The organism is Agromyces sp. NBRC 114283 (assembly GCF_030268405.1).
In the GTDB taxonomy this organism is placed as follows: domain Bacteria; phylum Actinomycetota; class Actinomycetes; order Actinomycetales; family Microbacteriaceae; genus Agromyces; species Agromyces mediolanus.
Window position 1 is genome coordinate 1,614,031 of sequence record NZ_BSQP01000001.1, and the last position, 57,671, is coordinate 1,671,701.

48 protein-coding genes, 2 tRNA genes and 1 pseudogene (2 of these 51 only partly in view) are annotated in these 57,671 nt (G+C 72.2%); 42 read left to right on the forward strand and 9 right to left on the reverse strand.

Translation table 11 applies throughout. The features are described 5' to 3' along the window. The 3 genes in view from QSJ60_RS07870 to QSJ60_RS07880 are tightly spaced (at most 2 nt apart) and all read left to right on the forward strand, a layout consistent with a single transcriptional unit that may run on beyond the window. Positions 1–18 carry the final stretch of an ABC transporter substrate-binding protein gene (locus QSJ60_RS07870; RefSeq protein ID WP_285463216.1) on the forward strand. Its footprint begins 1,296 nt before the window's first position, so only the last 18 of its 1,314 coding nucleotides appear in the window; the start codon falls outside the window, past its left edge; the stop codon is at positions 16–18. Between the two features lie 2 nt (positions 19–20). Continuing rightward, positions 21–977 (forward strand): carbohydrate ABC transporter permease, encoded by a 957-nt coding sequence (locus QSJ60_RS07875; protein WP_285463217.1) that lies wholly within the window; start codon positions 21–23, stop codon positions 975–977. Further along, positions 974–1,876, forward strand: coding sequence for a carbohydrate ABC transporter permease (locus QSJ60_RS07880; protein ID WP_230767580.1), 903 nt, complete (start codon positions 974–976; stop codon positions 1,874–1,876). Before QSJ60_RS07875 ends, QSJ60_RS07880 begins: the two co-directional genes overlap by 4 nt. Positions 1,877–1,888: 12 nt before the next feature. Here the strand turns inward: QSJ60_RS07880 and QSJ60_RS07885 are convergent, their stop codons facing one another. Next, positions 1,889–2,545, reverse strand: coding sequence for a GntR family transcriptional regulator (locus QSJ60_RS07885; protein ID WP_189084405.1), 657 nt, complete (start codon positions 2,543–2,545; stop codon positions 1,889–1,891). Between the two features lie 177 nt (positions 2,546–2,722). Here QSJ60_RS07885 and QSJ60_RS07890 point away from each other — a divergent pair, with 177 nt between their 5' ends. From QSJ60_RS07890 to QSJ60_RS07920, 7 genes are read left to right on the forward strand one after another with little or no spacing between them, the layout of a single operon-like run. Next, entirely contained in the window at positions 2,723–4,795 is a 2,073-nt protein-coding gene (locus QSJ60_RS07890; RefSeq protein ID WP_285463218.1) for a beta-galactosidase, read from the forward strand. 8 nt (positions 4,796–4,803) lie between these two features. Further along, positions 4,804–6,216 (forward strand): aminomethyl-transferring glycine dehydrogenase subunit GcvPA, encoded by a 1,413-nt coding sequence (gene gcvPA / locus QSJ60_RS07895; protein ID WP_285463219.1) that lies wholly within the window; start codon positions 4,804–4,806, stop codon positions 6,214–6,216. Further along, positions 6,213–7,841, forward strand: a complete 1,629-nt coding sequence (gene gcvPB / locus QSJ60_RS07900) for an aminomethyl-transferring glycine dehydrogenase subunit GcvPB (protein WP_285463220.1) — start codon at positions 6,213–6,215, stop codon at positions 7,839–7,841. Before gcvPA ends, gcvPB begins: the two co-directional genes overlap by 4 nt. 2 nt (positions 7,842–7,843) lie before the next feature. Next, on the forward strand, positions 7,844–9,025 hold the full coding sequence (locus QSJ60_RS07905) for an ATP-NAD kinase family protein (RefSeq protein ID WP_285463221.1): 1,182 nt from the start codon (positions 7,844–7,846) through the stop codon (positions 9,023–9,025). After that, complete coding sequence (locus QSJ60_RS07910; protein ID WP_189084409.1) at positions 9,015–9,773, forward strand: SDR family NAD(P)-dependent oxidoreductase; 759 nt, start codon at positions 9,015–9,017, stop codon at positions 9,771–9,773. Before QSJ60_RS07905 ends, QSJ60_RS07910 begins: the two co-directional genes overlap by 11 nt. Before the next feature lie 54 nt (positions 9,774–9,827). Beyond that, on the forward strand, positions 9,828–11,468 hold the full coding sequence (locus tag QSJ60_RS07915) for a sensor histidine kinase (RefSeq protein ID WP_230767591.1): 1,641 nt from the start codon (positions 9,828–9,830) through the stop codon (positions 11,466–11,468). Beyond that, the gene (locus QSJ60_RS07920; protein ID WP_285463222.1) at positions 11,465–12,610 is read left to right on the forward strand and encodes a nucleotidyl cyclase domain-containing protein; all 1,146 of its coding nucleotides are present in this window, start codon (positions 11,465–11,467) and stop codon (positions 12,608–12,610) included. The genes QSJ60_RS07915 and QSJ60_RS07920 overlap by 4 nt, the downstream gene beginning before the upstream one ends. Here the strand turns inward: QSJ60_RS07920 and QSJ60_RS07925 are convergent. Further along, positions 12,607–13,266, reverse strand: coding sequence for a hypothetical protein (locus tag QSJ60_RS07925; protein ID WP_230767595.1), 660 nt, complete (start codon positions 13,264–13,266; stop codon positions 12,607–12,609). The genes QSJ60_RS07920 and QSJ60_RS07925 overlap by 4 nt on opposite strands. 154 nt (positions 13,267–13,420) lie before the next feature. Between QSJ60_RS07925 and QSJ60_RS07930 the strand changes: the two genes are divergently transcribed. After that, a complete protein-coding gene (locus QSJ60_RS07930) occupies positions 13,421–14,908 on the forward strand; it encodes a glycosyltransferase family 2 protein (protein WP_189084412.1) in 1,488 nt (495 codons plus the stop codon). Positions 14,909–14,987: 79 nt separating this feature from the next. Here the strand turns inward: QSJ60_RS07930 and QSJ60_RS07935 are convergent, their stop codons facing one another. Then, positions 14,988–15,944, reverse strand: coding sequence for a response regulator transcription factor (locus QSJ60_RS07935; protein WP_285463223.1), 957 nt, complete (start codon positions 15,942–15,944; stop codon positions 14,988–14,990). An 88-nt stretch (positions 15,945–16,032) separates the two neighbouring features. Continuing rightward, positions 16,033–17,007, reverse strand: a complete 975-nt coding sequence (locus QSJ60_RS07940) for a glycoside hydrolase family 6 protein (RefSeq protein WP_285463224.1) — start codon at positions 17,005–17,007, stop codon at positions 16,033–16,035. A 227-nt stretch (positions 17,008–17,234) separates the two neighbouring features. Here QSJ60_RS07940 and QSJ60_RS07945 point away from each other — a divergent pair, with 227 nt between their 5' ends. The 16 genes from QSJ60_RS07945 to QSJ60_RS08020 all read left to right on the forward strand — a co-directional run bounded on the left by QSJ60_RS07945 (position 17,235) and on the right by QSJ60_RS08020 (position 36,922). Further along, on the forward strand, positions 17,235–18,899 hold the full coding sequence (locus QSJ60_RS07945) for an ABC transporter substrate-binding protein (RefSeq protein WP_285463225.1): 1,665 nt from the start codon (positions 17,235–17,237) through the stop codon (positions 18,897–18,899). Positions 18,900–18,947: 48 nt separating this feature from the next. Further along, the gene (locus QSJ60_RS07950) at positions 18,948–19,952 is read left to right on the forward strand and encodes an ABC transporter permease (protein ID WP_243567717.1); all 1,005 of its coding nucleotides are present in this window, start codon (positions 18,948–18,950) and stop codon (positions 19,950–19,952) included. After that, positions 19,945–21,063: an ABC transporter permease gene (locus QSJ60_RS07955; RefSeq protein WP_285463226.1), complete on the forward strand. Its 1,119-nt coding sequence runs from the start codon at positions 19,945–19,947 to the stop codon at positions 21,061–21,063. The genes QSJ60_RS07950 and QSJ60_RS07955 overlap by 8 nt, the downstream gene beginning before the upstream one ends. Continuing rightward, entirely contained in the window at positions 21,060–21,977 is a 918-nt protein-coding gene (locus tag QSJ60_RS07960; protein WP_285463227.1) for an ABC transporter ATP-binding protein, read from the forward strand. Before QSJ60_RS07955 ends, QSJ60_RS07960 begins: the two co-directional genes overlap by 4 nt. Then, entirely contained in the window at positions 21,974–22,831 is an 858-nt protein-coding gene (locus QSJ60_RS07965) for an ABC transporter ATP-binding protein (RefSeq protein ID WP_285463228.1), read from the forward strand. Before QSJ60_RS07960 ends, QSJ60_RS07965 begins: the two co-directional genes overlap by 4 nt. A 62-nt stretch (positions 22,832–22,893) precedes the next feature. Continuing rightward, positions 22,894–24,048 (forward strand): ROK family transcriptional regulator, encoded by a 1,155-nt coding sequence (locus QSJ60_RS07970; protein WP_230767610.1) that lies wholly within the window; start codon positions 22,894–22,896, stop codon positions 24,046–24,048. Positions 24,049–24,165: 117 nt separating this feature from the next. After that, positions 24,166–25,422 carry a 6-phospho-beta-glucosidase gene (locus tag QSJ60_RS07975; RefSeq protein WP_285463229.1) on the forward strand — a complete coding sequence of 419 codons (1,257 nt, stop codon included), beginning with the start codon at positions 24,166–24,168 and terminating at the stop codon, positions 25,420–25,422. Then, positions 25,419–26,444, forward strand: a complete 1,026-nt coding sequence (locus QSJ60_RS07980) for an N-acetylglucosamine kinase (protein WP_285463230.1) — start codon at positions 25,419–25,421, stop codon at positions 26,442–26,444. The genes QSJ60_RS07975 and QSJ60_RS07980 overlap by 4 nt, the downstream gene beginning before the upstream one ends. 70 nt (positions 26,445–26,514) lie before the next feature. Continuing rightward, a complete protein-coding gene (locus tag QSJ60_RS07985) occupies positions 26,515–27,999 on the forward strand; it encodes a malate:quinone oxidoreductase (protein ID WP_285463231.1) in 1,485 nt (494 codons plus the stop codon). A 315-nt stretch (positions 28,000–28,314) separates the two neighbouring features. After that, positions 28,315–30,000, forward strand: coding sequence for an ABC-F family ATP-binding cassette domain-containing protein (locus QSJ60_RS07990; RefSeq protein WP_285463232.1), 1,686 nt, complete (start codon positions 28,315–28,317; stop codon positions 29,998–30,000). 96 nt (positions 30,001–30,096) lie between these two features. Continuing rightward, complete coding sequence (locus tag QSJ60_RS07995; RefSeq protein WP_285463233.1) at positions 30,097–31,251, forward strand: Rv2578c family radical SAM protein; 1,155 nt, start codon at positions 30,097–30,099, stop codon at positions 31,249–31,251. 97 nt (positions 31,252–31,348) lie between these two features. Continuing rightward, positions 31,349–32,719 carry a sensor histidine kinase gene (locus QSJ60_RS08000; protein WP_285463234.1) on the forward strand — a complete coding sequence of 457 codons (1,371 nt, stop codon included), beginning with the start codon at positions 31,349–31,351 and terminating at the stop codon, positions 32,717–32,719. Then, positions 32,716–33,879, forward strand: a complete 1,164-nt coding sequence (locus QSJ60_RS08005) for a hypothetical protein (RefSeq protein ID WP_285463235.1) — start codon at positions 32,716–32,718, stop codon at positions 33,877–33,879. Before QSJ60_RS08000 ends, QSJ60_RS08005 begins: the two co-directional genes overlap by 4 nt. Before the next feature lie 55 nt (positions 33,880–33,934). Continuing rightward, entirely contained in the window at positions 33,935–34,582 is a 648-nt protein-coding gene (locus tag QSJ60_RS08010) for a thymidine kinase (RefSeq protein WP_285463236.1), read from the forward strand. A gap of 83 nt (positions 34,583–34,665) precedes the next feature. Beyond that, the gene (locus tag QSJ60_RS08015) at positions 34,666–35,517 is read left to right on the forward strand and encodes a universal stress protein (RefSeq protein ID WP_285463237.1); all 852 of its coding nucleotides are present in this window, start codon (positions 34,666–34,668) and stop codon (positions 35,515–35,517) included. Between the two features lie 82 nt (positions 35,518–35,599). Further along, positions 35,600–36,922, forward strand: a complete 1,323-nt coding sequence (locus tag QSJ60_RS08020) for a UDP-glucose dehydrogenase family protein (protein ID WP_285463238.1) — start codon at positions 35,600–35,602, stop codon at positions 36,920–36,922. A 55-nt stretch (positions 36,923–36,977) separates the two neighbouring features. Here QSJ60_RS08020 and QSJ60_RS08025 read toward each other — a convergent pair. The 3 genes from QSJ60_RS08025 to QSJ60_RS08035 all read right to left on the reverse strand — a co-directional run bounded on the left by QSJ60_RS08025 (position 36,978) and on the right by QSJ60_RS08035 (position 40,720). After that, positions 36,978–37,054 (reverse strand) — tRNA-Pro (locus QSJ60_RS08025). Positions 37,055–37,154: 100 nt separating this feature from the next. Further along, positions 37,155–38,129 (reverse strand): metallophosphoesterase, encoded by a 975-nt coding sequence (locus QSJ60_RS08030; RefSeq protein WP_285463239.1) that lies wholly within the window; start codon positions 38,127–38,129, stop codon positions 37,155–37,157. Continuing rightward, positions 38,126–40,720, reverse strand: coding sequence for a transglycosylase domain-containing protein (locus QSJ60_RS08035; RefSeq protein WP_230767632.1), 2,595 nt, complete (start codon positions 40,718–40,720; stop codon positions 38,126–38,128). Before QSJ60_RS08035 ends, QSJ60_RS08030 begins: the two co-directional genes overlap by 4 nt. A 159-nt stretch (positions 40,721–40,879) precedes the next feature. On the opposite strand from QSJ60_RS08035, the gene sp36 reads away from it, so the two are divergent. Together sp36 and QSJ60_RS08045 are read left to right on the forward strand one after the other, a co-directional pair. Further along, on the forward strand, positions 40,880–41,107 hold the full coding sequence (gene sp36, locus QSJ60_RS08040; protein WP_189084432.1) for a Sp36 family protein: 228 nt from the start codon (positions 40,880–40,882) through the stop codon (positions 41,105–41,107). 2 nt (positions 41,108–41,109) lie between these two features. Continuing rightward, complete coding sequence (locus tag QSJ60_RS08045; protein WP_189084433.1) at positions 41,110–41,577, forward strand: RidA family protein; 468 nt, start codon at positions 41,110–41,112, stop codon at positions 41,575–41,577. 80 nt (positions 41,578–41,657) lie between these two features. Here the strand turns inward: QSJ60_RS08045 and acs are convergent, their stop codons facing one another. Then, entirely contained in the window at positions 41,658–43,613 is a 1,956-nt protein-coding gene (gene acs / locus QSJ60_RS08050; RefSeq protein ID WP_285463240.1) for an acetate--CoA ligase, read from the reverse strand. 497 nt (positions 43,614–44,110) lie between these two features. Here acs and QSJ60_RS08055 point away from each other — a divergent pair, with 497 nt between their 5' ends. The 5 genes and pseudogenes from QSJ60_RS08055 to QSJ60_RS08075 all read left to right on the forward strand — a co-directional run. Further along, positions 44,111–45,247 (forward strand): TadA family conjugal transfer-associated ATPase, encoded by a 1,137-nt coding sequence (locus tag QSJ60_RS08055; RefSeq protein ID WP_285463241.1) that lies wholly within the window; start codon positions 44,111–44,113, stop codon positions 45,245–45,247. After that, a complete protein-coding gene (locus QSJ60_RS08060; protein WP_285463242.1) occupies positions 45,244–46,269 on the forward strand; it encodes a type II secretion system F family protein in 1,026 nt (341 codons plus the stop codon). The genes QSJ60_RS08055 and QSJ60_RS08060 overlap by 4 nt, the downstream gene beginning before the upstream one ends. Positions 46,270–46,403: 134 nt before the next feature. Next, positions 46,404–46,598, forward strand: coding sequence for a DUF4244 domain-containing protein (locus QSJ60_RS08065; RefSeq protein ID WP_285465278.1), 195 nt, complete (start codon positions 46,404–46,406; stop codon positions 46,596–46,598). Positions 46,599–46,620: 22 nt separating this feature from the next. Next, positions 46,621–46,932 (forward strand): TadE family type IV pilus minor pilin, encoded by a 312-nt coding sequence (locus QSJ60_RS08070; protein ID WP_285463243.1) that lies wholly within the window; start codon positions 46,621–46,623, stop codon positions 46,930–46,932. After that, positions 46,932–47,228 (forward strand): annotated as a pseudogene (locus tag QSJ60_RS08075) (Rv3654c family TadE-like protein); the annotation flags it as partial. The gene QSJ60_RS08070 and the pseudogene QSJ60_RS08075, both read left to right, overlap by 1 nt. A gap of 51 nt (positions 47,229–47,279) precedes the next feature. On the opposite strand, the gene QSJ60_RS08080 reads toward QSJ60_RS08075, so the two are convergent. Next, entirely contained in the window at positions 47,280–47,516 is a 237-nt protein-coding gene (locus QSJ60_RS08080) for a hypothetical protein (RefSeq protein ID WP_230767642.1), read from the reverse strand. Between the two features lie 177 nt (positions 47,517–47,693). Between QSJ60_RS08080 and topA the strand changes: the two genes are divergently transcribed. From topA to speB, 8 genes are all read left to right on the forward strand, one after another. Continuing rightward, positions 47,694–50,492: a type I DNA topoisomerase gene (topA, locus tag QSJ60_RS08085; protein ID WP_230767731.1), complete on the forward strand. Its 2,799-nt coding sequence runs from the start codon at positions 47,694–47,696 to the stop codon at positions 50,490–50,492. Then, the gene (gene tmk, locus QSJ60_RS08090) at positions 50,489–51,109 is read left to right on the forward strand and encodes a dTMP kinase (protein WP_285463244.1); all 621 of its coding nucleotides are present in this window, start codon (positions 50,489–50,491) and stop codon (positions 51,107–51,109) included. Before topA ends, tmk begins: the two co-directional genes overlap by 4 nt. Positions 51,110–51,171: 62 nt before the next feature. Further along, positions 51,172–52,380 (forward strand): DNA polymerase III subunit delta', encoded by a 1,209-nt coding sequence (locus tag QSJ60_RS08095; protein WP_285463245.1) that lies wholly within the window; start codon positions 51,172–51,174, stop codon positions 52,378–52,380. Next, positions 52,377–53,942 (forward strand): alpha/beta hydrolase, encoded by a 1,566-nt coding sequence (locus QSJ60_RS08100; protein WP_285463246.1) that lies wholly within the window; start codon positions 52,377–52,379, stop codon positions 53,940–53,942. Before QSJ60_RS08095 ends, QSJ60_RS08100 begins: the two co-directional genes overlap by 4 nt. Positions 53,943–54,095: 153 nt before the next feature. Beyond that, positions 54,096–54,171, forward strand: a tRNA-Thr gene (locus QSJ60_RS08105). A 214-nt stretch (positions 54,172–54,385) separates the two neighbouring features. Beyond that, positions 54,386–55,684, forward strand: coding sequence for an MFS transporter (locus QSJ60_RS08110; RefSeq protein ID WP_285463247.1), 1,299 nt, complete (start codon positions 54,386–54,388; stop codon positions 55,682–55,684). Next, positions 55,681–57,351, forward strand: coding sequence for an amidohydrolase (locus QSJ60_RS08115; protein ID WP_285463248.1), 1,671 nt, complete (start codon positions 55,681–55,683; stop codon positions 57,349–57,351). The genes QSJ60_RS08110 and QSJ60_RS08115 overlap by 4 nt, the downstream gene beginning before the upstream one ends. Beyond that, positions 57,348–57,671, forward strand: partial view of an agmatinase gene (gene speB / locus QSJ60_RS08120; protein ID WP_285463249.1) — the beginning only. Its footprint extends 639 nt past the window's final position; the window shows 324 of its 963 coding nt (coding positions 1–324); its start codon is at positions 57,348–57,350; its stop codon lies beyond the right edge, outside the window. Before QSJ60_RS08115 ends, speB begins: the two co-directional genes overlap by 4 nt.

Consider the following 57,671-nt stretch of genomic DNA (forward strand, 5'->3'; position numbering starts at 1 on the left):
CGCGAGATCGCGGGCTAGCCGTGGCGACGCCGACCCTCACCGGCGGCGGGCGGCGCGGGGCGCCCGCCCGAGGCATCCGGGCCCCGCGTCCGGACGCCCAGGCGCGGCCGCGCGCGCTCGGCCGTCGCCTCGCGCGACCCGGGATGTGGTTCGCGCTGCCGGCCGCCGCACTGCTCGCGATCTTCTTCGCCTACCCGCTCGCGACCTCGCTCTGGCAGAGCTTCTTCACCACCTCCGGCGGCGTCTCGCGCTGGGTGGGGCTCGAGCAGTACGCCCGGCTCTTCGACGACCCGCTCGTCCTGAAGAGCCTCGCGAACGCCGGCCTCCTCCTCGTCGTGCAGGTGCCGCTCATGATCGCGCTCGCGGTCGGGCTCGCCTATCTCCTGAACCAGTCGTGGCTGCGCTTCCGCGCGGGGTTCCGGCTGCTGACCTTCCTTCCAGCGGTCACCACCCTCGTCGCCTATGCGGTCGTGTTCCGGGTGATGCTCGCGACCGACGGCGGGGCGATCAACCAGCTGATCGGGATCGTCGGCATCGCCCCCGTCGACTGGCTGCACAACGAGTGGTGGGCGAGGGTCGCGCTCATCGCGGCGATCACCTGGCGGTGGACGGGCTACAACATGGTGATCATCCTCGCCGGGCTCCAGGCCATCCCCGGCGAGCTGTACGAGGCCGCCCGCATCGACGGCGCCGGCCGCTGGCAGATCTTCACCCGCATCGTGATCCCGCAGCTGCGGCCGGTGCTGATCTTCACGACGGTGACGAGCACGATCGGCGCGCTGCAGCTCTTCGACGAGAACTGGATCCTCACCGAGGGCGGCCCGAACGACGCCACGCTCACGCCGGTGCTCTACCTCTACAAGGTCGGCTTCCGGCAGTTCGACTTCGGCTACGCCTCCGCGATCGCGTGGATGCTCGTCGTCATCACCGCGATCATCTCGATCGTGCAGTTCCGCATCATGAGGGAGAAGCCGTGACCGCGACCAGCGCGTTGACCGCCGTGAACCCCGCCGTCGGCGAGCGGGAGCCGCGGCCCGCGGGTGCGGGGCCGGCGCTGCGACGAGGCATCCTGCGCCTGCCCGTCTACCTGCTGCTCGCGGTCGCGAGCGTCGCCTCGATGCTGCCGTTCCTCTGGATGGTGATCGCGTCGACGCACTCGACGCCGGAGCTCTTCGGCACGCCGCTGCCGGTGCTCCCCGGCGACCAGCTCTGGGTGAACCTCGCGCGGCTCGAGGAGTCGGTGGGGTTCAGCCGGGTGATGCTGAACAGCTTCGGCATCGCGGTCGTGTACACGGTGTTCTCGGCGGCGGTGAGCGTGATGGCCGGCTACGGACTCGCTACCTACCGCTTCCGGGGCCGCGGGGTGCTGCTTGGCGTCGTGCTCGTGACGATGATGATCCCGATGCAGGTGCTGCTCGTGCCGCTCTTCCAGATGATGGCGAGCGCGGGGTGGATCGACAGCTATCAGGCCGTCATCCTGCCGTTCCTCGCGAACGCCTTCGGCATCTTCCTGATGCGGCAGGCGTTCCTGGACTTCCCGGTGACCCTCATCGAGGCGGCCCGGATCGACGGGGCGGGGGAGCTGCGCACCTTCTGGCGGATCGTGCTGCCCGTCGCCCGCCCGCAGCTCGCGGCGCTCGTGATCTACACCTTCATCAGTCAGTGGAACGCGTTCATCTGGCCGCTGCTGATGCTGAATACCGAGGAGAACTACACGGTGCCGGTGGCGCTCAACACGATGATCGGCATGTCCCGGGTGGACTACTCGGGGCTCATGCTCGGCTCGCTGCTCGCGACGCTTCCGTTGCTCGTGCTGTTCCTGGTGTTCCAGCGTCAGTTCGTCTCGGGGCTCCTCGGCGGGGCCGTGAAGGGGTGAGCCCTGCGGGGCTCAGGCGGTGAAGTACGGGCTGGACGCGTTCTCGAGGATGCGGCGCATGCCGTGCATCCAGTTCACCTTGAGCGCGACGATCGCGCCGGGGACGTCGCCCTCGACGAGACGGGCGGCGACCGCGGCGTGCTCGGCGGCGACCCGCTCGACCATGGCGTCGTTCGGCACGAGCAGCGATTCGTACCGGTGGAAGGAGCCGCGCACGCTCGCGATGACGTCGAGGAGGCGCTGGTTCGGGCAGGCCGAGAGCATGAGGCCGTGCCACTCGTCGTCCTTCGTGACGATGAAGGCGTGCTCGACGAGCTCCTGGTCGAACTCGGCCGCGAGGGCGGCCAGGCGCACGCCGATGCGCTGCAGCTCCTCGACCGGGCTGAGCTCGAGGGCGAGGCTCTCGAGTGCGGCGAGCACCGGGGCGAGGTCTTCGAACTCGCTCGCGCTCAGCGGCATGAAGCGGAAGCCCTTGCCGTTCTCGCTCGTGATCTGTCCCTCGCTCTCGAGCGCGATGAGCGCCTCGCGGAGCGGGGTGCGGCTGACGCCGAGCTCGGCCGCGAGCTGGACCTCGTTGATGCCCTCGCCGGGCTGCACGGCTCCCGCCCGCATGCGCGTGAGGAGCTCTTCGCGCACCTGTGAGCGCAGGTTCTTGCGTTCGATCGCCATCTTCGCCCTCCGGGCCGTTCGGCCGTCGCGGGCAAGCCTAGGGGGTGGTGCGGGGCTTGACCGGTTCCGGCATCCGGTTTACGGTGTGTATACAGAATACATTCTGCAGCTAGCGGTGTACACCCATCCATGAGGTGGCCCGCGAACCGGAACCGACCCACTCAGAGAGGAGCAGGTGTGACAGGCGACGCGCCCCGCGGCATCCGACTCGACGCCCTCGCCTACGGCGGCGACTACAACCCCGACCAATGGTCGGAGGAGGTCTGGCTCGAGGACGCCCGGCTCATGCGCGAGGCGGGCGTCAACCTGGTCAGCCTCCCGGTGTTCAGCTGGCCGCAGCTCGAGGTCGCGCCCGGCGTCTACGAGTGGGGCTGGCTCGACCGCGTGCTCGAGATCCTGAGCGACGCCGGCATCCGCATCGACCTCGCCACCGCGACCGCTACCCCGCCCGCCTGGCTCGTGCGCAGCCACCCCGAGATGCTGCCCTGGAACGAGGACGGCCAGCGCCTCGAGTTCGGCTCCCGGCAGGCCTACTGCCCGAGCTCGCCCGTCTGGCGCGAGCACGTCGCCCGGATGACCCGGGCGATGGCCGAGCGCTACGGCGAGCACCCCGGCCTCGCGCTCTGGCACGTGTCGAACGAGTACGGCGACCACGTCTCGCGCTGCTGGTGCCCCGAGTCGGCCCGGCACTTCCGCCGCTGGCTCGAGGCCCGCTACGGCGGGCTTGATGGGCTGAACGCGGCCTGGGGCGTGAACGTCTGGGGCCAGCGCTACACCGCGTGGGACCAGATCGAGCCGCCGCGGCGCGCGACCGGACCCGTCAACCCCACCCAGCTGCTCGACTTCGAGCGCTTCTCCTCCGACGCGCTGCTCGAGCTCTTCCAGCTCGAGATCGATGTGCTGCGCGAGGTCACCCCCGAGATCGCGGTCACGACGAACTTCATGAGCCTGCTGCGCGATCTCGACTACTGGGACTTCGCCGCCGTCGAGGACCTCGTCACCGACGACGCCTACCCCGATCCCGCCGATCCGCTCGCGCATGTGCCCGCTGCGCTCAACTACGGCTCGATGCGCTCGCTGAAGGGCGGGCGGCCGTGGCTGCTCCTCGAGCAGGCGCCCAGCGGCGTCAGCTGGCGCGAGGTCAACGTGCCGAAGGCGCCGGGCCAGATGCGCGTCGGCAGCCTGCAGGCGATCGCGCACGGATCCGACGGCGCGATGTGCTTCCAGTGGCGGCAGGCGAAGTACGGCCAGGAAAAGTTCCACTCCGCGATGCTCGGCCACCGCGGCGAGGCGTCCCGCACCTTCCAGGAGGCGAAAGCCCTGGGAGCCGAACTCCGTCGACTCGAGCCGGTGCGCGGCACCCGGGTGCGCTCCCGGATCGCGCTCGTCGTCGACTACGACTCGTGGTGGGGCAGCTCGGCGACGGAATCGCTGCCCTCGCAGCGCCTGAACTGGCTCGCCCAGGCCCGCGCCTGGCACGCCGCGCTGCACGAGCTCGGCCACCCGGTCGACACGGTGCCCGCGAGCGGGCCGTTCGACGGTTACGAGCTCGTCGTCGCCCCGAACCTCTATGTCGCCGACGCCGAGCAGGCCACGGCGCTCGGCGCCTTCGTCGCCCGCGGCGGGCAACTCGTCGTCGGGCCGTTCTCCGGCGTCGTCGACCCGAACGAGCACGTGCACGACGGGGGAGCCCCCGGCCCCCTGCGCGCACTCCTCGGCGTCGAGGTCGATGAGGTCTGGCCCGTCGCCGACGGCCGCGCCGAGCGCGTCGCCCTCGCCGGCGGCGCGGCCTTCGACGCGCCCGTCTGGGGCGAGTGGCTCGAAGCAGCCGGCGCCGAGACGATCGCCGCCTACGACTCGGGCGAGCTCGCCGGCCGGCCGGCGATCACCCGACGCGGAGCGGATGCCTCGGGCGGCGCGGCCTGGTACGTCAGCTGCGTGCTCGAGCCCGCCGGACTCGTCGCCCTCTTCCGGCGGGTGCTCGCGGCGGCCGGACTGCCCGCTCGTGACCGCACCGACCCCATGCTCGAGGCCGTCACCCGAGCCGACGACGACACCGACTACACCTTCGTGCTGAACCACGGTCGCGGCGAGCTCACGGTCGATGTGCCGCACGGCGCACGCGAGCTGCTCGGCGACGGCGCCGCGCTCGGGACGACGCTCACCCTGCCCCGCTTCGGCGCCGCCGTGCTCGCCACCCCGCGGGCCGCCGAGCCGCCGTTCATCACCATCACCGCCCCCGAGGACTGAGGATCCACATGACCGAGCCATCGGCTGCCTTCGTGCACCCGTACCTGCCCAACTCCGCCCCCGAGGTGCGTCGCGCGATGCTCGACGCCGTCGGCGCGGCATCCGTCGACGAGTTCTACGCCGACGTGCCGGAGGCGCTGCGACTCGACCGCCCCCTCGAGCTGCCCGCGCCGCTCCTCGCCGAGCAGGACCTCGCGCGGCACGTCCGCGGCCTCCTCGCGAAGAACCGCTCCACCGAGGAGCGGCTGAGCTTCCTCGGCCACGGCACCTACCGGCACCACGTGCCCGCCGTCGTCGACGAGGTGATCAACCGCAGCGAGTTCCTCACCGCGTACGCGGGGGAGCCCTACGAGGACCACGGCCGCTTCCAGGCGCTGTTCCAGTACCAGTCGCTCATGGCCGAACTGCTCGCCATGGACGTCGTCAACGTGCCGACCTACGACGGCTATCAGGCGACCGCGACCGCGCTCGCCATGGCCGGCCGGCTCACGGGCCGCCGCCGGGTGCTCGTCCTGAGCGACGTGCTGCCCGAGAAGCACTCGAAGGTGCACGACTTCGTGCGCGTCCACCTCGAGCTCGAGCTCGTCCCGACGGCGGACGGCACCGCCGACGTCGCGGCCGCCGCAGCCCGGCTCGGCGATGACGTGGCCGCGATCTGGGTCGAGACGCCGAGCGCGACGGGCGCGGTCGAAGCGGCCCTGCCCGCCCTCGCGACCGCGGCGCACGCGGCGGGCGCCCTGCTGGTCGTCGGCACCGACCCGATCGGCTACGGCGTGCTGACCCCGCCCGCGGATCAGGGGGCCGACATCGTCTGCGGCGACATCCAGTCGCTCGGCCTGCACCAGTGGTTCGGCGGTGCGCACGGCGGCTTCATCGCCGTCGCCGACGACGAAGCCCTCGTCATGGAGCTGCCCTCGCGCCTGTTCGGGCTCGCGAGCACCGACGTGCCAGGGGAGGTCGGCTTCGGCGACGTCGCCTACGAGCGCACCTCCTTCGCCCGCCGCGAGGAGGGCAAGGAGTGGGTCGGCACCGCAGCCGCCCTCTGGGGCATCGCCGCCGGCGTCTACCTCGCCCTGATGGGCCCGGTGGGCATGGCCGAGCTCGGCGAACTGCTGCTCGCCCGGACCCGCTACGCGCAGCAGCGACTCGCGGCCGTGCCCGGCGTGCGCCTCGGCGACGACGCCCTGCACCTGCGCGAGTTCACCGTCGACGTCTCCGGCACCGGCCGCACCGCCGCCGAGCTCATCGCCGCCCTCCGCGCCGAGGGCATCGAGCCGGGCGTCGCCGTCGGCGAGGAACTGCTGCTCGTCTGCGTCACCGAGCTCACCGGCCAGGCCGACATCGACCGCCTCGCAACCTCCCTCGCCGCCGCCTGCGGCACCGCAACCGACCCCCAGATCCCCCAGGAGCAGCGCGCATGAGCCTCCCCCTCGCCCCGAAGCCCGCCATCCGACGCTTCCACCAGGCCCGCTGGGACGAACCCGTCATCTTCGAGCTCTCGACGCCCGGCGAGCGCGGCCTGCTCGTGCCCGCCGTCGAGCCCGGCGTCCGCGACGCCGTCGGCGACGTGCTCGCCGAGCTCCCCGCGGGCCTCCGCCGGGCGACCCCGCCCGCGCTGCCCGAGATGGCGCAGATGCGGGTGCTGAAGCACTACCTGCGGCTCTCCCAGGAGAACCTCGGCGCCGACCTGAACGTCGACATCGGCCAGGGCACCTGCACGATGAAGTACTCGCCGAAGATCAACGACCAGCTCGTCGCCACCCCGCAGCTCACCGCGATGCACCCCCTGCAGGACCCGGCCGACGCGCAGGGCGTGCTCGAGATCGTGTGGCGGCTCGAACGGATGCTCGCGGAGATCTCCGGCATGGACGAGGTCTCGCTGCAGACCCAGGGCGGCTCCGCCGCGATCTGGGCGAACATCGCCATGATCCGCGCCTACCACGAGGCGAACGGCGAGGGCGAGCAGCGCCGCGAGGTCATCACCACCATCTTCAGCCACCCCTCGAACGCCGCCGCCGCGAAGGCCGCCGGCTACGAGGTCATCACCGTCCACCCCGACGCCGACGGCTACCCGGACCTCGCCGCCCTGAAGGCGGCGCTCTCGCCGCGGACCGCGGCGATCATGGTCACGAACCCCGAGGACACCGGCATCTACAACCCGGCGATCACGGAGTGGGTGGATGCCGCGCACGCCGTCGGCGCCCTCGCCTCCTACGACCAGGCGAACGCCAACGGCATCCTCGGCATCACCCGGGCGCGCGACGCCGGCTTCGACGTCTGCCACTTCAACCTGCACAAGACGTTCTCGACGCCGCACGGCTGCGGCGGGCCCGGCTCCGGCGCGAACGCCGTGAGCGCGGCCCTGGCCCCGTTCCTGCCCGGCCCGCGGATCGTGCGCGTGGGCGAGGGCGACGACGCCCGCTTCGAGGTGCGCGACGCAGGCACCCAGTCGATCGGCACGGTCGCGCCCTTCTTCGGCGTCGTGCCGAACCTCGTCCGCGCCTACGCCTGGATCATGGCGCTCGGCGCGGACGGGCTCCTCGCCGCCGCCGAGACCGCCGTACTGAACAACAACTACCTGCTTGCGAAGGTGCTGGAGATCCCCGGAGCGTCCGCGCCGTACGCGCGCGGCCGCCGGCGGATCGAGCAGGTGCGCTACTCCTGGCAGGAGCTGTACGAGGAGACCGGCATCAGCTCCGAGGAGATCGGGGTGCGGATGGCGGACTTCGGCATGCACTACTGGACGAGCCACCACCCCTACGTAGTGCCGCAGCCGTTCACCCTCGAGCCGACCGAGTCGTACTCGAAGTCCGAGCTCGACGAGTACGTCGCCGCGCTCGCCGAGGTGGCCCGCGAAGCCCGGGAGACCCCGGAGATCGTGCGCACCGCGCCGCACCGGCAGAGCGTGCACCACACCCACCACGACGATCTCGACGACCCCGAGCGCTGGGCCGTGACGTGGCGCGCCTACCTGCGGAAGTACCCGGAGGTGGCGGCCCGCCTGGCGGGCGAGCCCGAGCCCGCGGCCGACGCCTCAGCGGCCTGACCGTGCTCGGCCTCGTGGTGAACCCCGTCGCCGGGGTCGGCGGCCCGGCGGGGCTCGGCGGCTCCGACGGGGTCGCCGTGCAGGCCAGCGCGGCCGAGCGCGGCGCGCGACCACGGGCGGGGGAGCGGGCGCGGCTCGCCCTCGAGCTCGTCCGCGAGGCGATCGACGGGCCGCTCGAGGTGCTGACGGCGGCCGGGCCGATGGGCGAGGACGCGGTGCTCGCCGCCGGGCTCGTGCCGCGGATCGTCATGCGACCGGGTGCCACGACGAGTCCGGCCGACACCGTCTCGGCCGTGCGCGCGCTCACCGACGCAGGAGCCGAGCTCGTGCTCTTCGCCGGCGGCGACGGCACGGCCCGGGACGTCGCGACGGCCCTCGACGCGCGTCGCGACGAGGGCGGTGCCCGCGTCGCCGCCCTCGGCATTCCGGCCGGCGTCAAGATGTACTCGCCGGTCTTCGCCGTGAGCCCTCGGGCCGCCGGCGCCCTCGCCGCGGCCTGGCTCGACGGCGGGCTGCCGATCGAGGAGCGCGAGGTGCTCGACCTCGACGAGGACGAACTGCGTCGCGGCCGGGTCGAGCCCCGCCTGCACGCGGCCATGCTCGTGCCGGTCCGCCCGGGGCGGACCCAGGCGCGCAAGGCGGCGACCCCGGTGAGCGAGGCGGCGGCCGTGGCGGCCGCGGTCGACGGCGCGCTCCGGCTGCTGCAGCCGGGCGTACGGTATCTGCTCGGGCCCGGGGGCACGACCGGGGAGCTCGCGCGCCGGCTCGGCCTGCCGAAGACGAGGCTGGGCGTCGACGTCGTGCTCGACGGACGGCTCCTCCGGGCCGCCGCGAGCGAGGCGGAGCTCGTCGAGGAGATCGCGGCGGGTCCCGCTCGGGCCGTCGTCTCGATCATCGGCGGGCAGGGCTTCCTGCTCGGCCGCGGCAACCAGCAGCTCTCCGCTCGGGTGCTCCGCGCCCTGGGCGAGGAGCCGCTGCTCGTCGTCGCACCCGAGCAGAAGCTCGTCGAGCTCGGCGGGCGACCCCTGCTCGTCGACACCGGCGACCCCGGCGTGGACCGCGGCCTCGCGGGCTTCGTCCGCGTCGTCACCGGCCCGGGCACGAGCAGCATCTACCCTGTCAACGCACCAGACGCCGAGGCATCCCCCGCCTCGCGAACCGAAGGAGAAGGCCATGCGCCTTGAGAACAAGCAGGCCATCGTCACGGGCGGCGCGGGCGGCATCGGCCGCGCCTCCTCGCTCGCCCTCGCGGCGGAGGGCGCGAGGGTCGCCGTCGTCGACCTCGACGGCGCAGCCGCCGAGCGCGTCGCCGAGGAGATCCGCGCCGCGGGTGGCGAGGCGATCGCGATCGCCGCCGACGTGTCGAGCGAGCCCGACATCGAGCGCGTGGTGCGCGAGACGCAGGCGGCGTTCGGCGGCATCGACGTCGTCTTCAACAACGCGGGCATCATCCGCCGCACCACCGCCGTCGAGACGACGGTCGAGGAGTGGGACCGGGTGTTCGGCGTGAACGTGCGCTCCATCTTCCTGATGTGCAAGCACGTCGTGCCCGTCATGGCCGCCGCGGGCGGCGGTTCGATCGTGAACACCGGCTCCGGCTGGGGGCTGAAGGGCGGCGGGCAGGCGATCTCGTACTGCGCATCGAAGGGCGCCGTCGTGAACATGACCCGGGCGCTCGCCATCGACCACGGGCCGCAGGGCATCCGGGTGAACTCGGTGAACCCGGGCGACGTGAACACGGGGATGCTCCGCGAAGAGGCGCGCCAGCTCGGCCAGGCCGAGGACGGCTTCCTGGCCGAGGCCGCCGACCGGCCGCTGCGCCGCATGGGCGAGCCCCGCGAGATCGCCTCCGCGGTGGTCTGGCTGGCGAGCGACGAGTCGAGCTACGTGACGGGCTCCGCGCTCGTCGTCGACGGCGGCGGCATCGCCTGAGGCGCGGCCCCGGATGCGCGTTCGCGCGCGCATCCGGGGCGCTAGGCTCTGAGCATGTCGGGAGCGGGGGACTCGCGGCGCGCCGGCGCCACGTTCGACCGTTCCGTCGTCCTCTCGCAGCTGCTCTTCGGCGCGGTCCTCGTGACCGCCGTGTTCACGCTGCTGCTGTTCTCGCCGGTCGCGCTCACGAAGCCGATCGCCATCGTCGCGGTGGCGCTCGTCTTCACGGCGACGGGGGTGGCGATCATCGTCCCGTGGCACCGTTTGCCGCGGACGCTCGTGATGGCGCTGCCGATCGTCGACATCCTCGCGATCGGGCTCATCCGCATCGCCGAGCCGGCCGCGGGCGTCGGACTGCTCTGGTTCTTCCCGACGATCTGGCTCGCGAGCTATTTCGGGCTCACGGGGGCGATCATCGCCGTCGCCACCTCTTCGGCGCTCGTGTGGATCTCGGAGCTCGTGAGTGAGCGGGCGTTCACCGCCGTCAGTGTGCCCTCCGTGGTGCTCCTGCCGATCGTGCTGAGCTTCATCGCGACGAGCACCGTCCTGAGCTCCCGCCGAGCCGGCGCGCAGCGGGTGCTGCTGCGCACGCAGGCGAAGCAGCTGGAGCGGGCGCTCCGCCGCGCGAACAAGCAGGAGGAACGGCTCGCCGAGGTGCTGAACGCCGTCGACTTCGGGGTCGTGCGGCTCGATCGCGACGGCCGCGGCGGCGTCATGAACACCGCCTACGCGAAGCTCTACGGCCTCGACGTCGCCGACCCCGACGCCGCCCGCGACGGCGTCGCCTTCGCCGCGGACCGCGCGACGCCGCTCAGCCGGGCCGAGCTGCCGTTCAACCGCGCCGCCGCCGGCCAGGAGTTCGACGACGAGGTCACCTGGATCCCGGGCGAGGGCAGCGAGCTGCGCGCCGTCTCGGTCACCGCCAGGCGTCTCTACGACGAGGACGGCGGCCTCGAGGGCGGCGTCATCGTCGCCCGCGACATCACCGAGGAGCGGAACGCGGTGCGCGCCCGCGACGACCTCGTCGCCTCCGTCTCGCACGAGCTGCGCACGCCGATGACCTCCGTGCTCGGCTACATCGACCTCTCGCTCGACGCCGAGGGGCTGCCGCCGAACGTCACCCGCAACCTCGAGATCATGCAGCGCAACGGCGACCGGATGCTCGAGCTCATCGCCTCCATCCTGCAGTCGGCGAAGCACGCGGAGGCGCCGGTGCCGCTCGCACTGGCCCCCGTGGACCTGCACGACGTCCTCCGCGACGCCGTCGAGGCCGCGCAGGCCCGTGCCGACGAGCGCGACATCCGCCTGAGCATCACGACGAGCGAGCCGGCCGTCGTCCGCGCCGACGGCTTCCGGCTGCGCCAGGTCGTCGACAACCTCGTCTCCAACGCGGTGAAGTACAACCGCCAGGGCGGCGAGGTCACGGTCGGCGCGACGGTCGACGAGGGGATGGCGTGGGTGGTCGTCCGCGACACCGGCATCGGCATCCCCGAGGCGGAGCTGCCGAAGGTGTTCGAGCGCTTCTTCCGCTCGGGCGGGGTCCGCCAGGGCACCGTGCACGGCAGCGGCCTCGGCCTCGGCATCGCACGGGAGCTCGTCGAACGCCATGGCGGGGAGATCCACATCGACAGCGAGGAGGGCAGCGGCACGACCGTCATCGTGACCCTGCCCGTCGCGGGCCCGGAGGACGCATGACGATCGACCTGTACACCGTCCAGCTCGCGACGAGCACGGTGACGATCATCGCAGGACTGATGTTCATCCTCGACACCGTGCTGCGCCGCCCCGACACGGCGGGCCGCCTCTGGGCGGTGTCCTTCATGGGCGGGATGCTCACCTCCATCTCGTACGCGGTGTGGATCCTCGTGCCCGGCGCCTGGTGGGCCGTCGCCGTCGGCAATGGCGCGATGGTGCTGACGGCCGGACTGCTGTGGTGCGGCGCCCGCGCCTTCAACGCGCGCAACGATCTGCTCTGGGTGCCGCTCGTCGTCGCCACGGGCTCCGGCGTCGCGGTGCTCGCGGAGGGGCCCGACGGCGGCGACTGGGCGGGCGCGCCCTTGCTCTTCCTCGCGCTCGCAGCCTTCTCCGGGCTGGGGGCCGCCGAATCGCTCCGGAAGCCGATGCGCAGCCACTGGGCGGCCCGCGGGCTCACCGTGTCGTTCATCGTCGTCGCGCTCTTCTACGCCTTCCGCACGGTGGCCTACTTCGTGCTCGGCCCGGACGCACCCGTGTTCCGCACCTTCTTCGGCAGCGAGGCGGCCGCGTTCGTCATGATGACGCTCATCATCGTGATGACGGTCAGCCTCGTCATCCTCCGCTCCGACCGCGTGGGCGACAGCGGGGGAGGCGGGGTCTCGCACTGGTCCGATGACGAGGTGCTCACCTCGAGCGCCCTCCGTCGCGTGGTCGAGGACCAGCTCGAGCGGGCGAACTTCCACGACGAGCAGCTCGTCTTCCTCCGCGTCGGCCTCGACGAGGTCGAGTCGATCTACACCGCCTTCGGGCGCTCCGCCGGCTCGGCCCTCACGGACCGCTTCACCGCGGCCGTGCGGCGCTACGCCCCGCCGACCGCGGCGATCGGCACCTTCGACGGCGGCGGCGAACTGCTGGTCGTCGCGCCGTTCCCGCGGATGGCGGACGCGCGACGGGCCGCGATCGCCCTGCAGGGCGGCATCGGCGAGCAGACCATGGTCGAGGCGGACGGACTGCGGCTCTCGGCGAGCATCGGGATGGCCGGCAGCGACGCCGTGGGCTACGACTTCGACCGCCTGCTGGCGGCGTCGGGCGAAGCGGCGCAGCGCGCCCGCGAGTCCGGCGGCGACGCGATCGCCGACTAGGGTGCCGGCGTCGGGGACGGCTCGGCCGTCGCGTCGCCGCTCGAGATCGCGATGACGAGCGTGTCGACCGCGGTCTGCTTCGCGTAGTCGCTCGACGTCGGCGTCGACTGCAGCAGCAGCTCGTAGCGCATCGAGAGCTCGACGCTCGCGGCCTGGGGGTCGAGCGGCGGCAGCGTGAACGTCTGGCTGTACGTGTACGGGTCGAGCACGAGGTAGCCGGGCGCGACCGTCGACTGGTCGACGATGGGCTCGAAGCCGGGCAGCTCGCCGCCGTCGGCGGCGCGCACCACCGGCGTCGCCGTGACGCGCGACAGGTACACCTTCTGCCCGTCCGAGGGCGTGACCGTCGAGCGCAGCGAGAAGGTGAGCGGCTTCTGCGCGGCCGCCGTCCAGCGGTCCATCGAGAGCGTCGACCAGTAGTCGGCCGTGAGCGTGATCGCGCCGACCTCCATGGTGCGCGTCGCCGAGCCCGAGGCGAGGTCGTTCTGGATCGGCGCCGGCGGCGCGCTCGTCGCGGGCGGCGTCGAGGCCGGGGCATCCGTCGGGTTCAGCCAGGGCGGAGCCTGGCAGCCCGCGGTGGCGAGAGCTGCCGCCGAGATCGCGACGACGGCGGCCGTCCGCCGTGCCCGGCCGAGTTCGCGCGCGCTCGATCGCATCCGTCCCCCAGAGTCCCGAATCTTGAGCAGATCTTGAGGCGACGCTATCGCATCCCAAGGTTCCCGCTGCGGTCGGCCCGCCAGACTCGATCCTGTTGGAGCGGGGACGCTGCAGCCGATGAATACCCACGAAGTCGAAACGAAAGGCCACGTCATGACCGACACCGCACTCCACCGGCCCACCCCCGGGGCCGATGCCGCGGTGTCGGCGACCCGAGCGCGGCCGCTGCACACCGACACACCCGAAGTCGCTCCGCAGTTCGATGACTTCGCCGCCGTCGTCGACACCATCACGGTGTCACGGGCGAGCATCGGATGCATCGTCCCCGCCTACAACGAGGAGGAGTCGATCGGGCAGGTGCTCGAGTCGCTCCTCGGGCAGACCCGACTGCCCGACGTCATCCACGTCGTGGTGAACAACTCGACCGACCGCACGGTCGAGCGAGCCGCCGCCTACGCCGGCCTGCACGTGCGCGAGGACGACGGCGTGGAGCAGTTCACCGAGGTGTTCATCCACGACATCGGCGAGAACCCCGACAAGAAGGTCGGCGCGCTGAACTACGGCTACTCGCTCGTCGAGGGCATGGACTTCATGCTCGGCGTCGACGGCGACACCGTCGCCGACCCGCAGGCCGTCGAGTTCCTCGAGGCCGAGATCGCCTCGGACAGCCGCATCGGCGGTATCTCGGCGATCTACTCGATCGACGACCGCCCGTTCTCCGGCGTCGTCGCGCCGTTCCTCATCGCCGGCCAGCGCGCCCAGTTCGCGGCCTTCAACATGCAGAACATGCTGCGCGGCCGCAACATGGCGGTGCTCGGCGGTCAGTACTCGATCTTCTCCACCAAGGCCCTGCGCGACGCGATGACCGCGAACCGCCAGGTGACCCCCTGGGTGAAGGACAGCGAGGTCGAGGACTCCCTGCTCTCGCTGCAGATCAAGAGCGCCGGCTACCTCACCAAGATCTCCGCCCGCGCCCGCGCCGACGTCGGCGGCATGACGACCCTGCGCTCGCTCGACGCGCAGCAGGTGAAGTGGAACTACGGCGCCATCGAGCTGATGTGGCCCGGCCAGCGCGGCGACACCAAGGGGCAGCCGTTCCACCCGAACCTGCGCCTGCGCTGGCTCGAGAACCTCTCGATGGCCACGAACGCGATCACGCGCATCCTGTTCCTCGTGCTGCTCGCCGGCTCGCTCTCGATCAACGCCTTCGTGTTCAGCCCGATCTGGCTGATCCCGCCGGTGGTCGCGATCCTGCTGAACGTGCGCATCGCGCTGTCGATGAAGCACCGCACGGCGAAGGACATCCTCTTCGCGGCGCTGCTCGTGCCCGCCGAGGTCTACATGTGGATCCGGCTCGGCCACTTCGCCCGTGCCTGGGTGAAGTTCGCCTCGCGCAAGCAGGTCGACAACTGGGCCGAGCAGGCCAAGGCCGAGCGGGGCGGCGGCCATGCCTACCTGACCCCGCTCCTCGTCGGCCTCGCGATCGTCATCGCGATGGTCGCGATCTGGACGCAGCTGAGCCCCGTGGTGCAGTCCTCGATCCTTTGGATCGGCTGGCCCGTGCTCGGCACGATCACGGTGCTGCAGACGCTCGGTATGTTCGGCAAGCTCGTGCGCCGCCAGCACGGCTACCGCGTCTGAGTCTCCCCCGAACGACGAACGGCCCGCCCGGTTCCTCCGGCGGGCCGTTCGTTCGTGCGCGGGGCGGCGCGGGGCGGGCTCAGTCCTCGGCGGTCATCCGGTAGCCGACGCCGCGCACCGTCTCGATCCAGTTCGGCTGCGTGGCGCTCTCGCCGAGCTTGCGCCGCAGATTCGCGAGGTGCACCTCGATGGCCCGCTTGTCGGCGTCGCTCACGTAGTAGGAGGTGACGTAGCTCTCCCCGCGGAGGGAGAGCGCGAGGTCGGCCTTGCTGCGCACTCGCCGTCCGGAGTCCATCAGCAGGCGCAGCAGCTCGAACTCGCTGCGGGTGAGCTCGAGCTGCTCGCCGTTGAGGGAGGCGAGGTGCATCTCGGGCTGCAGGCGGAGGCCGCGGTGCTCGTACCAGCCGTCGTGTCCGTCGGCGGCGCCCGCGAGCGGGGCCGACGCGGTCGTCGCGTCCGCTGCCGCGGGCCCCGCTGCGAGCAGCTCCGGAACGGCGGGAGCGGAGGTCTCCGCGGTTGTCTCCGCGGATGCCTCGGTGGCGCTGGAGGGGGATGCCGGAGCCGGAGCCGGCGGCGCAGGGGCCGGGGTCGAAGCATCCGCAGTCCTGCCGGCCGTCGGCGTCTCGACGCCGGTCCGGCTGTCGCGCTCCCGTTCGCGCCGGCGCAGCATCGCGTCGATGCGGGCGCGCAGCTCCCTGGGGCGGAACGGCTTCACGAGATAGTCGTCGGCGCCGGACTGCAGGCCGATCAGGGTGTCCGCCTCCTCGCCCAGCGCGGTCAGCATGATGAGGTAAGTGCCGCTGAACGCGCGGATGCGCCGAGCGGCCTCGAAGCCGTCGATCCCCGGCATGCTCACGTCGAGCGTCGTCACGATGGGGTTGTGCCGGCGCACGAGCTCGATGCCGTCGAGTCCGTTTCCCGCGCTGTGCGTCTCGAAACCGCCCTGTTCGAGCACCTCCACGAGCAACTGGCGGATGTCGAGGTCGTCCTCGATGATCACCGCGATGCGTTCGCCGTTCGCCTGGTTGGCCGTCATGTTCCCCGATCTTCCTTCGTCCAGGGCGTCCCGTCGCCCGTCGTCCGCTGCACCCGCCGGCGTCCCGTCGCCGCGGTCTCCTCGCTCCTCAGCCGCCGCCGGTGAGGGCGATCGCCGCCTCCGGCCACCACTGCCCGGCCGGCGGGCCGCCGTTGCAGGTGCCGTCGCTCTCGCCGGGCGGCTTGAGCCAGAGCACCGCGTCGACGACCTCGTCGTCGAGCGGGCCCGGATCCTCGCCGACCGTGCGCCCGGGCACATTGCACCACGAGGCATCCGCCGGCGGTCCCGAGCCGTTGCGCGAGACGTCGATGACGGCGTGACCGCCGCCGAGCGCCTCGGCGACGCGGTGCGCGTACGCGCGCTCCTCGCTCGTCGTGTGGGTGTTCGAGACGTTCGTGGCGAAGCCGCGCACCCGGTCGGCATCGGCGGCCCGCAGCAGTTCGGCCATGCGCTCGGCCGGAAGCCAGGCCGAGTGGCCGCCGTCGAGGTAGACGGCGGTGGTCGCGGGCAGGCGGGCGGCCGCCTCGCGGACGAGGGCCGGGCGGGCGGCGGCGTCGGGGCACGCCTCGGCGAGCGCGAGGGCGTCGGGTTCGAGGATGACGACGGCGGACCGTTCACCGATGGCGGCGGCGATCTCGTCGATCCAGGTGAGGTAGGGCGTGCGCGCGAGGCCGCCGGCGCTGTGACCGCCGCAGTCGCGGTCGGGGATGCCGTAGACGACCAGCACGGGCAGCGCGGCGGCGCCGGCGGCGTCGTCGAGGAGCGCGTCGACGGCGGGGCCGACCTCGCCGGCGGGCAGGCGCTCGGGGACGAGCCAGGTGGCGGTGGGGCGTTCCGCGAGCTGGGCGGCGGCCTCCCGCTCGGCGGCGGTGCCCCCGGTGCGGGCCGCGATCGCGGCCGAGGAGTCGGGGGAGCGGTACAGCGTCCGGCCGGCGAAGGGGGAGTCGGCGGCCGAGGCCGGGGCGCACGCAGCGAGCATGGCGAGGAGGGCGATCGCGCCGCTCGCGAGCACGGCCCGGCGGGTGGCGGTGCGCGAACGCTCACCAGCTCCCGATGCCGTCATGGCCGCGTCCTTCCCCCCTGTTCCGGTCAGTCTAGGGGCCTCCGGTTTCCCGGCTCGCCGCGCCGCCTGCTCGAACCCGCCCGGGCAGGGGACGCGCGATTAATTGAATTGGTTCTTTCTGGATAGAAAGTTTTCTGTTAGCTTCGTTTCCGGTAACGCTCGCCACCGAGATCCTGCGCGACGTCGCTGTTCTTCCACGCAATGAAGCCAGAGAGGAAACACGAACGATGATTCGAACCACGCGCCGACTGGTGCTCGCGCTCGCCGCGGGTGCCTCGGCCCTCGCCCTCGGGCTGTCCGGCTGCTCGCCCTCGGGCGGCTCCGCGGGCGGCGACGACGCGATCCTGCGGGTCTGGGCCGGCAGCGCCACCCCGATCAACAACAACTTCAACCCCTTCGCCGTCGACACCGCCGTGCACGCGACCTTCGGCGCCATCTACGAGCCGCTGTTCTTCTTCAACCAGCTCTCCGCCGACCCGCCCACCGGCATGATCGGCGACAGCTACGAGTACAGCGAAGACGGCAAGACCCTGACCGTGAAGATCAAGCCCGATCTCAAGTGGAACGACGGCGAAGCCCTCACCGCCGAGGACGTCGCCTTCACCTTCGGCTACGGCTCGAACGTCAGCGAGCAGTTCGTCTCGGCCGAGGCCACCGACGACACCACCGTCGTGCTCACGTACACCGAGCCGCAGTTCACGAGCGCCTCGCTCACCCTCGGCTCGACCTGGATCATCCCCAAGCACGTGTGGGAGAACATCGACGACTTCATGGCCGAGACGAACCCCGAACCCGTCGGCTCCGGGCCCTACAAACTCAAGAGCTTCACCGAGGCCGCCTACACCGTCGAGGCCAACGAGCTGTTCCGAGACGGCGCCCCCGAGGTGAAGCAGGTGCAGTACCTCGGCCTCGACTCGAACCAGTCCGCACAGGACCTGCTCACCACCGGCAAGATCGACTGGGTCGGCCAGTTCATCGCGAACCCCGACGCCGTCACCGGCTCCGGCAAGATCGCCACGCTCAACCTGCAGCAGGACCCGACGACGATCACGACGTGCGCGAACGCCGAACTCGGCTGCACCGGCCCACAGACCGACCCCGCCGTGCGCCAGGCGATCAACGTCGCGATCAACCGCTCCACCATTCGCGAGAAGGCCTTCGCCGGGCTCGCCGGCGAGTCCTCGCCCTCCTTCATGCTGCTGCCGCGCGACGAGCAGTGGCTGAGCGACCCCGCCCTCACCACGAGCCCCCAGGACCCCGACGTCGCCGAGGCGCAGCAGATCCTCGAGGCGGCGGGCTACACGAAGCAGTCCGACGGTTTCTACGGCAAGGACGGCGCCTCCTTCGAGATCGACCTGTTCTCGCCCGACGGCTGGACCGACTACAACGACGCGGCCAAGCTCATCTCCGAGCAGGCCGCAGAGGCCGGCATCCGCATCAACGCGCGCACCGTGTCGGATGCCGAGTACTGGACGCCGATCCAGTCGGGCGACTTCCAGATGACGCTCTACGGCCTCACCCAGAGCCTCGTCGCCGATCCGTACTCGAACTACCACGAGTACTTCGCCGGCACCTCGACCGTCAAGGTCGGCGAGACCCCGCTCGTCGGGCAGAACTACTCGCGCTACTCGAACCCGACGGTCGACGCCGCCGTGCTCGCCGCGGGCGGCACGGAGGACGTGCCGACGAAGCAGGCCGCCTACGCGACCATCCAGACCGAGATCGCGCGCGACCTGCCGTACATCCCGGTCGTGCTGAACGCCTCGCAGTCGTTCTTCAACGTCGAGAAGTTCAGCGGATGGCCCTCCGAGGACGACCTCTACGCGGCGCCGCTGCCCTACCTCTCGGTGGCGAACGCGGTCGTGCTCACGCATCTGAAGCCGGCCGAGTAGGCGCGTGGTCCCGATGAGACGACACCCTTCCGCACGGGCGGTGCGGGGATGAGCTTCTACCTCCGACGGGTCGCCTTCTACCTGGTGACCTTCTGGGCGGCGATCTCGCTCAACTTCCTGCTGCCCCGGCTCCTGCCGGGCGACCCCGCGGCGATCATGCTCGGCAAGCTGCGCCGGGCGAACGCCGGCCGGCCGCTCTCCGAGGAGACGGTCCAGGCGATCACCGCGATCCTCGGTGCCGAGAAGGGCACCAGTCTCTGGGACCAGTACCTGGCGTACTGGGGCCGGCTGCTTCAGGGGGACCTCGGGGTCTCCTCCACGAGGTACCCGGCCCCGGTCGCCGAGCTCATCTCCGCGGCGCTGCCGTGGACGATCGTGCTGGTCGGCACCGCGACCGTCATCTCCTTCGTGCTCGGCATCGTCGTCGGCGCGTGGGTCGGCTGGCGGCGCGGCACCTGGCTCGACCACCTCGTGCCCGTCACGACGGTGTTCCAGTCGATCCCGTACTTCTGGCTCGCGCTCGTGCTCGTCGCGGTGTTCTCCGTGCAGCTCGGCATCTTCCCGATCATCGGCGGCTACGACGTCTTCGAGTTCCCGGGCGGGCCCGAGTGGAGCTGGGCCTTCCTCGGCAGCGCCGTCTGGCACGCCATCCTGCCCGCCACCACGATCGTGCTGTCCTCGATCGGCGGCTGGCTGCTCGGCATGCGCAACATGATGGTCTCCACGATGTCGGAGGACTTCATCGTCACCGCCGAGGCGAAGGGCCTCACCCCGCGCCGGATCCGCACGAAGTACGCGTCGCGGAACGCGGCGATCCCGAGCCTCGCGGGCTTCGGCATCGCGCTCGGCTTCGTCGTCGCCGGCTCGATCGTGATGGAGCAGGTGTTCAGCTACCCCGGCATCGGCAAGCTCATGATCCAGGCCGTGCAGGGCCTCGACTACGCGCTCATGCAGGGCGTGTTCCTCGTGATCACCCTCACGGTGCTCGCGGCGAACTTCGTCATGGACCTCATCTACGGCTTCATCGACCCGAGAGTGCGGCACAATGGCTGACCGGCAGACCCTCACCGAGTCCGGCTCCGGCGGCGAACTGCCCGGCGCCGGCGCCGAGACCGCCCCCGATCTGCCCTTCGGCGCGCCGATCGGCGCGGAGGCGGCGCGGGAGAGCGCGAGGGAGGCGACCGCCACCGCGGCCGTCGCCGCCGCGAGCGCCGCCGCCGCGCGGCGTGGCGGGCGCTTCCGCGGGCTCCTGCCGCGGCGCTCGGGCAAGCTCGTGACCGGCCTCGTGATCGTCGGCGCGATCACCCTGTTCGGCCTGCTCGGCCCGCTCATCGCGCAGCCTCCGAGAGATTCGAACAACCCGGCGCTCCTGCCGCCCGGGCCCGAGCACTGGCTCGGCACCACGAAGCTCGGCTACGACGTGTTCTCCCAGCTCGCCTACGGCACCCAGGGCTCGCTGTTCATCGGCCTCGTCGCCGGTCTCGTGGCGCTCGTGCTCGGAGTGCTGTTCGGCGTCTTCGCCGGCTACTTCGGCGGCATCGCGGACGAGGTGCTGACCCTCATCACGAACATCGTCCTCGTCATCCCGGGCCTTCCCGTCGTCATGGTGATCGCCGCCTACGTGCAGAACGCGGACGGCCTCGGCCCGCTCGCCCGCAGCTCGCTGCTCGTCGCCCTCGTGCTCGGCATCACGAGCTGGGCGGGCTCCGCGGTCGTGCTGCGCGCGCAGGCCCGATCGCTCCGCACCCGCGAGTACGTGGCCGCCGCCCGGGTCGCCGGGGAGCGGCCCGCGCGGATCATCTTCGTCGAGATCCTGCCGAACCTCGTGCCGCTGCTCGCCGCGCAGTTCATCTTCGGCGTCATCCTCGCGGTGCTCGGCGAAGCCGGCCTCTCCTACCTGGGCCTCGGTCCGACCGGCTCGATCACGCTCGGCACCATGCTGAACGACGCGCAGACCGGGCAGGCCGTCGGCACCGGCGCCTGGTGGTGGTTCGTGCCGCCCGGGGCGATCATCGCGGCGCTCGGCGCCGGGCTCTCGCTCATCAACTTCGCGATCGACGAGGTCGTGAACCCCAAGCTCAGGCTCGCGCCGGAGAACGCCAAGCGGCAGCGCAAGGCGACGAAGGCGGGCAAGGGCGTCGCGGACACAGGAGCATTCGCATGACGGCACTCGGCCAGGCGGTCCTCACCGCCACGAACGTCTCGATCGACTACGAGGTCGACCCGCCCGTGCAGGCGGTGCGCGGCGCCTCGCTCACCCTGCACCGCGGCGAGATCCTCGGCCTCGCGGGGGAGTCGGGCTGCGGCAAGACGACCCTCGCCTACGGGCTCAACCGGCTGCTCAAGGCGCCGGCGGTGATGACGGGCGGCGAGGTCGTGTTCCACGATACGAGCGGCCGCGACGTCGACGTCGTGCAGCTCGACGGGGAGGCGCTGCGCTCCTACCGCTGGGACAAGGTGTCGATGGTGTTCCAGGGGTCGATGAACTCGCTGAACCCCGTGATGAACGTGCGCAAGCAGCTCCACGACGTCTTCACCACGCACCGGAAGGGGATGCCGAAGGCGGATCGCGAGGCGCGCAGCGCCGAGCTGCTCTCGCTCGTCGGGGTCGACCCGGCGCGGTTGTCGAGCTTCCCGCACGAGCTGTCCGGCGGGATGCGCCAGCGCGTCATGATCGCCATGGCGCTCGCGCTCGACCCGCAGGTGATGATCATGGACGAGCCGACCACGGCGCTCGACGTCGTCGTGCAGCGCGGCATCGTGCGGGAGATCATGCGGCTGCGGGAGCGGCTCGGATTCGCCGTGATCTTCATCACCCACGATCTGCCGCTGCTCATCGAGATCAGCGACCGCATCGCGATCATGCTCGAGGGCGAGATCGTCGAGCAGGGGGATGCCGCGAGCATCTTCCGCGATCCGAGGCATCCGTACACCAGGCGGCTGCTGCAGAGCTTCCCGAGCCTCCGCGGCGAGGGCGGCGCGTTCATCCGCACCGGGGTGACCGGGGCGACCGCCGCCGTCACGGGCTCCGTCGCGGGCTCCGTCGCGCTCGCCGCCGGCGAGGGAGGCGCCGCATGACCGCCCAAGCGACGCGGCCCGCCGTGGAGGCCGGCTCGCTCCGCGCCGAGGGGCTGGAGAAGGACTTCCGGCTGCGCAGCGGCCTGAAGGTGCGCACGCTGCACGCGGTGCGCGGCGTCTCGCTCGAGCTCGAACCGGGACGCACCGTGGCCCTGGTCGGCGAGAGCGGCTCCGGCAAGTCGACGATCGCGCGGATGTTCGCGAAGCTCGAGTCGCCGACGGGCGGGCGGATCCTGCTCGACGGCGCCCCGAGCGCGAGCCGGGGCCGCGGCCTCGCGGCCTACCGGCGCGATGTGCAGATGGTGTTCCAGGACCCGTTCGGCTCGCTGAACCCGTTCCACTCGATCGTGCACCACCTGGAACGGCCGATCCGGCTGCACCACCCAGGGCTCTCGGGCGCCGAGGTGCGCGAGCGGGCCGAGGAGCTGCTCGAGCGCGTGCGGCTCTCGCCCGCGGCGAAGTTCGCCGACCGCCGCCCGCACGAGCTGTCCGGCGGGCAGCGTCAGCGGGTCGCCATCGCGCGAGCGCTCGCCCCCGGGGCGAGGTTCATCATCGCCGACGAGCCGGTGTCGATGCTCGACGTCTCGATCCGCCTCGGCGTGCTGAATCTGCTCGCCGAGCTGCAGCGGCAGGAGCGGCTCGGCGTGCTGTACATCACGCACGACCTGGCGACCGCGCGGCATTTCTCCGACGAGATCCTCGTGATGTACCGCGGGGAGATCATCGAGCGCGGGCCGAGCGAACGGGTCATCCTCGATCCGCAGCACGACTACACGAAGACCCTGCTCGACGCGGCGGCCGATCCCGACCGCCTCGGACAGCTCCGCGACGAGGTACGGCGGGAGGCGGGATGAGCGTTCGAGAGCGAATCCGCTCGACTAGAGTGACCAGCGCGACACCAGGGGAGGAGGTGGAGATGAGCGCGATCGATCCCGGCACGCCGGCGTGGCTCGCGGCGCGCAACGACCGCACCGCCTTCCGGCTGCTGCTCGAGCACGGGCCGCTCACCCGCTCACGGCTCGGCGCCCTCTCCGGCCTCTCCAAGCCCACCGCGACGCAGATGCTGCAGCGCCTCGAGCGGGTCGGGCTCATCCACCCCGTCGGCGAGGTCTCCGGCGGCCGCGGCCCGAACGCCGTGAGCTACGGGGTGCGGGTCGACCGCATCACCGGCGTCGCGATCTCGGTGCTCGCGCACTCGATCCAGGCGGTCGTCGTCGACGCGCTCGGCGGCGAGCACCCGGTCGCCGAGATCGTCCCGCCGGGATCCCGCTCACCGGAGGGCGACGTGCAGGCGGCCATCGAGGCGGCGTGCGCGGCAGCCGGGGCCGATCCGGCCTGCGTCAGCCGCGTCGTCATCGGCGTGCAGGCGGCGTTCTTCGGCGAGGAGGACGAACTCTCCCTCACCGACACCCTCCCCGGTTGGCCCGCGGTCGGCTCGGAGGCGCGGATCACCCGCGAGCTCGGCATCGACGTCACCCTCGGCAACGACGTGAACCTCGCGGCGATGGCCGAGCGGGCGGCGGGCGTCGCCCAGGACGCCTCGAGCTTCGCGCTGTTCTGGATCGGCGACGGCCTCGGCGTCGGCATCGACCTCGGCGGTGCGGTCCACCGCGGCGCCTCGGGCGGCGCGGGCGAGATCGGCTACCTGCCGGTACCGAAGACGGCAGCGGCCTTCGCCCCGGAGGCGAACGACTTCACCGACCTCCTCGGAGGGCCGGCGGTCGTGCAACTGCTCGGCGGTGCGCCGAGCGAGCCGCTCGCCTCGGCGCTGGAGCGGCTCGACGGCGACCCGGCCCTGCTCGAGGCGCTCGCCGAGCGCATCGCGATGGCCGCGCACCCGGTGCTCGCCCTGCTCGATCCGGCGATGCTCGTGCTCGGCGGGCCGAGCGGCAGCGCGGGCGGCGACGCCCTCGCCGAGCTCGTCGCCGAGCGCATCGACCGGGCGGCGCACCCGAAGCTCGTCGTGCGATCGAGCGGCACCGGCCCGCAGCCCGTGCTGCTCGGCGCCAGGCAGCAGCTCGTGCAGCAGATCCGCGACCGCCTCGAAGCGGACATCCTGCCGCTCGCCTGACCGGCGACCGCCTCCCGCCCACGCCGACGGACGATCCGGATCGTCCGCGTCGCGGCATCCTCACCCCACTCACCCTCCCCGGCCGGGGCGTCCCCGCCGTGCTCGAGAGAAGGACCCATGAAACTCACCATCGTCGGCGGCGGCTCCACCTACACGCCCGAGCTCATCGACGGCTTCGCGCGACTGCGCGAGCAGCTGCCGCTCACCGAGATCCACCTCGTCGACCCCGACGAGGACCGCCTCCGGCTCGTCGCCGGAGTGTCTGCGCGGATGCTCGCACGGGCGGGTCACCCCGCCCGCGTCGTCGGCACCACCGACCTCGTCGCGGGCGTCTCCGATGCCGACGCCGTGCTCGTGCAGCTCCGCGTCGGCGGGCAGGACGCCCGGCAGGCCGACGAGACCTGGCCGCACGAGGCGGGCTGCATCGGCCAGGAGACCACGGGGCCGGGCGGCCTCGCGAAGGCGCTCCGCACCGTCCCCGTGGTGCTGCGGATCGCCGAGGCGGTGCGCCGGCACGCGAAGCCCGACGCGTGGATCGTCGACTTCACGAACCCCGTCGGCATCGTCACCCGCGCCCTCCTCGCGGAGGGGCACCGCGCGGTCGGGCTCTGCAACGTCGCGATCGGCTTCCAGCGCCGCTTCGCGCGCCTCCTCGACGTCGGGCACGACGAGGTCCGGCTCGGGCACGTCGGCCTCAACCATCTGACCTGGGAGCGCAGCGTCACGATCGACGGTCGCGACCGCCTGCCGGAGCTCATCGGCGACCGGCTCGGCGAGCTCGCCGACGAGGTGCACCTCGCGCCCGCGCTCGTCTCGCAGCTCGGCGCGCTGCCCTCGTACTACCTGCGCTACTACTACGCCCACGACGAGGTGCTCGCGGAGCAGCTCGCCGAGCCGACGCGCGCCGAGGCGGTCCGCGCGATCGAGCACGAGCTCCTGGAGCTCTACGCCGACCCGCACGTCGACACGAAGCCGGACGCGCTCGAGGGCCGCGGCGGCGCGTTCTACTCGGAGGCCGCGATCGAACTGCTCGCGGCGATGCAGGGCGGCGACGTCGTGCCGCGGGTGGTGAACCTGCGCAACGACGGGGTGCTGCCGTTCCTCCCCGACGACCACGTGATCGAGGTGCCCGCGCGCTACGTCGACGGACGTTTCGTCCCGGAGCCGGTCGCGCCGCTGCCGGAGGACTTCGCCGGGCTCGTCGCCGCGGTCGCCGGGTACGAGCGGCTCGCGCTCGACGCGGCCGTGCACGGCGGGCGCGACCGGGTGCTGCGCGCGATGCGGGCGCATCCGCTCGTGCTGCAGCACGAGCGGGCCGAGCGGCTCACCGAGCTCCTGCTCGCCGAGAACGCGCGCTTCCTGGAGTGGGCGTGACCGGCGCGCGGCCGGGGCACACCGCGATCCCGCCGGAACCCGCGTCCACCGACGGCACCGCGGCGCCCGCGGTCGTCGTCGCGGTCGACGGCGGCGGCTCGAAGACCGATGCCGTCGCCCTCTCGCTCGACGGCCGGGTCGTCGCCCGCCGTCGCGGCGGGGGGTCGAGCCCGCACTTCGACGGCCTCGCCAGCTCGGTCGAGACGATCGACGCCCTCATCGGCGAGGTGTCCGCAGGCGCGCCGGTCGCGCAGGCGAACCTGTACCTGTCGGGGCTCGACCTCGACCGCGAGCTCGACGAGTTCCGCGCCGAGCTCGCCGGGCGCCGGTGGGCGGGCCCCTCGACAGTCGTGGCGAACGACCTCTTCGCGCTGCTCCGCGCAGGCACCGACGAGCCCGACGCGGTCGTCGTCGTGTGCGGCACAGGGGTGAACGCGGCCGGGGTGCGCGCCGACGGGCGGGTCGCGCGGTTCCCGTCGTTGGGGTCGATCTCCGGCGACTGGGGCGGCGGATCTGGACTCGGTGCCGAGGCGCTGTGGCACGCCGCCCGCGACGCCGACGGGCGGGGCCCCGCGACCTGGCTCACCGGCGCGATCCTCGAACTGCTGCAGCTCGGCTCGGTGCAGGAGCTCATCGAGCAGCTGCACTTCGGCCAGCGTCAGGAGAGCTCGCTCGCCGTGCTCGCGCCGCTCGTCTTCGAGGCGGCCCGCCGGGGTGACGCGGTCGGCGCGTCGCTCGTCGCCCGGCAGGCCGAGGAGATCGTCGCGTTCGCCCGGGCGTGCCTCGTGCGCCTCGAGCTCCTCGACCGGCCGGTGCCGATCGTGCTCGGCGGCGGCATCCTCGCGGCCCGCGACCCGCTGCTGCTCGAGCCGATCGAGCGCGGCCTCGCCGGGATCGCCCCGCTGGCGACGCTCGCGATCGTCGAGCAGCCGCCGATCGTGGGCGCCGCGCTGCTCGCACTCGCGAGCGCCGGGGCGGGGGAGGAGGCGCTCGCGCGGGCGCGGACGGCGCTGGCGGGATGACCCGGCTGGACACCGCGTATAGCCGACGCCTGGACGATGGTCAAGGAGGCCTGCTGAGCGGTCATAGACTGTGGGCGTGACTTCAGAGGAAACCGTCGACGTCGTGCTGATCGGCGGGGGCATCATGAGCGCGACGCTCGGCTCCCTCATCTCCCGGCTCCAGCCGGACTGGAGCATCCGCGTGTACGAACGCCTCGGCGAGGTCGCGCAGGAGTCCTCCAACGCGTGGAACAACGCGGGCACCGGCCACGCCGCGCTCTGCGAGCTGAACTACATGCCCGAGGCGGCCGACGGCACGGTCACGCCCGAGAAGGCCGTCTCGATCAACGAGCAGTTCCAGATCAGCCGCCAGTACTGGGCCTACCTCGTCGAGCAGGGCGAGCTGCCCGAGCCGCACAACTTCATCAACTCGACCCCGCACATGACCTTCGTGCACGGGGCGGCGAACATCGAGTACCTGCGCAAGCGCGTCGCCGCGCTCGCCGACCAGCCGCTGTTCGCCGACCTCGAGTACACCGAGGACCTCGAGCGCATCGCCGAGTGGACCCCGCTGCTCGCGAAGAAGCGCCACCCGAAGCAGAAGGTCGCGGCGACGCGCATCGCCGCCGGCACCGACGTCGACTTCGGCGCGCTCACCCGCTACCTCTTCGACGACCTCGAGCGCCGCGGCGGCGAGGTCAACGTGAACCACCAGGTCACCCGGCTGAAGCGCCGCAAGGACGGCACCTGGCACCTGAAGCTCCGCCACCTCGTCGGCGGCACCCCGAAGACCGTCAACGCCCGCTTCGTCTTCGTCGGCGCCGGCGGCGGCGCGCTCGCGCTGCTGCAGCACTCCGGCATCCCCGAGATCAAGGGCTTCGGCGGCTTCCCGATCTCCGGGCAGTTCCTGCGCACGACCGACCCCAAGATCGTCGCGCAGCACCAGGCCAAGGTCTACGGCAAGGCCGCGGTCGGCGCTCCGCCGATGTCGGTGCCGCACCTCGACACCCGCGTCGTCGACGGTGAGACGGCCCTGCTGTTCGGCCCCTACGCGGGCTTCACGCCGAAGTTCCTGAAGACCTCGACCTGGTTCGACCTGCCGTTCTCGGTGCGGCTGCACAACCTCGGGCCGATGCTGCAGGTCGCGTTCCGCAACTTCGATCTCGTGAAGTACCTCGTCGGCGAGCTGCTCGCGAACCGCGAGAAGAAGATGCAGGCGCTGCGCGAGTTCATGCCGACCGCGAAGACGGGCGACTGGGAGCTCATCACGGCCGGCCAGCGTGTGCAGGTCATGAAGAAGGACGGCGCGAAGGGCGGCGTGCTGCAGTTCGGCACCGAGGTCATCACGGGCGCCGACGGCACGATCGCCGGCCTGCTCGGCGCCTCGCCCGGCGCCTCGACCGCCGCGCCGATCATGCTCGAGCTGCTCGGACGCTGCTTCCCCGAGCGCATGGCCGAGTGGGAGCCGAAGATCCGCGAGATGGTGCCGAGCTACGGCACCCGGCTGTCCGACGACCCCGAGCTCGCGGCAGCCAGCCTCGCGGCGACGGCGAAGGCGCTGCACCTCAGCGCCTGAGCGCCGCCGCGCCTGCCGCTCCGACGGCGCCTTGCGCCGTGCGGGTCGAGCCTGCTAGCCTCGACCCGCAATGATCTGAGCACATCCCTTCGTCCCGCGCCTGAGGCGCCGTCGACATCGGGTGTGCTCTTTTCGTTGATCGCGACAGCGTTTCGCGCACCCCCACTGTCTCGGCAGATGCCCGGCGGGAGTCATCCCTTCGTCCCGGGGTCGCCCTGTCCGCGACCGTCGATCTCCGCACCGCGCCGACGCGCGTGCGGTCTCGGCGCCGCGCCAGCGGCGGCCCCGGGGCATCCTCGCGAACGGGGGTCACCCTTGACCGTCCACCACTCCACCAACTCCTATCTCCGCGCCGAGCGACTCTCGGCCGGCTACGCGGATCGCGACGTCCTGCGCGATCTCGACTTCACCGTCTCTCCCGGGCAGCGGCTCGGCCTCATCGGCGAGAACGGCGTCGGCAAGTCCACGCTGCTGCGGGTGCTCGCGGGCGAGGCGCCCGCGCAGCTGCAGGCCGACGGCCGGCTCACCCGTCCGGCCCGGATCGGGCTGCTCCTGCAGGAGCTGCCCTTCGCCGACGACGAGCGCATCGACGACGTCATCGAGGCGCGCATCGCCGAGGTGCGCAGCATCGAGCGCGAGCTGGATGCCGCGGCCGCCGCGCTCGTCGAGGCGTCGCCGGCGGCCGAGACCCGCTACGCCGCCGCACTCGACGCGGCGGAGCGCGCCGAGGTCTGGTCGGTCGAGGCCCGGCGTGACGAGCTCCTCGACGGGCTCGGCGTCTCCGGCATCGGTCTCGACCGCCGCATCGGCGAGATGTCGGGCGGGCAGCGCAGCCGCTTCGCCCTCGCGGCGCTGCTGCTCGGCGCGCCCGACGCGCTGCTGCTCGACGAGCCGACGAACCACCTCGACGACGCCGCGGCCGAGTTCCTGGAGGCGCGCCTGCGCGCCTGGCGGGGGCCGGTCGTCTTCGCCAGCCACGACCGGGAGTTCCTCGACCGGGTCGCGACGGGCCTGCTCGACCTCGACCCCGCCCAGTCCGCCGCCGGCGTGCCGCTCGACGCCTCGGGCGGCACGGTCTTCGGCGGCTCGTTCAGCGAGTACCTCGAGGCCAAAGCCGACGCGCGCGCGCGTTGGCAGCGGCAGTACGAGGCGGAACAGGGCGAGCTGCGGGCGCTCCGCGAGGCCGTGCGCGAGACCGCGCGGAACGTGTCGCACCGGCGGGGCCCCACCGACAACGACAAGTTCATCACCAAGTTCAAGCAGGGGCGCACCGATCAGGCGATCGCACGTCGGGTGCACAACGCGGAGCTCCGGCTCGAGACGCTCGAGCGGGAGCAGCTGCGCAAGCCGCCGGCCGCGCTGGAGTTCGCCGGGATCCCGACGGGGGCGCAGGCGCTCGGCGAGGAGGGGGGTCCGCTCATCCAGCTCGACGGGGCGACGGTCGGCGAGCGGCTGCGGCTCGGGACGTTCCGGGTCGAGGCGCTCGACCGCGTGCTCATCACCGGCGCGAACGGCGCGGGCAAGTCGACCCTGCTGGGACTCCTGGCGGGTCGCATCGCGCCGGACGACGGCACGGTCCGTCGCCGTCGCGGACTGCGCGTGGGCCTGCTCGAGCAGGACGTCCGATTCGAGGACCCGGATGCCTCGCCGCGGGCCCTCTACGAGCGCGTGCTCGGCGAGCAGCGGGCGGCCCTCGTGCCGCTGTCGAGCCTCGGCCTCATGCTCAGACGGGATCTCGACCGTCCGCTCGGCGGACTGTCCGTCGGGCAGCAGCGCCGGCTCGCGCTCGCCCTCGTGATCGCGAAGCCGCCGCACGTGTTCCTGCTCGACGAGCCGACCAACCACCTCTCGCTCGCGCTCGCCACGGAGCTCGAGGCGGCGCTCGGCGGGTATCCCGGAGCCGTGCTCATCGCGAGTCACGATCGCTGGATGCGCCGGCGCTGGACGGGGGAGGAGCTGCGGCTCGCCGCCGGCCGGCCGCTCGACCGCGCCGCCGCCTGATCGCACCCAACTCAGGGTTGCCCGACGTTCATGAAAGTCGGGCAACCCTGGGCTTGTGGGGTTGCGGATGTCTCGAAGATATGTTCGAATATGGGCATGCGGTGGAGCGGGCAGGAACTCGAGGTCGAGCAGGGCTCGACCTTGCCGGGGCTCGCCAAGCTGAGCAGCCTCGTGCGATCGGTGCAGACGCCCGACTTCGCGGGGGTGACCTTCCACGAGGTGCTCGCGAAGTCCGCGTTGAACAAGGTGCCCGGGTCGTCGTCGATGCCGTTCGGGTGGACGATCAATCCGTACCGCGGCTGCTCGCACGCCTGCGTGTACTGCTTCGCGAGGCCCACGCACACCTATCTCGACCTCGACGCCGGCGACGACTTCGACCGGCAGATCGTCGTCAAGGTGAACGTCGCCGAGGTGCTGCGCAAAGAGCTGGCGCGGCCCTCCTGGCGGCACGAGCCGGTCGCCCTCGGCACGAACACCGATCCCTACCAGCGCGCCGAGGGGCGCTACGAGCTCATGCCGGGCATCATCGAGGCGCTCGCCGACAGCGGCACCCCCATCAGCGTGCTGACGAAGGGCACACTGCTCCGCCGCGACCTGCCGCTGCTCGCCCGCGCCGCAGAACGGGTCCCCGTCGACCTCGCGATGTCGATCGCCGTGTACGACCATGAGCTGCAGCAGGCCGTCGAACCCGGCACGCCCAGCACGAAGGCCAGGCTGGCCACGGTCACGGCGATCCGCGAGGCGGGCTTCGACTGCACCGTGTTCCTCATGCCGATCCTGCCCGACCTCACCGACACCCGGGCCCACCTCGACGAGGCGCTGCGGCAGATCAAGGCGGCCGGGGCCACCTCGGTGCTGCACGGGGCGCTGCACCTCCGGCCCGGGGTCAAGCCGTGGTTCATGCAGTGGCTCGAGGTGCACCATCCCGAACTCGTGCCGAAGTACCGCTCGATGTACTACGGCACGAACAGCTACGCGCCGAAGGCGTACCGGCAGTGGCTCGGGGCGCGCATCAGGCCGATGATCCGCGCGCACGGATTGCGCTACGGCAGCGAAGACCCAGTCACCGGGGGTGTCCGGTCCTCCGCGCTCTCGCCGGCAGGAGCGGCGCGGGCGGCGGGCGCCGGCACATGGCCGACCGGGTTCGGCAGACCCGCGGGATCGCGGCTCGCCGGATCGAGACTCGTCGGCACCCGTTCGGCGGGAGGCCCGGCAGACCTCGCTGGCCCCGGCGGCGACACGCTGTTCTGAGCCGCCGATCCGCAGCGCTGCGCCGGCGCGCTGCGGTACTCTCGCTGCAGCCCGTCGGTTTTCCCTGCGCTCGACGGTGCGTTCGGGAGGTGCGGCGATGACCCATGGGCTGCCGGCACCGTTGACGCGCGCGGCCGAGCATCGGGCGCTCACCAACGCGGGCCACGCCGCCGCCTTCGTCTGCCTGTCCGTCGGGATCGCCATCGGCATCCTCGCCGGCCTGTACCTGGACTCGGTGAACGGGTGGATCGGCGCCGGCCTCGTCGCGGCGCAGGCGGCCGCCCTCGCCGTGCACGCGGTGCGGCCGAACCTCGTCACCGGGCTCGTCGCGCTCGCGGCCGGTGCCGCCGTGGTGTTCCTGCTCGTCCCGATGCTGAGCGGCGCCGGTACGTTCGCCACGACGAACAACAGCATCTCCGCGTTGCCGCGGGTCGCCCTCGTCCTGATCGGCGGAGCCGGTGGCGGCACCTGGTCGGCGATCGGCTGGGCCGGTGCGGGCTGGCTCCTCGGCGAGCTGGCCACGGTCGTCGCTGCGGCGATGGCCGGCACGATCTGGGTGCCGAACCTCGCCGCCGCGTTCGCGCTCGCGATCGTCGTGCTCGTGCGCGGATTCGACGGTCTGAACCGACGGTACAACGGTCGGGCGCGGCCCGAGCCGACGTCGGGCGGGGAGCCTCCGGCCACCGTGATGCGACGGGAGTTCGCGCTGCGCGCCTCCGTCCGCCTGAACGAGCTCGCCCTGGAGCACCTCACCAAGGTCGCCGCCGCCGGGTCGGGGCCCATCGACGACCGCCTGCGCCAGGAGATCGACCGCGAGCTGAGCCTCGCGATCGGCCCGGACTGGGCGGCCTCGATCGCCGAACGGGGCGGTGCGCTGGCGGCCATGTCCACCGGGACCGCCGGTGCCCTCGCCTCCGAACGCACGGCCGGGCAGACGGGCGATTCGGTGCTCGACGACGCCCCGGCCGACGGGCAGCCGGGGGCGCAGTCCCCGAACCGAGCCGGCTCCGAGGTCGAGCGCCGGGGCGGCGAGCGCTCCGCGACCCCGGCCGATGAGGAGCGAGCGGAGCTCGGGCCGTTCGCGCAGGTGCTGCCGACGGCGCACGAGGCAGCGAGCAACGGTGGCCTGACCGTGCGGGTGAGCGGCGAGCTGGCGCAGCTCGCCATGCTCGCACCCGCGCGATTGGACGCCCTCGACGCCGCGGTCGCGCAGTGCCTCGTCAACGTCGTCCGCCACGCCGGCGTCTCCTCGGCGGAGGTCATGATCGGCGGCGGCAGCGACGAGCTCACCGTGGCCGTCATCGACGCGGGGGTCGGCTTCGACGAGTCGCGCGTGCCCGCCGATCGCATCGGGCTGCGCATCTCGATCCGCGCCCGGGTCGAGCACGAGGGCGGAACCGTGCGGCTCTGGTCGAAACCCGGCGTCGGGACCACCATCGTGCTCACCATGCCGAGGAGCGCGCGATGAGCGGACGGTTCAGCCTCACCCACCAGGAGGCCGACCCGATCGGCGGTGGCACCGCGGCCCCCCTCGTCGCGGTCGGCGCGGGCACGGCGGTCGTGATCTCGATCGTGTCGACGTTCGCACATCGGGAGGAGATCGTCTCGCCCTTCGCTGCGGCGCTCGGCATCCTGCTGCTCATCGCCGCGGCGGTGGCGCTGGTGACCGGTATCCTACCCTCGCGGGGCGGCTTCGCCAGCGAACGGGTGTGGCTCGTCGTGACGATCGCCACGGCGGCCGCCGTCGCCGAGTACGTGAGCACCATGGGCAACGACGCCGTGCTCTACGACAACTACGGGCCGATCACCATCGGCGTCCTGCTGCTGTGCATGGCCCCGTACGCGAGTTGGGCGGCGCTGCTCATCGCCGCGGGTCTCTCCTCGGGCGTCCTCGCGATCCTCGTGGCGGGCAACGCCGCGGCCGCCGGCACCTCCCAGCCCGTCGCGTCCCTGGTCCTCGTGGGCTCGGTCGCGATCGTCGCCCTCGCGGCGGCGGGGGCCTCCTACTCGTACTCGATCGTCGGATCGATCCTGCGCTGGCAGCGGGAGGTGAACCGCGAGGCGCTCGAGCAGGAGGTCGCCGAGGACCCGGGAGCCGGCGGATCGCACCAGGGCGTCGGCGGCTCGCCGCGTGTGGCCCTCGTGGCGCGAGAGGTGCTGCCCTTCCTCGCCTCGGTGGTCGCCGCCGAGCGGCTCTCGGTCGCCGACGTCGATCGAGCCCGCGAGCTCGCCGAGGGCGTCCAAGCGGCGATGAAGGCGGGCATCGAGGCGACCTGGCTCGACGATCTCGCCGACGCGCTCCGTTCCGGCGGCGCGGGCGCGGGCGTCGAGATGCTGATCGACGATCCCAGCGGCGCGGCGGCCCGACTCTCGAGCGATCAGCGCACGGCGCTCACCGCGATCGTCTCCTGGCTCGGCGGGAGCACCCGTTCCTCGGAGGTGCGGGTGGCGGTCGTCGAGGGCGCCGGCGACGGGCGCATCGAGGTCACCGCCGTCCCGGCGCAGGGACCGCCGCGGCACCGCGACCTCGAGCGCATCGTGGCCATCGCGCGGGCGGTCGGCTTCCGCACCGAATCGATGATCTCGCGGGAGCGTACGATCGTCGAGTTGAACTATCCCGTCGGCTGAGCGCCGATCCCGAGTCGCCGGCGCCGCCGGCCCGTTCCCTCCTGGAGGCAGCCCCGTGGCCAAGCTCTACTTCCGCTACGGCGCCATGAACTCGGGCAAGTCGACCGCCCTGCTGCAGGCGGCCTTCAACTACGAGGAGCGCGGCCATCGGGTGGTGCTCGCGAAGCCGGCGGTGGACACGAAGGGCGATCGCGAGATCATCTCCCGGCTCGGCGTGACTCGCGAGGTCGACTTCACGATCTCTCCCGAGGCGGCGGTGCGCGAGGTCTTCGAGCAGCACCGGGTCCGCAGCGGCAAGGTGGATCGGGCCGGCCGCGACGTCAGCTGCCTGCTCATCGACGAGGCGCAGTTCCTCACCTCGGAGCAGGTCGACGACCTGCTCCGCATCGCGCTCCTCGACGGCATCCCGGTCCTCGCCTACGGCATCCGCACCGACTTCCAGACCGTCGCGTTCCCCGGCAGCCGACGTCTGCTGGAGGTGTCGCACAGCCTCGAGGAGCTGAAGACGATCTGCCGCTGCGGCCGGAAGGCGATCTTCAACGGCCGCAGGATCGGAGGGCGTTACGTCTTCGACGGCGACCAGGTCGCGATCGACACCTCGGCCGGCCCCGTCGACGGCGCCGAGGTCGAGGTCGAGTACGAGTCCCTCTGCGGGGTCTGCTACCTGCAGGAGTCCGGCGGTGTGCTGAACGGTCGCCACTGACCCGCTGGCCCGGCGGCACCACAGGCCGTGACGTGGGCGCCGATCCGAGGCAGGATGGAAGCACGCCGAGATCGGAGGCCGCAATGAACGACATCATCGTTGGCGTGAGCGCCGCAGGAGCCGCCACGGACGCCGCGGTCGCCTGGGCGGCGAACCGCGCGAGGGCCACCGGAGCCTCGCTCCGACTCGTGCACGTCGTCGACGAGGCGATCCCCGCCACCGGTGACGCGGAGCTGCTGCTGGCCGCGCAGACGGCCGCGCAGGGATGCCTCGACAGCGCCGCTGCGACGGTGGAGCGCGTGACGCCGGGGCTCGCCGTCACGCAGCTGCTCGAACAGGGCTCGCCCGTCGAGGTCTTCTCCAAGCTCTCGAAGGGGGCGGCGCTGCTCGTCGTCGGCAGCGACTGGCACGGCGGAAAGCGCGCCAGCCGGCGGGGCGTGCACAGCCTGCGCATCGCCGCCGGCAGCCACAGCCCGGTCGCCGTCATCCCCGACATCGACGTCTCCGCCCGGCGCGGTGTCGTGGTCGGCGTCGACGGCTCCGAGGCATCCGCTCGCGCCCTCGCCTTCGCGGCCGACGAGGCGATGCGCGCCGGCGAGCCGCTCACGGCGGTCCACTCGTGGGACGTCGCCGTCATGGTCGGCGGCGAGTACGGCTACGGCGTCGCGATGATCGCGAGCGACGATCTGCAGGCTTCGGCGGCGGAGCTGCTCGACGAGGCGCTCGCCCCGACCGAGGCGGCCCATCCTGAACTCGAGATCCGCCGGGAAGTCATCGCCGGCGATCCGGTGCAGGCGCTCGCCGACGCGGCCGACGAGGCCCGGCTCCTCGTCGTCGGCAGTCACGGCCGCGGCGCGCTCGCCCGCTTCCTGCTCGGCTCGGTGAGCCACGGGGTGCTCGCGCACCTCGAGGCCCCGACGGTGGTCGTCCGCTGAGCACGGTTCGCCATCCCGTGTTCACCGCAGGTGACGCGGGCCCGGGCGGAGCGACTGCGAGAATGGTCGCGGGAGGACCCAGATGAACGTCTCCGTGATCGGCTGCGGCTACCTCGGCGCCGTGCACGCCGCCGCGATGGCCGAGCTCGGCCACACCGTCGTCGGCATCGACATCGACGAGCGCAAGATCGCCGAGCTCTCGGCCGGGCGCCCGCCGTTCTTCGAGCCCCGTCTCGGTGAGCTGCTGAGCTCGGCGATCGCGAGCGGCCGCCTGCGCTTCAGCACCGATCCTGCGGAGGCTGCCGGCGCGGGGGTGCACTTCCTCGCGGTCGGCACGCCCCAGCAGGCGCGCTCCGACGCCGCCGACCTCCGCTACGTGGACGCCGCGTTCGACGCGCTGCTGCCGCACCTCGCGCCCGGCGCGATCGTCGTCGGCAAGAGCACGGTACCGGTCGGCACCGCGGCGGGCCTCGCCGAACGCCTCGCCCGGCGGGCGCCGCACGCGAGCCTCGCCTGGAATCCGGAGTTCCTCCGCGAGGGCTTCGCGGTGCAGGACACGCTCGAACCCGATCGCCTCGTCTACGGCGTCGCCGGCGGCGAGCACGACGAGCGCGGCCGGGCGCAGGCGGCGGTGCTCGATCAGGTGTATCGCGCCGCAGTCGAGGCCGGAACTCCGCGCATCGTGACCGACTACGCCACCGCGGAGCTCGTGAAGGTCTCGGCGAACGCCTTCCTCGCCACCAAGATCAGCTTCATCAACGCGATGAGCGAGATTGCCGACGTCACCGGGGCCGACGTCACGGCCCTCGCCGACGCCATCGGGCACGATGCGCGCATCGGCCGCCGCTTCCTGAACGCCGGGGTCGGATTCGGCGGGGGATGCCTGCCGAAGGACATCCGCGGCTTCGTGGCGCGCGCCGAGGAGCTCGGCCGGGGCGAGGCGCTCGCGTTCCTCCGCGAGGTCGATGCGGTGAACCTGCGGCAGCGGCAGCGCGTCGTCGATCTCGCGGTCGAGGCGCTCGGCGGGCAGGTGCACGAGCGCCGCATCGCGATCCTCGGCGTGACCTTCAAGCCGGACTCCGACGATGTGCGGGACTCGCCGGCGCTCGACGTCGCGGTCGCGCTCAAGGGGCTCGGCGCCGAGGTCGTGGCGACCGACCCCGAGGGCATCGCGAACGCCCGGACGCGGCATCCGCAGCTCGACTACACGAGTTCGACCGTCGAGGCGCTGCGCGGCGCGGATCTCGTGGTGCTCGTCACCGAGTGGCGCGAGTTCCGCGCCCTCGACCCGGTGACGGCCGGCGAGCTCGTCGCCGGGCGGTCGATCATCGACGGTCGCAACGTGCTCGACGCGGCGCGCTGGCGCGAGGCGGGCTGGACGTACCGGGGGATCGGGCGCCCTTAGCGCGGGAGCCCCGCAGAAACGAAGAACCCCCTCCTCGCGGAGGGGGTTCTTGCCGTGGTCGGGGTGACAGGATTTGAACCTGCGACCTCTTCGTCCCGAACGAAGCGCGCTACCAAGCTGCGCCACACCCCGGTGGCCCGAGCGTTGCCGCTGAGCCTCAACAAGGATAGCCGATATTTCGGCGCCCGCTGACCACTCCCGTCGGCGCCCGGGGAGGGAGCCGACGGTGCCGCTACGCGACCGGGGTGAGCGTCAGCAGGGTGGCCTCCGGCGGGCAGGCGAACCGAACCGGCGCGTAGATGGAGGTGCCGAGGCCGGCCGAGACGTTGAGGTAGGCCGAACGCAATCCGTGGCGCCAGACGCTGAGGCCCTTCACCTGCGCCCGCGGGATGTCGCAGTTCGTGACGAGCGCGCCGAAGCCGGGGACGCAGACCTGTCCGCCGTGCGTGTGCCCGGCAAGGATGAGTTGCGCGCCGTGGTTCACGAAGGAGTTGAGCACCCGCTGGTAGGGCGCGTGCGACACTCCGATCGTCACCGTCGGCCGGGCCGGGGCGTCGTCGGCGTCGGGCCAGCTCTCGTCGCCGAGCGGGTCGTCGGCCCGCAGTTCGTCGATCGCGGCCGTGATGACGTCGAGCCGGTCATAGCCCCGATGCGGGTCGTCGACCCCGAAGAACTCGAGCCGGGTTCCGTTGATCTCGAGCGACGCGGCGGCGTTGTCGAGGTCGGTCCAGCCGAGCTCCGCGAAGTAGGCGTGCAGCGCCCCGATGTCGAGCCGTTCGGCCTGCCGCTTGTGCCGGCTCGGACCGGTGAAATAGGCGAACGGATTCTTCGCCTGGGGGCCGAAGTAGTCGTTCGACCCGTTCACGAACACCCCGGGGACACCAGCGAACGGCGCGAAGGCCGCGCGGATTCCGGCGAGGCCGTCGCGGTGGCCCAGGTTGTCGCCCGTGTCGACGATGAGGTCGGGCTGCAGCCGGGCGAGCTCGCGCACCCAGGCCTGCTTGTCGCGCTGCCACGGGGCCATGTGCAGATCGCTGAGGTGCAGCACCCGGATGGGGTCCGAGCCGGCCGGGAGCACGGGGACCGACGCCGTGCGCAGCGTGTAGTTCCTGCGTTCGACGAGCGAGCCGTAGGCGAATGCGGCCGCGCCCGCCGCGCCGACCGCGAGTGCGATCCGCGCGACGGGCGCGAGGCGGGTGGTGCTCAACCGTCGCCTTCGCCGTTTTCGGGCGGCGTGCTCGGCTGACCGCCGTTCGACATGGTCACGCTGACGTTGCCGCCCTTGCCCACGACGGTCCCCGCAGCAGGGTTCTGGCCGGTGACGACGCTGTTGCCGCCGCCGCCGCTGGCCTGGAACTTCAGCCCCGCGGCCTCGACCGCGGCCTTCGCCTGGTCTCGCGTCATGCCGGTGAGGTCGGGCACCTTGACGCCCTGGCCGTTGCTGGTCGCGACGTTCACCGTCGTCCCCTTGCCCGCGAGGCCGCTCGGGTCCTGCGTGGCGACGGTTCCAGCGGGGAGGTCGGAGTCGATGTCACCGCTGTGGGCGAAGCCGAAGCCGGCGTCCTCGAGGGCCTTCTGCGCAGCCTCGAGCGAGAGGCCCACGACGTTGGGCACCTCGCTCTGGATGGAGCGCAGGGCGCCGTCGGGGGCGTCCGGGAAGTCGTCGCCGCCGTACTTCGCATTCGCGACGGACATCACCCTGGGCCAGATCTGGTGCCGGATCTGGGCGACCTGGCCGGCGTCGAAGTACTCGTTGCGGAGGTTGGTGTGCCCGCTCGCGTTGAAGACGCCGGCGACGGTCGCGACCTTCGTCGAGGTGCCGCTCATCCACGTGGCCTCGTTGTTGTCGCTCGTGCCCGTCTTGCCGGCCATGGGAACCCACGGCTCCGTCCGGCCGTTCGAGGCGGTCGCGGTGCCCTGGCTCATCACGCGCTGCATGGCGTAGGCCATGCCGGCGGTGACGTTCGGGTCGACGCGCTGGCTGCAGTTCGCCGACGGCGGGGCGACCTCTTCACCCTTGCCGTTGATGATCTTGTCGATGGCGATCGGGTCGCACACCATGCCGTTGCCGCCGACACCGGCGAAGGCCGCGGCCATCGTCACCGGGGCGATCTCGTTCGTGCCGAGGATCGTCGCCGGGCTCTGCCCGAGCGGCTCGCCGTCGGCGCGGTGGACGCCGAACGCCTCCGCCGTCTTGCGGATGCCGCAGAGGTCGAGTTCCTTGGCCATGCCGACGAAGCCCGTGTTCGTGGAGTTGATGGTCGACTGCAGCGCGGTCATGCTGCCGCCGTTGCCGCCCTCGTCGTTCTTGGGGTTCCAGCTGGGGTCGCTCTGCGGCCCGTTGCAGCTGTCCTGGAACGTGCCCCAGTTCGACTTGCGCCGGCCGTCGACGCTCTCGTTCAGCGAGTGCCCCTCGGCGAGCCACTCGCCGACCGTGAAGATCTTGTACGTCGAGCCGGGCTGGAAGCCGGACGAGCCGCCGTAGTCGTAGTCGGTGTTGTAGTTGACCGCCGAGGCCGTGCCGCCGCTCGCGGCGATCACGTCGGGGTCGGGGGAGTAGTCCTTGTTCTGCGCCATGGCGAGCACCCGCCCGGTGCCGACCTGCACGGACACGGAGACCGCGCCGACGTCGAAGGACGAGGTGAAGGGCACCAGCTCGCGGATCGCGCCGTCGGCGGCCGCCTGCAGGTCGAGGTCGAGCGTGGTGTAGACCTGGAGGCCGCCCTGCTCGAGCATCTGCGCGCCCTCGTTGACGTCCTCGGTGGCCGGGTCGTCGTACGAGTTGATGATGATGTTCTTCACGTAGTCGCAGAAGAAGCCCGAGCCGCTGGGCGCCGACTGGCAGCCCGTGCTCGACGGCGTGATCACGGGGGTCACCGGCGTGGCGATCGCCGCGTCGTGATCCTCCTGGGTGATCTTCTTGTACTCGAGCATGCGGTCGAGGATGTAGTCGCGGCGCTCCTTGTTGGCCGCGTACGGCTCGGGTTCGCCCTGCGCGTTCACCGTGGCCGCGCCGTTGTCCTCGTCGTCCGGCTGGTCGAGCCGGAACTTCTCGGGGTTGTTGGTCATCGCGATGAGGCTGGCTGCCTCGGCCAGGCTGACGTCGGCCGCGGACTTGCCGAAGTAGTACTTCGCCGCCGACTCGACGCCGTAGACGCGGCCGCCGAACGCCGCGATGTTCAGGTAGCCGCGGAGGATCTCGTCCTTCGGGTACTTCTTCTCGATCGAGATCGCGTAGCGGATCTCCTTGAGCTTGCGGTCGGGAGTGGTCTTCGTGGCCTCCTCGATCGCGGCCTCGCGCTCCTCCTCGTTGGGGTGCTCGCGCACGGCGTTGTTCACCAGCACGTTCTTCACGTACTGCTGGGTGATCGAGGACCCGCCCTGCGTCGCGCCGCCGATGACGTACTCGTTGAGCGCCGCGCGCAGCGTGCCCTGCACGTCGACACCGCCGTGCTCGTAGAAGCGCGGGTCCTCACCGGCGACCGCGGCGTCCTTCAGGTACTGGCTCATCGCCTCCCACGGCACCTCCTCGCGGTCCTGGTCGTAGAACGACGCGAGGTGCACGGGGGAACCGTCGGCGGCCGTGGCGTAGATGTCGGACTTCTGGGCCAGATCGCCGATCTCGAGGTAGCCGGGGAGGCTCTCGAACATGGTGATGCTGTTGTTGGCGGCCATGCCGGTCACGGCGAGCGCCGGCGTCACGGCGGCCGTGACGAGCACACCGGCGAGCGCGCTCAGGCCGACGAGGCCCAGGAGGCCTCCGGCGGCGCCGCTCGCCGTACGATTTTTGGCAGACATATAGTGGAGCCTAACGGAGAAGGCTGGCAAAACCCCGCTACGCGGCTGCGCCGGAATTCCGCGGCTGACACGCCGGATTCGCCACGATCGGCTGCCGGAATGCCCGCGCGGAAGCCCGCTCCGTCCATCACACCCCCGCAGATCGAGCTCTGGAGCGCTATGACGACCTGGGAGTACATCACCACCCCGCTGCTGATCCACAACACGGCCGCGATCCTGAACAACTGGGGATCGGAGGGCTGGGAGCTCGTGCAGATCGTGCAGGGCCCCGAGGGCGGGCTGGTCGCCTACCTGAAGCGCCCGGTCGGCGGAGCGGCCTCGGCCGCCGCGAGCGCCGGCGCCGCGGCCGCCGCGCAGGCCGCCAAGCAGTTCGAGGGAGAGGCCTGAACATGTCCTACGAAGCACGCCTGACCGAGCTCGGCATCCAGCTGCCCGAGGTCGCGCCGCCCGTCGCGGCCTACGTCCCCGCCGTCGTCACCGGCTCCTACGTCTACACGAGCGGCCAGCTGCCGTTCGTCTCGGGTGCCCTGCCCGCGACCGGCAAGGTCGGCGACGGGCACGGCCTGGTTCCGGCCGACGACGCGAAGGCCTACGCGCGCACCGCGGTGCTGAACGCGCTGGCCGCGGTCCGCGCCGAGCTCGGCTCGCTCGACCGCGTCACCCGCATCGTGAAGCTCGTGGGCTTCGTCGCCTCGGACCCGGCGTTCTCCGGGCAGCCGGGCGTCATCAACGGCGCCTCCGAGCTGCTGGGCGAGATCTTCGGCGAGGCGGGCCGGCACGCGCGCTCGGCCGTCGGCGTCGCCGTGCTGCCGCTCGACGCGCCGGTCGAGCTGGAGCTCGTGGTCGAGTTCGCCTGAGTCGTCCTGGGTACGCGGATGCCCCGGCGGGAAGCTTCCCGCCGGGGCATCCGTCGTTCTGAACCGAGCTGAGCCGAGGCTCAGCGCACCTGCTCGGTGATCGCCGTCATCACCGAGGTGTCGGCGAGCGTCGTGGTGTCGCCGACCTGGCGACCCTCCGCGAGGTCGCGCAGCAGGCGGCGCATGATCTTGCCCGAGCGGGTCTTCGGCAGCTCGTTCACGATGAAGACCTGACGCGGGCGGGCGATCGCGCCGATCTGGGTGGCGACGTGCCGGCGCAGCTCTTCCGAGGCCTCGGCCACGTCGGTCACCCGGTCGGCCTGGCTGGCCTTGAGGATGACGAACGCCACGACGGCCTGCCCGGTCGTCTCGTCGGCGGCGCCGACGACGGCGGCCTCGGCGGTCCACGGGTGCGCGACGAGCGAGGACTCGATCTCGGCCGTCGACAGCCGGTGGCCGGAGACGTTCATGACGTCGTCGACGCGGCCGAGCAGCCAGATGTCGCCGTCCTCGTCGCGGCGGGCGCCGTCGCCGGCGAAGTACTTGTCGCCGAACTTCTCCCAGTAGGTCTCCTTGAACCGCTCCGGGTCGCCCCAGATGCCGCGGAGCATCGAGGGCCACGGCTCGGTGATGACGAGCAGGCCGCCGTCCTCGCCGCCGACGGGCTTGCCGTCGTCGTCGAGGATGTCGACGGAGATGCCGGGCACCGGCACCTGCGCGCTGCCGGGCTTCAGGTCGGTCACGCCGGGGAGCGCGGAGATCATGATGGCGCCCGTCTCGGTCTGCCACCAGGTGTCGACCACGGGGATCGAGCCGCCCCCGATGACGTGGCGGTACCAGATCCACGCCTCGGGGTTGATCGGCTCGCCCACCGAACCGAGTACGCGCAGCGAGCGCAGGTTGAACTCGTGCGGGATCTGCCGGCCGAGCTTCATGAAGGAGCGGATGGCGGTCGGCGCGGTGTAGAGGATCGAGACGCGGTACTTCTCGACGATCTCCCACCAGCGGCCCGGGTGCGGGCTGTCCGGGGTGCCCTCGTAGAGCACCTGGGTGGCGCCGTTCGCGAGCGGGCCGTAGACGACGTAGGAGTGGCCGGTGATCCAGCCGACGTCGGCGGTGCACCAGTAGACGTCGGTCTCTGGATGCAGGTCGAAGACGTTCTTGTGGGTGAACGCCGCCTGAGTGAGGTAGCCGCCCGAGGTGTGCAGGATGCCCTTGGGCTTGCCGGTCGTTCCCGAGGTGTAGAGGATGAACAGCGGATTCTCGGCGTCGAAGGCCTCGGCCGTGTGCTCGGCGGACGCCGTCGCGACCGTGTCGTGCCACCACTGGTCGCGGCCCTCGGTCCAGCCGACCTCGTTGCCGCCGCGCTGGACGACGAGGACGTTCTGGACGCTGCCGCCGGTGGCGCGGTCGAGCGCGTCGTCGACGACGGGCTTCAGCGGGAACACCTTGCCCTTGCGGTAGCCGCCGTCGGCGGTGATGACCAGCTTCGCCTCCGCGTCGTCGATGCGGGAGGCGAGGCTGTCGGCGCTGAAGCCGCCGAAGACGACGGAGTGGATGGCGCCGAGGCGCGCGACGGCGAGCATCGCCACGACGGCCTCGGGGATCATCGGCAGGTAGATGGCGACGCGATCGCCCTGGCCGATGCCGAGCCCCGCGAGCACGTTCGCCGCGCGCTTGACCTCGTCGGTCAGCTGCGCGTAGGTGAGGCTGCGGCTGTCGCCGGGCTCGCCCTCCCAGTGGATGGCGACGCGGTCGCCGTAGCCGGCGTCGACGTGGCGGTCGAGGCAGTTGGCGGCGACGTTGAGCCGGCCGTCCCCGAACCAGCGGGCGAACGGCGGGTTCGTCCAGTCGAGGACCTCTGTGAAGGGGGTCTCCCACTGGATGAGCTCGCGGGCCTGCTCGGCCCAGAAGCCCAGTCGGTCCTCCGCGGCGCGGCGGTAGAGGCTCTCGTCGGCGACGGCCTGGGCGGCGAACTCGGGGCTCGGGCGGAAACGCCGGATCTCCTCGAGCGCGTGATCGATCTGTGCGGTCATGGTTCTCGGTCGCTCCTTCGCGATGTGCATGGATCGGATGGGTTCGCCTGCCCCACCCAGCACCCTACCGCCAGCCCGGAAGGCCGTCGTACACTGTGTCGGTCGGCGACATTCGGCCGGCCGCGCTCGGGTCATCTACAACTCTCTGAGCGTTCGCGCAGAGAATTCTGTCTGTCCGCACAAATGAGGACAAAAAGTACTTGCGCATGAATCGAGAACCCCTACACTGGGTACCGCCCGAACACTCGTTTCGAGGCCTGCAGCGTGCCGCATTCCCCCCAATCGGTACGCTGCCGAGGCGGCACCTGTTCCCCCCAATGGGTGCCGCCCCCTTCTTTTAAGCGGTGCCGGGCGTGAGCGCTCACGGTGCCGGACGCGAATCGCCGGCTCGCTCAGGAACGGCGGTCCTCCTCCACAACGGCGTGGGGGAGGGGCGCTCTCCCCGAGGCGGCGGCTGCCCTCCCCGAGGCGGTGTGCTGCTCCGTACGCTCGCCGGCATGCCTGTTCCCTTCGTCGCCACCCCGTCGTGGCTCCCCGACGTTCCCGCAGAGGCCGTCGCGCCGCCGGAGCGATCGCGGCGGGCCGGCGGAGCGCATCCCGCGGGGGCGTCGCCCGACGGAGCGTTTCGCGCGCCGGACTCGCCGCATTCCGCGCATGCTGCCGCGCCCGACGGCATCGCGCCCGACGGCATCGCGCCCGTCCCGCGCGCGCTCGAGCTCGAGCTCCTCGGCGAACTCGCGCCGTTCGCGAGCGCGCCCGACGTCACCGACCTCTTCGTGAACGGCGAGCGCGGGCTCTGGATCGACCGCGGCGCCGGTGCGGTCCACGAACCGGCGTGGGTCGCCGACGAGGCCGGGGTCCGAGCGCTCGCGATCCGGCTCGTCGCCCGCGGCGGGCGGCACCTCGACGAGGCGAGCCCGGCGGTCGACGTCCGGCTCGGCTCGGGCATCCGCGTGCACGCCGTCCTTCCGCCGATCTCGACGGCCGGCACGCTGCTGTCGGTGCGCATCCCGCGCGCCGCCGGTCACTCGCTCCGCGGCCTCGCGCGGCTCGGCATGCTCGACGACGTGCAACTGGCGCGAGTGCTGCACGCCGTCGCCGAGCGCGAGAATCTGCTCATCGCCGGTGCCGGCGGCACCGGCAAGACGACGCTGCTCGCCGCGCTGCTCGGCGCCGCGCCGCCGCACGAGCGCATCGTCCTCATCGAAGACGTCGGCGAGGCGGTCATCGCGCATCCGCACGTCGTGTCGCTCGAATCTCGGCAGCCGAACCTCGAGGGGGCTGGCCGCATCGGGCTCGACGCGCTCGTCCGCGAGGCGCTGCGTATGCGGCCCGACCGGCTCGTCGTGGGCGAATGCCGAGGGGCGGAGCTGCGCGAACTCCTCTCGGCACTGAACACCGGACACGACGGCGGCGCCGGCACGATGCACGCGAATTCGCTCGCCGACGTCCCCGCCCGGCTCGAGGCGCTCGGCGCATCGGCCGGGCTCCCGGTCGACGCCCTCGCTCGGCAGGCGGTCAGCGCCTTCGACCTCGTGCTGCACCTGGAGCGGCGCGGCGGGGTGCGCAGGCTCGCCTCGATGGGACGACTCGTGCTCGAGCACGATCGGCTCGGCGTGGAGGCGCACCGGTGAGCGCAGACGCACTGCACGGGACGCGAGCCGGCGCTCGGCGCCGATTCCGGGTGCACCGTCGCCCGCGCGGTGGGCATGAGGAGGCGACGATCGAGCAGGCCGCGGCCGTCGCGGAGCAGCTGGCGACCCTGCTCTCCGCCGGCGTCGGTGTTGCGGCGGCCTGGACGCACCTCGCGCCGGTCTCCGAGTCGGGCGCGGGTGAACAGACGAGCGCGGGCGACGAGGCTCGCACCGCGGCGCCGGCGGATCCGGTCGCCGCTGCCGCAGCCGCCGCACGCGAGGGGCTCCCGGTGCACGAAGCGCTGCGAAGCGGCGACGAGAGCGGGGCGTGGCGAGCGCTCGCCGCAGCGTGGGAGATCGCCGCGGCGTGCGGCGCGCCGCTGGCAGCCAGCCTGCGCGAGCTCGCCGCCGCGTTGCGCGACGAGGGTCAGCTGCGGCGGGAGGTGCGCACCGCGCTCGCGGGGCCGAATGCGAGCGCGCGCCTCGTGGCCTGGCTCCCCGTCATTGCGATCGGATTCGGGCTCGTGCTCGGCTTCGACACCCTCGCCGTGCTGCTCGGCTCGCCGCTCGGCCTCGGCTGCCTGCTCGCCGGGCTGGGGCTGCTCTGGGCCGGACGCCGGTGGAATCGGGCGCTCGCCGCCCGGGCCTCGCAGGGTTCCGCGGATGCCGGACTCGAGTACGACCTACTGGCGATCGCATTGACGGGCGGGGTCTCGCTCGACCGGGGGCGGGCCCTCGTCGAGGCCGCCCTCGCCGACCCCGGCGGCGTTCGCGATGCGGTCGAGATCGACCGGATCGTTGGGCTCGCCGCCGCCGCAGGCGCTCCGGTCGCCGAACTGCTGCGGGCCGAGGCGTTCCGGGTGCGTCGCGCGGCGCGCGCCGAGGGGCTTTCCCGGGCCGCGGCGCTCGGGGTGCGGCTGATGATCCCGCTCGGGGTCTGCGTCCTCCCGGCCTTCGTCCTGCTCGGCGTCGCGCCGCTCGTCATCTCGGTCGTCTCCGGCACCTTCTCGGTCACCGGATGACCGTTCTGCTCGTGCCACCGCAGGCCGCCGCGGCGGCCAGACAAGAAGAGAGGGATCACATGGATCATCGAACGCGTCCGCAGGGGAGCGCAACGACGGAGGAGGTGACCACGGCCGAGGTCGCCGCGCCGGCCGTGCCCGCCGAGTGGCATCGCCCGGGTGGGCTCCGGCGACGGCTCGCCGGCGAGCGGGGCGCCGCGACCGCGGAGTACGCGGTGGCCACGATGGCGGCGGTCGGCTTCGCCGGGCTCCTCGTCGTCATCCTGCGCGGAGACGAGGTGCGCGGCATCCTCACCGAACTCGTGCGGAATGCGCTCAGCGTCGGCTGAGGCGCGGCGCGAGCGGGGCAGCGTGACCGCGGAACTTGCGGTCGCGCTGCCCGCGGTCGCGGCCGTCCTCGCGATCTGCCTCGCCGCCGTGCTGCTCGCCGCGCAGCAGGTGCGCCTGAGCGACGGCGCCGCCGACGCCGCCCGCGCGCTCGGGCGCGGCGAATCGGAGTCGGCCGCCGCCGCGATCACCGCCCGGGTGTCCGGGGCCGCCGTGAGGGTCGGCTCCACGAACGACGGCACCTTCGTGTGCGTCACGCTCAGCGCGCCCGCCGCAGGGCTGCTCGCCGCGATCGAACTGCGAGCGTCCTCCTGCGCGCTCGCCGGTGGCCGCTGATGTCCGGCTCCGTGCTCGCAGTCGGCGTCGTCGGCGCGTGCGCCGCCACTGCGCTCGCCGCGCTGCCGCTGCTCGGCGTGCACGTCGAACGCCAGCGCGCCGCGCATGCCGCCGATGCGGCCGCGCTCGCCGCGGCCGACGCGCTGAGCGGGGCGGTCGCCGGGGTGCCGTGCGAACTCGCCGCCGAGCTCGCCCGCCGCAACGGGGCGACGCTCACGGGCTGCGACGCCGACGGCCTCGTCGCTCGGGTGCGCGTCGAGATCGGCCTGCCGCTCGGCGGGGTCGCCGCTTCGGCGCGAGCCGGCCCGCCTCCCGTTCCGTCGGAGCGCGTCGCCGACCGAGCGGCCTCAGTCGAAGACGGTCTCGATGAAACGGTAGTCGACCGCGGTCGGGCGGGCATCGCCCGGCCCGTCGAACTCGAGGCCGGCGCCGCGGGCGTAGACGTAGCGCTTGCCGGCATCCGCGTTCAGCTCGATGCGCGGGCGGGGGTCACCGCTGTCGAGGAACGCGGTCGCGACGGTCTTGCCTTCGAGTGGCCCGTCGATCAGCTTGGCGGTGTACGAGCCCGAGGATGACGTGTCCATGCGGTCATTCTCCTCCGCCCGTGTCGAACCGCAAGGGGTGGATACGCCACCGTGGCGGAGGTGCGCTCCCGGCCAGGGTGTGTATCGTGTGGCTGTCGGCGCTCGGCGTCGACGGACAGCACACCGCTCGGGGGCGCGGCGTTCCGCTGCACTCTCGTCTCGAAGCAATAGAGGAGTCTGGTGTCAGGCAAGAAGTTGGTGATCGTCGAGTCGCCGACCAAGATGAAGTCGATCGCCGCGTATCTCGGCGACGGCTACGAGGTGCTGTCGTCCGTCGGGCACATCCGCGACCTGGTCGAGCCGAAGAACCTCCCGCCGGAGCTCAAGAAGGGCCCGCTCGGCAAGTTCTCGGTCGACGTCGACAACGGCTTCGAGCCGTATTACGTCGTGTCCGACGCGAAGAAGAAGACCGTCGCCGAACTGAAGCGCGCGCTGAAGGGGGCTGACGAGCTCCTGCTCGCCACCGATGAAGACCGCGAGGGCGAGGCGATCGCCTGGCACCTGCTGCAGGAGCTGAAGCCGAAGGTGCCCGTGCGCCGCATGGTCTTCCACGAGATCACGAAGGACGCGATCCTCGCGGCGAAGGACAACACCCGCGAGCTCGACACCTCGCTCGTCGACGCGCAGGAGACGCGACGCATCCTCGACCGCCTCTACGGCTACGAGGTCTCGCCGGTGCTCTGGCGCAAGGTCGGCCCCGGCCTGTCCGCCGGCCGCGTGCAGTCGGCGGCGACCCGCCTCGTGGTCGACCGCGAGCGGGAGCGCCTCGCGTTCGTCGCCGCAGGCTACTGGGATCTCGTCGGCACCTTCGCGACCGACGCCCCGGGCAGCGCCTTCGCGGCCAAGCTCGTCCGCGTCGGCGGCAAGCGGATCGCCACCGGCCGCGACTTCAACGACGACGGCAAGCTCACCTCCTCCGCGGTGGTGCTCGACGAGCCCACCGCGACCGCGCTCGCCGCCGCCCTCCGGGACGACACCGTCGCCCGCCGCGTCGCCAAGGTCGAGTCGAAGCCGTACTCGCGCCGCCCGGCCGCACCGTTCACCACCTCCACCCTGCAGCAGGAGGCGGCCCGCAAGCTCCGCCTGTCTGCGAAGGACACGATGCGCGTGGCGCAGTCGCTCTACGAGAACGGCTACATCACCTATATGCGCACCGACTCGAACTCGCTGTCGCAGCAGGCGATCGCCGCTGCTCGGGCGCAGGCGACGAAGCTCTACGGCGCCGACTCGCTGCCCGACAAGCCCCGCGTCTACGCCGGCAAGTCGAAGAACGCGCAGGAGGCGCACGAGGCGATCCGGCCGTCCGGCGAGGTCTTCCGCACGCCGTCCTCGCTCCAGGGTTCGCTGCGCGGCCGGGAGTTCGACCTCTACGATCTCATCTGGAAGCGCACCGTCGCCTCCCAGATGGCCGACGCCAAGGGGCACACCGCGACCGTCACCATCGAGGTCGGGCCGACCGCGGCATCCGCTGCGGCGCCCGCCGAGCCGACCGCCCCGGTCGGCGGCACGACCGCGGAGTTCACCGCGAGCGGCACCGTGATCACCTTCCGCGGCTTCCTCGCCGCCTATGAAGAGGGGCGAGACGAGGAGCGCAACGCCGACGACTCCGGCGACGCCAAGCTCCCGCAGCTCGCCGAAGGGCAGAGCGTCGAGCTCGCCGAGCTCGAGGCCAAGGGCCACGAGACCAGCCCGCCGCCGCGATACACGGAGGCGAGCCTCACGAAGCGCCTCGAGGAGCTCGGCATCGGCCGTCCCTCGACCTTCGTGTCGATCATCTCGACGATCCTCGACCGCGGCTACGTGACCCAGCGGGGTCAGGCGCTCGTGCCGAGCTGGACCGCCTTCTCCGTCGTGCGGCTGCTCGAAGAGCACTTCGGCGACCTCGTCGAGTACGACTTCACCGCCGAGATGGAGGACGACCTCGACCGCATCGCTGCCGGCGAGGCCGACCGGGTCGACTGGCTGAACGAGTTCTACTTCGGCAGCGAGCGGCACCGCGGACTCCGCCAGGTCGTCGACAACCTCGGCGAGATCGACGCCCGCGAGATCAACTCGATGGCGATCGCGCCGGACGTGACGCTGCGCATCGGCAAGTACGGCCCCTACCTCGAGGTCGTCGAGGAGGGTGCCGCCCCCGACGCGACCCCGCGCCGGGTCAACCTGCCGCCCGAGCTCGCCCCCGACGAACTCACGATCGAGAAGGCGCGCGAGCTCATCGACGCGCCGGTGCAGAGCGACCGGGTGCTCGGGCAGAACCCTGCGAACGGCAAGCAGATCGTCGTGAAGGACGGCCGATTCGGCCCGTACGTCACCGAGCTCGAGCCGGAGCCCGAGGCCGCGGAGGCGACCGTCGACCAGGCCACCGGTGAGGTCGTCGAGGCGAAGCCGAAGCGCGGCGCGAAGAAGGCTGCGGCCGTGAAGCCGCGCACCGCCTCGCTGTTCAAGTCGATGGATCCGGCCGAGGTCGACCTCGACACGGCGATCCGGCTGCTCGAGCTGCCCCGCGTGGTCGGCCTCGACCCCGAGTCGGGCGAAGAGATCACGGCCCAGAACGGCCGCTACGGCCCGTACTTGAAGAAGGGCGCCGAGACGCGCACGCTGCCGAGCGAGGACGCGATCTTCGACCTCGACCTGGCCGGCGCGCTCGAGCTGCTCGCGCAGCCGAAGTACGGCGCCCGCCGGGCGTCGAGCGCGCTGAAGGAGTTCGACGCCGATCCGGTGAGCGGCAAGCCGATCAAGGTGAAGGACGGCCGCTTCGGGCCGTACGTCACGGACGGCGAGACGAACGCCACCATCCCGCGTGCCGAGTCGGTCGAGGACATCACCTTCGAGCGTGCGGTCGAGCTGCTGCAGCTGAAGCGCGAGAAGGGACCGGCGAAGCCGAAGGCCAAGCGGGCGACGACGACGAAGAAGGCGGCTCCGAAGAAGCCGGCGGCGGCCAAGAAGACCGGCACCTCGAAGAAGAGCCAGGCGTGAGCCGGGGCCTGTTCATCACCCTCGAGGGCGGCGACGGCTCAGGCAAGACCACGCAGGCCGAGCTGCTCCGGGAGTGGCTCGACGGCCTCGGTCGCGAGGTCGTCCGCACCCGTGAGCCCGGCGGCACCGAGGTGGGCGTCGAGGTGCGCGAGATCGTGCTGCACCACCGCGGCGACATCAGCCCTCGCGCGGAGGCGCTGCTCTACGCGGCCGACCGGGCCCACCACGTCGCGACCCTCGTCCGACCGGCGCTCGAACGCGGCGCGGTGGTGCTGCAGGACCGATACATCGACTCCTCGGTCGCGTACCAGGGCGCCGGCCGCGTGCTCGACAGCCGCGAGGTCCGCGCCCTCTCGGAGTGGGCCACCGAGGACCTTGCCCCCGACCTCACCGTGCTGCTCGATCTCGACCCCGAGGCCGCCCGCGGTCGCCTCGACGCCTCGCGCACCCGCTACGACCGGCTCGAGGCCGAGGCATCCGAGTTCCACCGACGCGTGCGGGAGGCGTACCTCGCGATCGCGGAGGCCGAGCCGGAGCGGGTCGTCGTCGTCGATGCTGCGCAGCCTGCCGAGCAGATCGCCGCCGAACTGCGCACGCGGATCGAACCGCTGCTCTAGATGGCTCGGACGGGCGAGCGGATGCCTCGGGTCGCGTCGGCGGTGGAGGGTAGCGTGGCAGGGTGAGCGTGTGGAGCGAACTGACGGGGCAGGATGCCGCGATCGCCGTGTTCCGCGCGGCCGCCTCGGCCTCGACCGTCCGCGCCGGTGCAGCCGGCGAGGGTGACGTCTCGACCGCTCCGGACGCGCGCAGCATGACGCACTCCTGGCTCATCACCGGCCCGCCGGGTTCGGGGCGTTCCAACCTCGCCTATGCCTTCGCGACGGCGCTCATCGCGGGCGACGCCGACGGTGACGAGCCGACCCGCATCCAGGTCGAGGCGCGCAGCCACCCCGACCTGCACGTGCTCACGACCGAGGGCGTCATCATCAAGGTCGCCGACGTCCGCGACATCGTGAAGCGCTCGCACTACGCGCCCTCCGTCGGCCGCCACCGGGTGATTGTCGTCGAGGACGCCGATCGCATGACCGAGCAGACCTCCAACGTGCTCCTGAAGGAGCTCGAGGAGCCGCCGGAGCGCACCGTGTGGATCCTCTGCGCCCCGAGCGAGGCGGACCTCATCCCGACGATCCGATCGCGCGTGCGTTCCGTGCGCCTGCAGGTGCCGAGCATCGCCGACGTCGCCGAGCTGCTCGTGCGCCGCGACGGAGTCGAGCCGGGCCTCGCCGAGCGCGCCGCCCGCGAGGCGCAGAGCCACATCGGCATGGCGCACCGGCTCGCCACGAACGAGGAGGCCCGCAGTCGTCGCGCCGAGACGCTCCGGCTCGCCCTCGGCGTGCGCTCCGCCGCGACAGCGGTGATGACGGCGTCGCGACTCCTCGAGATCGCCGGTGACGATGCGAAGGCCATCACCGAGCTGCGCGACCAGGAGGAGCGCGAGCACGCGCTGCGCTCGCTCGGGCTCGCGCCGGGGCAGGCCATTCCGCCCGCGCTGCGCTCGCAGATCAAAGCGCTCGAGGACGAGCAGAAGCGACGGGCCACGCGAAGCCTCCGCGACGGCATCGATCGCATCCTCGTCGATCTCGCCTCGCTCTACCGCGACGTGCTGCTGCTGCAGCTCGACGCGAGAGTGCCGCTCGTGAACCGCGAGATCGAGGCCGAACTCGGTGCCGCCGCCGCGGCCGCCACGCCGGCGCGCACGCTCGCGACGCTCGACGCCATCCAGCTCGCACGCACCCGCATCGAGGGCAACGTCGCACCGGCGCTCGCGCTCGAGGCGATGCTCGTGAGCGCCATCAGACGACCAGGGACCGAACGGGGGGCCGCATGATCCGCACCGGCACGACGGGGGGCGTTCGCGCTCGCAGACGCATCGGGGCCGTCGGCCTCGTCGCCGCGGTGGCGCTGCTGCTGAGCGGCTGCTTCCCCGACCTCGGCGGCCTCTTCCCGAAGCCCGCGGCCACTTCGACCCCGACGGGCGAGCAGGTCTCGGCCGAACTGCAGCCGTTCTACTCGCAGATCCTCGAGTGGAAGGGCTGCGGCGAGAAGCTCGAGTGCTCGACCGCGAAGGCGCCGCTCGACTGGGACGACCCGGCGGCGGGCGAGGTCGAGCTCGCGCTCGTCCGGCACCGTGCCACGGGCGAGCGCATCGGCTCGCTGCTCGTGAACCCCGGCGGCCCGGGAGCGTCGGGCGTCGACCTCGTCTCCGACTCGCTCGACTTCGCCGTCGGCCAGCCGTTGCAGGAGCGCTTCGACGTCGTGGGCTTCGACCCCCGCGGCGTCGGCCAGTCGAGCTCGGTGGTCTGCTACGACGCGGCAGGCATGGACGAGGCGCTGTTCACCATCCCGCCCGGCCAGCGGGGGAGCGCCGAGTGGATCGCGGCGTCCGCGAAGAACTTCGAGGACTTCGGCGCCGCCTGCGCCCAGAACACGGGCGAGCTGCTGGGGTACGTCGACACGGTGAGCGCGGCCCGCGACCTCGACCTGCTGCGGGCCGTTCTCGGCGACACGAAGCTGAACTACCTCGGCTACTCCTACGGCACCTTCCTCGGTGCGACGTTCGCCGGGCTCTACCCCGACAAGGTCGGCCGACTCGTGCTCGACGGCGCGATCGACCCCGCGGCCAGCGAGTTCGAGGTCTCGAAGGCGCAGGCCATCGGCTTCGAGCAGGCGCTGCGCGCGTACATGGCCGACTGCCAGAGCTCGGCCGACTGCCCGTTCTCGGGCGACGTCGACGCAGGCATGGCCGAGGTCGGCGCGCTCGCGGCGTCGCTCGACGCCAGCCCGCTGCGCGGTAGCGACGGCCGGATGGTCGGGGCCGACACCTACCTCACCGCGATCATCGCGGCGCTGTACAGCCCCGACTCGTGGACGTACCTCTCGCAGATGTTCGACTCGGTCATGCTCGGCGACGCCGACATGGCGCTCACGCTCGCCGACTTCTACTACGGGCGCAACCCCGACGGCACATACAGCGACAACTCGACCGAGGCGTTCCGGGCCATCAATTGCCTCGACTACCCGCTCCGCGACGGCGAGGGCGACCTCCAGGCCGAAGCGGCGGAGATCACCGCGGCGGCGCCCGTCATCGGTCCGTTCTGGGGCTACGACACGGGCGGCGGCTGCGAGCTGTGGCCGGTGCAGGGCGATGCGACGCGCGCGCAGATCCACGCCGAGGGGGCCGACCCGATCCTCGTCATCGGCACGACCGGCGACCCGGCGACCCCCTACGAGTGGGCCGTCTCGCTCGCCGATCAGCTCGACTCCGGTGTGCTCGTGAGCTACGAGGGCGAGGGGCACACGGCGTACAACAAGTCGAACTCCTGCGTGAACGACGCCGTCGAGCAGTACTTCATCGACGGCACGGTGCCGGCGAGCGATCCGAAGTGCTGATCGGGCGAGCCCTGCGGGACTGACGTCTCGGTGGCGGTGCGGCGGGCGGACCCGCGGCGCCGCCGCCGCGTTCCTGCAGTGGTCATCGGGAGCGCCCGGCATCCGCTACTATTGACTCTCGTGCCACCGCAGCGCTCGCGCCGCGGCCGTCACGCCGCCTTAGCTCAGTCGGCAGAGCGATTCACTCGTAATGAATAGGTCGTGGGTTCGATTCCCACAGGCGGCTCCACACACGACATGCCTTCTCCCGTTCCGTGGGAGGAGGCATTCGTCATTTCTGGGCCCGGACGGCCTGGCGACATCTGTCACTTGAAGTGCCGTGAATTGGACATTCGTCGCATTGTCCGCGCGCTTCGGCCGCGCCTAGCCTCGTCGGTACCGGTCGCCGATCGCACGGCGCCCGGCTTCCCCCCGATCCGCATCGCTTCAGTGAGGAAACGATCGTGACATCCACCGAACCCCGCACCGTCGCCCGACCCCGCCGAGCCGCGCTCGCCGCGCTCGCCGGCACGAGCATCGAATGGTATGACTTCTTCATCTACGCGACGGCGGCCGCCCTCGTGTTCCGGCACGTGTTCTTCCCGCCGGACATGAACCCGGTGCTCGCCACGATCGTGGCCTTCGGCACGACCTCCTTCGGGTATCTCGGACGCCCCATCGGCGCGTTCCTCTTCGGGCACCTGGGCGATCGCTTCGGACGCAAGCCCGTGCTCATCGCCACGCTGCTGCTCATGGGCGTCGGCACCTTCGGCATCGGCCTGCTGCCCTCCTACGAGGTGGTGGGCCCGCTCGCCCCGCTCCTGCTCATCACCCTTCGCCTGCTGCAGGGCGTGGCCATGGGCGGCGAGTGGGGCGGCGCCGCACTGCTCGCGATCGAACACGCACCCGCCGAGCGCCGCTCCTTCTACGGCTCCTTCGCGCAGCTCGGCTCCTCGGTGGGCGCGACGCTCTCCTCGGCCGTGTTCGCGATCTCGGAACACATCGGCGACGGCCTCCTCGCGGGCTCGTGGCGCATCCCCTTCCTCTTCAGCGCCGTGCTGGTGGTCATCGGGCTCATCATCCGCTCGGTCGTCGGCGAGTCGCCCGAGTTCGTCTCGGCCCGCAGCGCGCAGGAGCTCTCGGCGGCCCCCGTGCGCGAGGTGTTCCGCACCCCGAAGCCACTGCTCATCGGCATCGGCGCCATGCTCGTCGCCACCGGCGGCTACTACGTGACGTCGTCCTTCTTCCTCGCCTATTCCTCGGAGCAGGCCGGCGTGCCGACGGAGCTGGTGCTGAACGCGCTCATCATCGCCGGCCTCTTCGAGATGGCCTTCGTGCCGCTCGCGGGCTGGCTCGGCGATCGATGGCGACCGCAGTACGTCGTCGCCGTGGGCCTCGCGGGCATCATGATCGTCGTGGTGCCGCTGTACCTGCTCGCGCACACGGGCTCGTTCCTCGTGATCACGGTCATGCTCGCCGTGACGGCGCTGTTCACCGGCTTCAACTACGGGCCGATCGCCGCCGTGCTCGCGTCGATCTTCCCGGTGCGAGTGCGATACACCGGCACCTCGCTCGCCTACCAGGGCTCCGCGCTCACGGCCGGGGCGCTCACCCCGATCGTGCTGCCGACGCTGCTCGGCATGTCCGAGGGTTCGCCGGTGCTGATCTTCGCCTACCTCGCCCTGCTCTGCCTCGTGGCGATCGGCTGCGTGCTCGCGACCCGCGGGCTGGCCGCGCGCGTCGAACGGGGGACCGTCGCATGACCGCCGTCACCGAACTCATCGTCAGCGGCCGGATCCGGCCGAGCGGCTCGGAGCGCCTCGTCGAGGCGATCCTCGTCCGCGACGGCCGGATCGCGGCGGCGGGATCGCTGCACGACTGCCGCGCCCACGCCTTCACGACGCCCGAGGAGCTCGAACTCGGCGAGCTGACCGTGCTGCCCGGCTTCGTCGACGCGCACTGCCACCCGCTCATGCACGGGCAGTTCGCCTCGTGGGTCGACTGCAGCTGGACGGCCGCACCGAGCATCGGCGACGTCGTCGAGCGGCTCCGCGAGCGCGGCGAGGCGCGGCCGGGCGCGATCCGCGGGCGCGGCTTCCATCACGGCAACGTCGCTGAGCGGCGGATGCTGAACCGGCACGACCTCGACCGGGTCAGCACCGATCGGGAGGTGCTCGTCTTCCACTCGAGCGGGCACGGCGCCATCGCGAACTCGGCGGTGCTGCGCGCGCTCGGCATCACCGCCGAGACGGCGGATCCGGAGGGCGGCCACCTCGGCCGCGATGGCGACGGTGCGCCCGACGGGACGTTCTGGGATGCCGCCGCCGATTGGCTGACCGGCGTCGCCGGCGTGAAGATCGGCAACAACGGGCCGAACTTCCACCTCTCCGACGACGCGGAGGAGCTCGGCGCGCAGCTCGCCGCCGCGCAGCGCGAGCTGCACTCGGTCGGTGTGACCTCGGTCGTCGATGCCCAGGTCACCGCGCGTGAGCTCGGCACGTACCTGCGCGCCCGAGACCGCGGCGAACTGACGCTGCGTGCGGAACTCCTCGTGATCTCGAGCCTGATCGAGCAGCTCGAGCAGCTCGGCGTGGCGGGGCGACTCGGCGACGAGCAGCTCGCGATCGCCGGGGTGAAGCTGTACTCCGACGGGGCGCTGACCGCCGCGACCGCGCGGTTCAGCTCCCCGTACTGCTGCGACCCATCTGACTTCGGCTACCTCTATCACCCCGACGGGGAGCTCGAGGGCATGATCGAGCGGGTCACTGCGCTCGGGCTGCCCACCGCGACCCACGCGCAGGGCGACGCCGCGATCGAGCTCGTCCTCGACATCCACGAGCGCCTGCAGACGGGGGGCCGAGCGCTCCGGCACCGCATCGAGCACTTCGGCGGGCCCAGCGAGGAGCAGGTGCGTCGCGCCGCGGAGCTCGAGCTCTGGCCGATCACCCAGCCGCAGTACCTCGCCCGCTACGGCGACGAACTGCTGGAGGCGCTCGGCGACCGCGCCGAACGGCTGACCCCGCTGGGCGAGATCCGCGATGCCGGGGCGCCCGTCGTGCTCTCCTCGGACGCCCCGGTCTGCCCGCCCGGGCCGCTCGAGGCGGTGCACGCGGCGGTGACCCGGCGAACGGCCGGCGGCCGGGTGCTCGGCGGACCGGAACTGCAGCTCGCCCTCGCCGAGGCGATCCTCGGCCACACGGCGACCGCCGCGGCCTCGATCAGCCGGGAGCACGCGGTCGGCTCCCTCGAACCGGGCCGCTTCGCGGACTTCGTCGTGCTCGACCGCGACCCCTACCTCGTCGGGACCGACGAGGTGCCCGCGATCCGTGTGCTCCAGACCTGGGTCGGCGGCGCGCAGGTGTACGAGGCCGAGCCGCGGCCCGACGAGACGACGGACGAGCGGATGCCGCTCGCGGAGGGAGCACGATGATCATCGGACCGGTGGACGGGCAGCGCTCGCCGCGCTACGCGGGCTTCAGCACCTTCGCGCGGCTGCCGCGGCTCGAGGATGTGGCGGACGCCGCGCTCGCGGTGGTGGGGGTGCCCTTCGACGCCGGCGTGACCTTCCGACCCGGAGCCCGCTTCGGCCCCGCGGCGATCCGCGAGGCCTCCCGCCTGCTGCGGCCGTTCAATCCGGCGCTCGGCGTCGCGGCGTTCGACCTCGTGCAGGTCGCCGACGCCGGAGACCTCGACGCCAACCCCTTCGACATCGCGACCGCGTTGGGCGAGATGGAGCGGGGGTTCCGCGCG

Bases quoted from the DNA above. Each gene is read 5' to 3' on its own strand.
- QSJ60_RS07885 (WP_189084405.1), bottom strand. From the start codon at position 2,545: ATGGCGATCGAACGCAAGAACCTGCGCTCACAGGTGCGCGAAGAGCTC.
- gcvPA (WP_285463219.1), top strand. From the start codon at position 4,804: ATGACCGAGCCATCGGCTGCCTTCGTGCACCCGTACCTGCCCAACTCC.
- gcvPB (WP_285463220.1), top strand. From the start codon at position 6,213: ATGAGCCTCCCCCTCGCCCCGAAGCCCGCCATCCGACGCTTCCACCAG.
- QSJ60_RS07910 (WP_189084409.1), top strand. From the start codon at position 9,015: ATGCGCCTTGAGAACAAGCAGGCCATCGTCACGGGCGGCGCGGGCGGC.
- QSJ60_RS07915 (WP_230767591.1), top strand. From the start codon at position 9,828: ATGTCGGGAGCGGGGGACTCGCGGCGCGCCGGCGCCACGTTCGACCGT.
- QSJ60_RS07920 (WP_285463222.1), top strand. From the start codon at position 11,465: ATGACGATCGACCTGTACACCGTCCAGCTCGCGACGAGCACGGTGACG.
- QSJ60_RS07925 (WP_230767595.1), bottom strand. From the start codon at position 13,266: ATGCGATCGAGCGCGCGCGAACTCGGCCGGGCACGGCGGACGGCCGCC.
- QSJ60_RS07930 (WP_189084412.1), top strand. From the start codon at position 13,421: ATGACCGACACCGCACTCCACCGGCCCACCCCCGGGGCCGATGCCGCG.
- QSJ60_RS07935 (WP_285463223.1), bottom strand. From the start codon at position 15,944: ATGACGGCCAACCAGGCGAACGGCGAACGCATCGCGGTGATCATCGAG.
- QSJ60_RS07940 (WP_285463224.1), bottom strand. From the start codon at position 17,007: ATGACGGCATCGGGAGCTGGTGAGCGTTCGCGCACCGCCACCCGCCGG.
- QSJ60_RS07945 (WP_285463225.1), top strand. From the start codon at position 17,235: ATGATTCGAACCACGCGCCGACTGGTGCTCGCGCTCGCCGCGGGTGCC.
- QSJ60_RS07950 (WP_243567717.1), top strand. From the start codon at position 18,948: ATGAGCTTCTACCTCCGACGGGTCGCCTTCTACCTGGTGACCTTCTGG.
- QSJ60_RS07955 (WP_285463226.1), top strand. From the start codon at position 19,945: ATGGCTGACCGGCAGACCCTCACCGAGTCCGGCTCCGGCGGCGAACTG.
- QSJ60_RS07960 (WP_285463227.1), top strand. From the start codon at position 21,060: ATGACGGCACTCGGCCAGGCGGTCCTCACCGCCACGAACGTCTCGATC.
- QSJ60_RS07965 (WP_285463228.1), top strand. From the start codon at position 21,974: ATGACCGCCCAAGCGACGCGGCCCGCCGTGGAGGCCGGCTCGCTCCGC.
- QSJ60_RS07970 (WP_230767610.1), top strand. From the start codon at position 22,894: ATGAGCGCGATCGATCCCGGCACGCCGGCGTGGCTCGCGGCGCGCAAC.
- QSJ60_RS07975 (WP_285463229.1), top strand. From the start codon at position 24,166: ATGAAACTCACCATCGTCGGCGGCGGCTCCACCTACACGCCCGAGCTC.
- QSJ60_RS07995 (WP_285463233.1), top strand. From the start codon at position 30,097: ATGCGGTGGAGCGGGCAGGAACTCGAGGTCGAGCAGGGCTCGACCTTG.
- QSJ60_RS08000 (WP_285463234.1), top strand. From the start codon at position 31,349: ATGACCCATGGGCTGCCGGCACCGTTGACGCGCGCGGCCGAGCATCGG.
- QSJ60_RS08005 (WP_285463235.1), top strand. From the start codon at position 32,716: ATGAGCGGACGGTTCAGCCTCACCCACCAGGAGGCCGACCCGATCGGC.
- QSJ60_RS08015 (WP_285463237.1), top strand. From the start codon at position 34,666: ATGAACGACATCATCGTTGGCGTGAGCGCCGCAGGAGCCGCCACGGAC.
- QSJ60_RS08020 (WP_285463238.1), top strand. From the start codon at position 35,600: ATGAACGTCTCCGTGATCGGCTGCGGCTACCTCGGCGCCGTGCACGCC.
- QSJ60_RS08035 (WP_230767632.1), bottom strand. From the start codon at position 40,720: ATGTCTGCCAAAAATCGTACGGCGAGCGGCGCCGCCGGAGGCCTCCTG.
- sp36 (WP_189084432.1), top strand. From the start codon at position 40,880: ATGACGACCTGGGAGTACATCACCACCCCGCTGCTGATCCACAACACG.
- QSJ60_RS08045 (WP_189084433.1), top strand. From the start codon at position 41,110: ATGTCCTACGAAGCACGCCTGACCGAGCTCGGCATCCAGCTGCCCGAG.
- acs (WP_285463240.1), bottom strand. From the start codon at position 43,613: ATGACCGCACAGATCGATCACGCGCTCGAGGAGATCCGGCGTTTCCGC.
- QSJ60_RS08055 (WP_285463241.1), top strand. From the start codon at position 44,111: ATGCCTGTTCCCTTCGTCGCCACCCCGTCGTGGCTCCCCGACGTTCCC.
- QSJ60_RS08080 (WP_230767642.1), bottom strand. From the start codon at position 47,516: ATGGACACGTCATCCTCGGGCTCGTACACCGCCAAGCTGATCGACGGG.
- QSJ60_RS08100 (WP_285463246.1), top strand. From the start codon at position 52,377: ATGATCCGCACCGGCACGACGGGGGGCGTTCGCGCTCGCAGACGCATC.
- QSJ60_RS08115 (WP_285463248.1), top strand. From the start codon at position 55,681: ATGACCGCCGTCACCGAACTCATCGTCAGCGGCCGGATCCGGCCGAGC.